Below are 53448 nucleotides of genomic sequence, written 5' to 3' on the forward strand. Positions count from 1 at the left end.
GACCCGCACAACATCGTCACGAAACTCCTTGGGATACGGCCGTGCCATGGTGACATCCTTCCAGCCTGCCCACGCCGGGCAAGCCATCTCAGTTGTCACCTACTCGTGCAGCAGACCCGATCGTTCGCCTCAGTCTCCGCTTCTAGATGCCCCAGTTAGCCCGCGATGCGAGAGCGCCGGTTGCTAAACCGGTACCACCACCGATGAGGGCCACTACGATTTCGGGTGCCGTGCGCCAAGTCTCTCAACGGCGCATGGCACAACTCTTGGGCCTGACTAGACGCACGTCGCCACGAATACTGGACCAGGCAAGCGATTCGCTGTTGCATAGTTACTGCATGATGCCTGTGTAGCTAGGCTAGATATACGCTCTGAACTGCATCGAACGTGGTGCGCGATACTGGGATTGAACCAGTGACCTCTTCCGTGTCAGGGAAGCGCTCTCCCGCTGAGCTAATCGCGCCGGGAAACCAAAACTTGGAGGTGGAGACGGGAATCGAACCCGTGTGCACGGCTTTGCAGGCCGTTGCCTCACCACTCGGCCACTCCACCGTTGGGGTCCACGCCACTTGCACCTTCGAGCGGATGACGGGATTCGAACCCGCGACCCTCACCTTGGCAAGGTGATGCGCTACCAACTGCGCTACATCCGCGCGCCTCGGACAACATCGTCGCCCGGTGCGAAGCACGACGATAGTCCACGTGAGCGGGCACATACAAATTTCTTGGTACGAGCCGTGTCTAGGCTATCGCGCCGACCTGTCCCACGATGCGGGCGGTAGTGTCGGGGCCGACGCGTGCTAGTCTTCGACGTCGTTCGCCGTCTCGGCGCCGGTCCCGTGGCTCAGTGGGAGAGCGTCCGCTTCACACGCGGAAGGTCGCTGGTTCGATCCCAGCCGGGACCACAAATCAACGCAGGTCACCTCCACTTGACCGCGATCACCCCACCTTTGAGACATCCCGCGCAGCCGACTTCTCGCCCTGCGGCCCAGTGGTCCCTGCCGTACCCTCAATTGCACGTCGCGGCGGAAATTCGGACGCCAGGCGCGGAGGGAACCATGTTGACTCTCGTCTCCCGCATCCTTCTTCCGGCGCTGGTCACCGGGCTCATCGCGGCGCTGCTTGCCGCCGGCGACGCCTCGCCCGTCACGCCGGTCGCGTGCAACAAGATCACCGCCAAGTGGTCATCGGTATGGATCTTCATGCCGGACTGCCCACCGTCGGCCGCTCCGTCGCCCGCCCCGTCCCCGCCGGCCCAGGCGCCGAGCCCCACGGCGCCGGAACCGCCCGGATAGGCATGCCCGCTATTGCCTGATCGCGCCCGCTGCGCCACCATGAACTGCGTGAGTAAGGTAACCCTAACTACCGAGCTGCCGATCCCGGTCGAGACGGCGTCGGTCCTGGCGCGCAAGCCCGAGCTGATGCGGCATGTGCTGAGCCCGGTGCTGCGGATCTACCGGCTCGACGTCCCGGAGCGCATCGAGGTGGGCACCCAGGGATCGGCGCGGTTCTGGTGGTTCGGCGTGATCCCGGCCTGGACGCATCACCTCACCATCAAGCGACTCGAGCCGACCGAGATCTACACCAACGAGCACGGCGGCCCCGTGCGCACCTGGAATCACCGCCTGACGTTCGAGCCCATCGACGAGCACAGCTGTCGCTACACCGACGAGATCGAAACCGACGACGGCCTGCACGGGCTGCTGACCCGCGCCTTCGTCCGGGTGATGTTTCGCCACCGCCACCGGCGCTGGCGCAAGCTCGCGCGCATCCTGCACTGACGGCGAAGGACGGTGAATCATGGTCGGAAACCTTGAGGGCGTCGGCATGCTGAAACTCGAATGCCCACAACGCCATCCGGTCGGCAGAATCCTCAAAGACGCCCCACATCAATCCGTGCAGTTCGACCCGGGGGCTCAGGTCGGCCCCCGCCGGTTCTGGCCGGACGAAGACGAACAACCAAACTTCAAGGCGCTCTGCAGGTTCTGCGACAAGCCGGTGGGCGACGCCACGTCGACCCTGCAGACCAAACTCGCCTCGGTGATCGCCGACGCATCCGCGACGGCGGAGACCGTGACGCTGCCCTACGTATAGGCGCCCGGGTCGCCAAAATACTGTAAGAGCTACAGTAGCGACGCCGACCCGAGAGGAGTCCCGTGGCGCAGACACCGCAGAGCACCCCCCGCCCACCCGACGGCGACTGGCTGGGCACGCCGTACCTGCGCTTCGAGCGCCAGGGACCGATCGCCGTGTGCACCATCGACCGGCCCGACGCGCGCAACGCCCTGAGCCCGGCGATGTACTTCGGAATCCGTTATGCCGTCGGACGTCTCAACGAGGACCCGGATCTGGCCGGGCTGGTGCTCACCGGAACCGGCGACGTCTTCGCCCCCGGCGGCGACATGGGCGGCGGGGGAGGCGAGGACAACTGGATCACCTTCGGTTCGGCCCTGGGCATGGACGTGACGCCGTTCGACGCCGTGCGCACCTCGGCCAAGCCCATCGTCTCCGCGGTCAACGGGCTGTGCCAGGGCGGCGGCTTCCAGATCGCGCTGTGCAGCGACCTGTCGGTGGTCAGCGACCGGGCGACCTTCCGGGTGCCCGAGCTGTTCCGCGGCTACGCCGACACCTACTACAGCCAGATGCTCACCCGCGTCATCGGCCCGGTGCGCACCCGCGACCTGATGTTCACCGGGCGGGTGCTCACCGCGGTGGAAGCCCTCGACTGGGGCCTGGTCACCAGGGTGGAGCCGCACGAGGGCCTGCTGGACGCGGCGAAAGACCTTCTGGCGCAATGCTGTCGAACCGCGCCGCGCGCCCGCGGCGTCATCAAGTCCAGCATCGACAGCTACCTGGGCCTCTATGACCGCATCGGTATGACCGCCAGCCTGTCCGACGCCGAGGCCATCGAAGGCTTCCGCTCGTTCAAGGAGCGCCGCTCGCCCGACTGGGTGCATCCGGACCTGCGCGTCGAGGGACGCCTATAGGTCGACCCACTCGCCGTGCGGGGCGACCCTCAGCACGTCGCTGATGCCGGCCTGGTCGAACGCCGCGACGAATTCGTCGACGCCCTCGCTGAAATGGGCCCAGCCGTCCACGTGGGCCGGGATCACCGCCCTGGCGCCGAGCAACTCGGCCGCCGCGGCCGCGCGCGCCGCGGTCAGCGTCAGCGGCCGGCCACGCTCCTTGGTGGGCACACTCGCCGCCCCGGCGAACAGCACGGCGATGTCCACTTGGCCGACACGGTCGGCGACGTCTTTGACCGCGGCCATCGAGGCGTTGTCGCCGCTGAGGTACACCGTCGGCAGCCCCGGGCCGGACAGCACGAAACCCGTCACCTCGCAGTTGACGTGACCGCGGTCGTCGCGCTGCCCATCGGCCGGACCGTGCACCGCCGGAACCGCTTGCACGGTAAGCGATCCCGATCCGCCCTGCAGTTCGTAAGACTGCCAGGGCACCAGCCCGACCGCCGGCGGACCCAATCGGCCCGCCGCGCCGGGGTGGGTGAGCAGCAGCGGTGCGGCCAGCGCCATGCGGCGGCCCTCGTCGTCGAAGTTGTCGGGGTGCTGGTCGTGGCTCACCAGCACCGCATCCATCGGCCCCAGGGCCTCGGCGCCGACCGCGGGACCGGTGAGCTTGGTCAGGTAGGCGTGCACGCCCGGGGGATCGAACGTCGGGTCCATGACGATCCTGCGACCCGCGATGTCGACGACGGTGGTGGGGCCGCCCAGCACGCTGATCGCGCAGTCGCGGCGCGCCGCGTCTACCGCAGTGCTCATATGCCCCGCGCCCGGTCACGCCAAAAGGGTTCCCGCAGCTGAGTTTTCAGGATCTTTCCGCTCGCGTTGCGGGGGAGTTCGGGCACGACGTCGACGGTGCGCGGACATTTGAAGCCGGCCAGATGCGCTCGGCAGAATTCGATGATGCCGGCGGGATCGACCTCGCCGTCGGCCACCACGATCGCCTTGACCGCTTCGCCCCAGAAGTCGTCGGGCACCCCGATCACCGCGGCGTCCTGCACCGCGGGATGCTCGATGAGCACGCTTTCCACCTCCGGGCCGTACACGTTCTCGCCGCCGGTGATGATCATGTCCTTGATCCGGTCCTCGATGTAGACGTAACCGTCGGCGTCCAGGCGGCCGATGTCGCCGGTGCGCACCCAATCGTCGGCGGTGATGGTCTCGGCGGTCGCGTCCGGCCGGTTGAGGTAGCCCGTCATGTTCTGGTTGCTGCGCACCCACACCTCACCGGACTCGCCGGCCGCCAACGGGTTACCGGTCTCGGGGTCGACGATGCGAATCTCGCAGCCCAGCACCGCCTTTCCGGCCGCCAGCTGCAGCTCGGGCCGCGCCGCATCGCGGTGATCGTCGTCGGACAGCGCGGTGACCGCACCACACAATTCCGTCTGCCCGTACACCTGCACGAATTTCGTGTCGGGCCAGGTCGACAGCGCGCGATGCAGCAGCGGCAGCGGCATCGGCGCGGCGCCGTACACGATGTAGCGCAGGCCGGCGATGGCCGCGGCCGCCGCCTCACCCGCATCCAGGAACCGGGCGATCACCGGCGGGACGAAGAACGCGTGCGTGGCACCGGCGCGCACCGCGCCGATCAGCGTTGCCGCGTCGGGCTCACGGGTCATGAATGTGGGTGCACCCGAACGGATTCCGAACAGCGCGTAGCCGATGCCGCCGACATGGAACAGCGGCATGGCCACCAGGTTGGCGTCGCCCTCGTCGAAGGGAAACGCCGGAGCCAGGTTGGACGCGTGATTGACCAGCGCGCGCTGGCTGAGCAGCACGCCCTTGGGGCGCCCGGTGGTGCCGGAGCTGTAGATCACCAACGCGGTCTCGTTGTCGTCGACGCCCGCGTCGGGCCGCGTCGGCGCCGCCGCGGCGAGCAACGATTCGTATTCGTCACCGACCTCGATGATGCGTTCCACACCCGGAACCCGCGCGGCGGCGGCCTCGGCCGACGCCCGCAGCTCGGCGCCGACGAGCAGCACACGGGCGCCGCTGTCGGCCAGGACGTGGACGAGTTCGTCGCCGATCACCCGCCAGTTCACGACGGTGGTGACGACGCCGATCGAGGCGCCGGCGATGAGCACCTCGAGACAGCCGGGGTGGTTCTTGTCCAGGAACGCCACGCACTGGCCCCGCTCGAGCCCGGCGGCGCGCAGCGCCCCGGCCGCGCGACGGATCCGCGAGCTCCATTCGGCCCACGACCACTGGCGTTCGCCGTAGCGGATGGCGATCGCGTCCGGCCGCTGCTGCGCGTGTCGTTCGACGATGCCGGCGAGCGTCTCCGCCGTGCTGGTCGCCGTGTCGGCTGGTGGCATGAACCCCTCCGCGTTCGATTCGTACCAGTTTGTACTACGCGGTCGGTTGCGCGCGCGACGCCGACCCTCGCCCGCGCGGGGCGCTAGCGCCTCATTGCAGGGAGGCGATCATCATTCCGCCCTCGCCGGCGGCCTGGCTGGTCGCACTGCTGTCCTGCCGGAAGTCGACGAACGCCGATCGGCCGGTCGAGGGGTTCAGCAGCTCGGTGAAGGTGCCGATCACCGGAATGGTGCCCTGCGGGTGCACGACGGTCGCGGTGTAGTCGATGGAGGCCTCCTGTTGGAAGGTGGGGCCGGGCAGCGCCCTGGTCTCGGGCGCGGTCAGGCGGTTCACGTCGGTCAGGATGGCCGAGGCGCCGCCGGTGAATTGGTCGACGTCGGCCTGCAGCAGCCCGGCGGCGTCTGTGCCGCCCGCGGGTTTGACCGTCATCCGCAGCTGCGCGCTGGTGTCGGCGTTGTTCAGCGCCACCCAGTTCGGGCCGCGGTGTCCGACGGTCCAGCCCGGCGCGGGGGTGACCGAGACGCCCTGCGCGATGGCGACGGCGTCGTCGGACATCAGTGCCACCGCGGCGGTCGGCTCGGCCCGGTTGGCGGTGGCGGCCAGCACGACGACGGCGGCTGCGCCGATCGCCCCGACTCGCCATCCGGTCCGACGAAACAGGGCCTGCGGCTGCGGTGTTGACATCGTTGCTCCTAACGTCGTCGGGCGCTGCGGAATTCGCCCGTGGGCTTATCGTGCCCCGGTCGTGACGGCCATGTCCAAGACGGGTTTGCTATGGCTCGATACAGCTGGCCTATCGAACCGGTGCATGCGTTGCTAAAGCCAACGGCGCGAACGTGTGTCACCATGACTGGGCCGACCCGCCCGACCCGTGAAGGATGCGACATGGTGAACCCCGAGCGCGCCCGTTCCCGCACCTTCGTCGTCACCGGCGCCGCGTCCGGCATCGGGTTGGCCACCGCGCGGCGGTTGTTGGCCGAGGGCGGCACGGTGATCGGCGCCGACCTGGCCGCCCCGCCCGACGACCTGGGCGCGAGCTTCACCTTCGTGCCCGCCGACGTGACCGACGAAGCCGCGATCGCCGCGGTGCTGGCCGCCGTGCCGGGCCGCCTGGACGGCCTCTTCCACGCCGCCGGCGTCGCCGGGGGAGGCCCGGTGCACCTGCTCGACCGCGCCGAATGGGACCGGGTGATCGGGATCAACCTCACCGGCACCTTCCTGGTGGCCAAGGCGGCCCTGGCCAAGATGATCGACCAACCCCGCGCCGACGGCGAACGCGGCTCCATCGTGACGGTCGCCAGCGTCGAAGGCCTGGAGGGCACCGCCGGGGGCAGCTCGTACAACGCGGCCAAGGGCGGCGTCGTGCTGCTCACCAAGAACATCGCACTCGACTACGGGCCGAGCGGCATCCGGGCCAACGTCATCTGCCCCGGCTTCATCGAAACACCCATGGCGCACAGCGTGTTCAGCATCCCGGGGATGGAGGGGCCGCTGGCCTCCATCACCAAGGAGCACGCCCTGCAGCGCCTGGGACAGCCCGACGAGATCGCCGCCATGGCCGCCTTCCTGCTGTCGCCCGACGCCTCGTTCGTCAGCGGCCAGGCGCTTGCCGTCGACGGCGGCTACACCGCCGGTCGCGATCACGGTGTCGTCGAACTCTTCGGCTTTCCCGACTGATCCAACTAAGATTCGTCCATGAGCGGTGCACTTACTCCTGACCAGGCGATCGAGGCCATCCGGGGCGCCGGCGGAGCCCAGCCCGGTTGTCGCGCGCTGCACGCCAAGGGCACCCTGTACCGCGGCACGTTCACCGCGACCCCTGACGCGCTCATGCTCTCGCGCGCACGGCATCTCGACGGTTCGACGGTCCCGGCGCTGATCCGCTTCTCCAACGGGTCGGGCAACCCCCAGCAGCGCGACGGCGCGCCCGGGGTGCGCGGGATGGCGGTCAAGTTCACCCTGCCCGACGGCTCCACCACCGACGTCTCGACGCAGACCGCCCGGCTGTTCGTCTCCAGCACGCCCGACGGATTCATCGATCTGCTCAAGGCGATGCGGCCCGGCCTCACCACGCCGCTGCGCATGGCCACACACCTGCTCACCCATCCGCGGCTGCTGGGCGCCTTGCCCCTGTTGCGTGAGGCCAACCGGGTGCCGGCCAGCTACGCCACCACCGAATACCACGGCCTGCACGCCTTCCGCTGGATCGCCGCGGACGGCAGCGCGAGATTCGTTCGCTACCACCTGGTTCCGACCGTGTCCGAGGAGTACCTGTCGGGGGCGGACGCCCACGGCAAGGATCCGGACTTCCTCACCGACGAGCTGCAGGCGCGGCTGGACGACGGGCCGGTGCGGTTCGATTTCCGGGTGCAGATCGCCGGGCCCACCGACTCGACCGTCGACCCGTCGGCGGCCTGGCAGAGCACCCAGATCGTCACCGTCGGCACCCTGTCGATCACCGGCCTGGACACCGAGCGCGAGCACGGCGGTGACATCGTGGTGTTCGACCCGATGCGGGTGACCGACGGCATCGAACCCTCCGACGATCCGGTGCTGCACTTTCGGTCCCTGGCGTATTCGGCCTCGGTCAAGCTGCGTACCGGCGTCGAACGCGGCGCCGAAGCCCCGCCCGCCTGACCGGCATCGCCCGGCCCCACGGTCACCTCGCACCGAAATCGTCGGCACGCTAGGGTTTTTCTTCGGTGTCGCTATTTCAGATGTTCCTCATATGCCTGGCCGGGCTGGGTGCCGGTGCGATCAACGCCCTGGTCGGGTCCGGCACCCTGATCACCTTCCCGACGCTGGTCGCGCTCGGCTACCCGCCGGTGACGGCCACCATGTCCAACGCGACGGGTCTGGTCGCCGGCAGCGTCTCGGGCACCTGGGGCTATCGCGCCGAGCTGCGAGGTCAGTGGGACCGGCTGCGGTGGCAGCTCCCGGCCTCGCTGACCGGTGCGGCGCTGGGTGCGTACCTGCTGCTGCATCTGCCCGAGAAGGTGTTCGCCGACATCGTGCCGGTGCTGCTGGTGCTGGCGCTGGTGCTGGTGGTCATCGGGCCGCGGATCCAGGCGTGGACGGCCCGGCGGGCCGAGCAGGCGGGTCGATCGCCCGAACACGTCAGCCCCCGGCGGATGGCGACGCTGGTGTTCGGCACGTTCGCCGTCGGCGTCTACGGCGGCTATTTCACCGCCGCACAAGGGATCCTGCTGGTCGGCCTGATGGGCGCCCTGTTGCCGGAGTCGGTGCAGCGCACCAACGCGGCCAAGAACCTGCTGGCATTGATGGTGAATGTGGTTGCCGCCCTTGCCTATACGGCGGTCGCGTTCGATCGGATCAGCTGGCCGGCCGCCGGGCTGATCGCGGCGGGCTCACTGGTCGGGGGGCTGCTCGGCGCGCGGTACGGGCGGCGGCTGTCGGGCAACGCGCTGCGGGCGGTCATCGTGGCCGTGGGACTGATCGGACTCTACCGCCTGCTCGCGGTCACCTGACGAGAAGCCAGGCGCGACAGCGCGTTTGACCGTCCCGGCCGTCTCAACTCAGGGTCGCCGCGGCGGCCTCGGCGAGGACATCGGACACTTCACCGCGCTTGTGCCACGCCCGCAGCTGACGCATCGCGCCGTTGCCGTCGGTGACGACGCGGGCGAGTTCGTCGCGCACGCGGTCGTATTCGCCCAGTGACTCCAGCGCGGGGCGCACCCGTCGCACCAGCGCCCCCAGCTGCTCGGCCGCCGGCACCGCGCCGCGGCCGTGGATCAAATCGAGTGTGTGGCCGGACAATCCGTCGTGCGCGGCCTTCCAGTACGCCGCGCGCAGCGCACCCGGCGGCAGCCGCCGAGCGTCGTCGGGTGAGTCGAGCGCCGTCATCACCGCCGCCCTGATCAGGGTGGCGAGCAGCACGGTCTCGGCGACGGTGGCCGGCACATCGGCCACCCGGACCTCCACCGTGGGGAAATCCGCCGACGGGCGCACGTCCCAATAGATCATGTCCTTGTCCAGGATGACCCCGTTGTCGACCAGCATGCGCACGGTGTCGTCGTACTCCTCGGGCGAGGCGAAATAGGGCGGTGCCCCCGCGGCGGGCCAGCGCCGCCACAGCACGCTGCGCCAGCTCGCGTACCCGCTGTCGGCGCTGCGGTACACCCGCGAATTTGCCGACAGCGCAAGCAAAGTCGGCAGCCACGGCCGCAGCCAATTGCTGATGTGGATGGCCGCGCCGCGATCGGGCACCTGCACGTGCACGTGGCATCCGCAGATTCCCTGCTCGTGGGCGATCATGCCGAACTGTTCGCCGATCCGCTGGTAGCGCGGGGTGTCGGTCACCGGGAACTCGTGCGGCGTGGAAGGCGGCAGCCCGCAGGCGAGCAGCGCAACCCCGGCGGCCTCGGCGGCCTGCGCAGCGGTGCGCCGCAGCCGGGTCAGTTCCTCGCCGAGCTCGGCGCTGGTCGCGGCCACGGTCGATGTGGTTTCCACCTGGCAACTGCTGAGTTCGAGCTGCAGCTCGACGCCGCGCCGCTTCGCCTCGGCGGCCACGGCGGCGTTGCGCGGGGCGGGCTCGCCGGTTCGCGGGTCGATGAGGAGGAATTCCTCCTCGGCACCAACGGTGGGATGGTCGGCCATTGAGCCGCTGACGGCCCGGCCCCTAGCAGCGGTCGGCCGCGGACAGCGCGGAGTCGACGGTGGGGTAGATGGGCAGCACGGCGCCGAGCCCGCACGCGTCGACGATGCGGGCGACGAGCGGCTCGCAGCTGACCAGGCGCAGGTCGATGCCGCGCGCCTGGCAGCTTTTCGCCTCATCGGCGAGCACCGCGAAGGCGCAGCAGCCCATGAAGTCGAGCCCGGTGACGTCGACCACGAAGGGGCCGGGCGCGGTGACGCCGCTGGCCGCCTCGCGCACCAGGTGGCGCCAGGTGTCCTCGTTCCAGGCGTCGACCTCGCCCCCGGCGTAGATGACCACCGACGGGCCGCTGCGGTCCGCGGTCGCCCGCAGGGTGCTGTTGGGGTCGCCGAGTTCGTACACCAGCTTGGTGCTCAGCGTCAGATGAGTGGTCGGCATCGCCTCGACAATGACGGAATTCATGATGGACCCCCTAATCGACAGGCGTGGGAAACGCCCCGATGGATGCCCGTCCTAATGTCTGAAGACAGACTGTTCGTGGATGCGAATCTCTTTTCTATAACGAGACAGGGCGGTCTGTCTACCGGCAAGGGCCTAAGAGTACGGTAAGGCCTGGTATGACAACTCCCGATGTCGGAACTCCCGCCGCGTCGCCCCGCGAACGCGTTCTGACCGCGGCCTATGACCTGTTCAGCCGGCGTGGCATCCGCGCGGTGGGTACCGATGAGGTGATCGGGCGGGCCGGTGTCGCCAGGGCGACGCTGTACCGGCATTTCGCGACCAAGAATGACCTGGTGCTGGCGGTGCTGCAGCGTCGCGAGGAGCTCTGGACGCACGGTTTGATCGAGGAGCAGTCGCGGCTGCGCGGCAACACCCCCGAGGAACAGTTGCTGGCGATTTTCGACGTCATGCACGACTGGTTCCAGCTACGCGACCGATACGAGGGCTGCTCGTTCATCAACGTGCTGCTCGAGCTGGGGCCCGAGCATCCGATCGGACAGGCGTGCATCGCCCACATCGACCACGTCCGCGACATCGTGCGGCGCCGCGCCGAGGCGGCGGGTTTGGCCGACGTCGAGGACTTCGCCTCGTCATGGCACATCCTGATGAAGGGCGCCATCATTCTGGCCGCCGTCGGCGACCTCGACGCCGCGCTGCGGGCCCGCAGGATGGCCCGCACGTTGATCGACCAACACCGGCCGCCGCTGGTGGCCGACACCGGCGAGGCCGTCTAGTCAGACGCTGTCCGGCGCGGTGCTGCCGGCCTTGCGGTAGTGCTCGGCCTCCAGTTCGGCGATCATCCGGGATGTGCGTTCCCGCAACAGGATTGCGGCGGTCAGCCCGGCCACGACGGCGATCACCAGCCCGATCCAGGAGAACCGTTCCAGCCAGCGTTCGGCGGCGATTCCGGCGAAGTACACCAGTGCGGTCGTGCCGCCCGCCCAGCAGATCGCGCCCGAGACGTTGGCCGCCAGGAATCGGGGGTAGTGCATCTTCAGCGCCCCCGCCAGCGGCCCGGCCAAGATTCGCAGCAGGGCGATGAAGCGGCCCAGGAAGACGGCCCGAACACCCCAGCGGTTGAACAGCTTTTCGGCGAGCGCGATGTGCCCGGGACCGAAGTGTTTCGGGAACCGCCGCCCGAGCCGGTCGAACAGCGGCATGCCGAACCGGCGCCCGATCGCGTAGCCGATCGAATCGCCGATCACCGCGCCGATCACCGCGGCGACGCCGACCCCCAGCGGATTGACGGCCAGGTCGTGGTGCGAGGACATCAGCGCCGCGGTGACCAGCACGATCTCACCCGGTAGCGGAATGCCCAGGCTCTCGATCCCCACCACACCGCCGACCACCAAGTAGACCGCGAGCGGCGGAATCGAGTGCAGCAGGGGCTCGAGATTCATGGGTCAAGAATGCCTGACCGACCGCGGATCCGCGGCCTGAGGTGCGCGGTGGAACTCGCTGGGGACGCCCAGCCCGCCAGCCGCGGACGCTTGGGTTCGCGCCCGTCGTACGACGACAGGCCGCGCAGCCGCCGCCAGATCCACGGAAAGAAACTCTCCTGCGTCCAGCGCAGCTGCTCGTACGTGCCGGCCGCGAAGGAACGCCGGGCGGGATCGCGGCGGCCGAGCGCCCAATCATGGTTGCTGTCAGGCAAATTCAGGGCTTCGGCGGCCGCATCGGCGAACAGGATGTGCCCCTTGGTCGAGGCGTGCACCCGGTCGATGGCCCAGGTGTCCAGCTCACGCATCGACGGCGCGTTGTACAGGTCGACGAGCGCGAACCCGTAGCGGTGGGCGGCCGCGGTGATCGCCGCGTTGATGCGGGCAAGCCGCCCCGCCACCAGCCGCCCCAGCGGCAGGAACTGCGCGACGTTCGGGAAGGTCGTCGTCACCACCGTCGCCCCCGATCCGGCCAGCGCGGCGTAGACCCGTTGCAGGTCGGTCAGGGCGGGACCGAACGATCGCCCGGGCTGGATGACGTCGTTCATCCCGGCGCACACGGTGATCAGGTCGGGCCGCATCGCCAGTGCCTGCGGAAGCTGCTCGGTGAGCACGTGGTTGATCCGCTTACCGCGGATCGCCAGGTTGGCGTATTGCAGGCCGGGATACAGCGAATCGACCCGCACGGCGAGGCGGTCGGCGAATCCGAGCAGGCCGACGGTGTCGTCGCCGTCCCACAGGCCCTCGGTCTGGCTGTCACCGATGGCGACGTAACGGCGGTATCCAGCACGAATAGCCCCGCTCACGCAGCCGAGAATAACCCGAATCGGCGCCCATAACTGGTTACCGTGGACCCATGCCACACAAGCGTGAGCCGGACGCCCGGGCCGCCGGGGCGGCCCCCGTCGCCGATTCGCTTGCGCCGCAGTACCCGATCGAGTCGGTGGACAACGCGCTCAAGCTGTTGCTGCTGCTGGGCGAGCAACCCCAGATCCGGTTGAGCGAGGCGACCCGCTATCTGGGCGTGGCGTCGTCCACCGCGCATCGGTTGCTGGCGATGCTCGCCTACCGCGGGTTCGTCCGGCAAGACCCGGTGTCCAAGGCGTACCTGCCCGGCCCGTCGTTGACCGGGGTGGCGTTCGCAATCTTCGGCCGCATCGACATCGCCCGCTCCGCCGCACCCGTCATGCGCAGCCTGTCCGAACAGCTGCGCGAGACAGTGCATGTCGGAATGCTGGACGGCGCCAGCGTCCGATTCGTCGCCGCCGTCGAGGGGCCGGCCGCGGTGCGGGTGGCGTCGCGGCTCGGCCGCGCCATGCCGGCCCATTGCACGTCGACCGGCAAGGTGATGCTGGCCCAGTTGTCGCCATCGGAGCTGCGTGCGCTGCTGCCGGACGAGCAACTCGAGCGGATCACCTCGCATTCGATCGGCAGCCGCACCGAGTTGGAAGCCGAGCTCTCCGGCATCCGCGAGCGCGGCTATGCCACCAACTCCGAAGAGAGCGAGGAAGGCGTCGCCTCGGTCGCCGTGCCGATCCCCACCCGCGCGCCCGGCCTACGGCTCGCGCTCAACGCCGCGGCGCCACAAAACCGGCTGGACGCCTCCCGGTATGCCACGGTGGCCGCCGCACTTGCGGCTGCCGCCAAGGAGATTGGCGATCATCTCGGCTGCTGATCGCCCAGGCGCGCCAGTTCGTGCCGCCAGGCCGCCTCGGCGGTGAATGCCGACCCCAAGTCCGGCAGGTCGTCCCAGTCCGCGTCGTCGATGTCGCGCAGCGTGCCCCCGGCCGCGCGCACCCGCAACGACATCCGGGCCAGCGCGTCGAGGCTGATCGCCTGCAGCACCGCCTGCGCCACCGTGACGGCGGCGCTGGTGATTCCGTGCCCCCGGCAGATCACCACCGGGCGGCCGCGCATCGCCGCCACCATCTCCTTGCCCAGGCGCGAATTCCGGATCAGCACGGCGCGTTCGTAGACGGGCACGCCGCCGCGCGCCAGCCACGCGCCGGGAATGTCGTAGGCGCCGTAGATGGGCCGGATCGTGATGCCGGCCAGGTCGGCGGCGACCACGTCCGGCGGGTGCAGGTGCGCGACGGCCGCGTGCCCCGGATCGGCCAGCATCGTTTCGACGTGGATCGGCAATTCGTTGGGGACGCGATACCCGTCGAGTTCGCCTGGGGCACCGGCAGTTCCGTCGAACGTGACGAGCCGGATGTCGCTGAGGCGGGTGAACGCCACCCCGGCGTCGGTATCGCTTCGGCAGCGCACCAGCAGGCGCTCGTCATCGACCCGCAGGCTAAGGTGCCCGAGGATGCCGTCGACCAGCCCGCGGGCCGCCGCGACGCGGCAGCCCTGCGCCACCACGGCCCGCTGCCGATCCAGGTTCGTCATCGCAGTGCGCCCAGCCCGAATCCGCCGTCGGGCCGCACGGTTTCGCCGGTGATGCCGCGGGACCGGTCGGATGCCAGGAACACGTAACTCCACGCGTGGTCCTCGCCGGTGAGCGCGACGCGCAGGGGAGTGCGTGCGGCCATCTCGCTCGCCCGGTCGGGGCTGTCGTCCAGCCGGGTCGCGCCGAGCCCCAGGCTGGACAGGCCGCGCAGGTCGGTGTTCAGCGTGCCGCCGGGCGCCACCCCGTTGACTCGGATTTCCGGCGCAAGGTCGTGCGCCAACGCCGAAACCAGGCCCCGCACAGCGAATTTCGACGACACGTAGAGCACGCCGCCGCGTCCGGGATAGAACGACGACGCGGACTCGGTCAACACGATCGAGGACCCCGGGGCGGCCCGCAGCGCCGGGATCGCCGCCTTGACCGACTGCAGATGGCTGAGCACATTGGTGCGAAACATCTCGTCGAACGCATCGGAAAGCGCGTCGGCCTCGATGTCGCCCACGCCGCGGTAGAAGTCGAACACGCCGACGCAGTTGACCAGGGTGTCCAGCCCGCCGAAGGTATCCACCGCGGCGGCGACGGCCCGGTCGTTGGCCTCGTGGGTGGTGGCGTCGCCCTCGATCACCGGCACCTGCGGCAACTGCCGGCGCAGCGCGTCGCACTTGTCTGGATCACGTTCCAGCACGGCAACATTCGCGCCCTCGGCGCCGAAGGCCGCCACCACGGCCCGCCCGATCCCGGAACCGGCGCCCACGATCAGGGCGCGTTTGCCCTCCAGCCACGCGGTCACGGCTGCGGTTCGCCGTCGTCGGGCAGCAGTGGCGCATGGGCATTGCCGACCATGGCAGCCAGGGTACGGGGATTCTGCCAGGTCAGTGCCTCGATTTCAAGCGCGTCCAGGGTGATCCACTGGCCCGATCGGGGCGCGCTGATCAGTAGCCGCGACCCGTTGCGGGTCTCGACCCGGCGCACCACGACCTCGGTGAATTCGTTTGCGACGCTGATCGGTTCGCCGACCGCGCCGTCCAGTAGCCGCTGCAGCTCGTCGCTCATAGGAACACCGCCAGGTTCTGCATCCGTAGCACCGACTCGTCGGCGATGATCTTGCGCCGGGCCAGTTTCCAGCGATCGCCGCACCGGCGCAACACGTCCTCGCGCCCGCACGACAGCAGGGCGCCGTCGTTGACGTCGCCCCGGCTGCGGAATAGCAGCTCGGCCGATTCGACGACCAGGTGCGCGTCGTCGTCGCCGGCGAAGGTGCGCACGTTGGTGATGAAATGGCGCAGCCGCGACGGCGGGTCCTCGGCCCACACGTGCTCGGTGCCCATGCGCGCGACCCGCTGGCTCAGCGAGTATTTGTCCTCGTCGAAATGGTCCATGCCGGGTGAGGTGTCGAACCCGGCGCCGCGCGCGGTCGTGACGCGCACCGGCATGATGTAGCGGATGTCGTCGGTCAGGGTGTCCAGCCACGCCTCGTACCGCTGGGCGTCGAGCAGGTATGCCTCGTCCACCAGGAACTGATGCGCCTCGAGATGGCGAAGATCGTTGAATGGCAAGGGTTTTGTCATGCCGGCACCCGCTGCAGATAGTCGGCCCACATGTTCAGCAACGCCCGCTGATTGTGCTCGTTGTAGCCGACCTGCGCGCGACCGGGCCCGTGGAATGCGCTGGGCGCCAACGGGTCGATGACCGGGCGGTCGTCGGCGAGCAGGCCCATCCGGCTGTTCAGCAGCAGCCGCCGCGCCATGGAACCGCCCGCCGTGGTGGTCAGCGACACCCAGTTCTCCACGTCGTCCTGTTCGAACATGCCGGTCGACCCGAAGCACATCAGATACGCCTTGTACGAGTCCTGTTTGTACTGCGGGGGAGCGGCGGAGTCCACCGCGAACCACGAGCACACCTCGGTCTCGTTCGCGCTGACCGGCTGCCACAACCGGATCGAGATGAACGGCAGCACTTGATCTTCCCGGTCATGCACCTTGGGCCAGTTGTGCACGAAGCTGAGGTTCGGAAAGCAGGTGGCGGCCGAGATCATGAATCCGTCCTCGCCGACCACCCGTTGTTGTTGCGGTGTCCACACGTCCTTGATGCGGCCGATCATGTCGTCGGGGTAGCCGACGTAGCGCATCCGCTCCTCGAAGCCGCCCGGCGGGAGTTTGTAGGTGGTGCCGCCGCCGCGGTGGGCCCAATAGGTGGCGCCGTCCTTGCGCTTCTGCGCTTTCGGCTCGCGAAACAGCCCGATGTCCACGATGGACGCGTGGGTGTGCGGGGTGTGGTACATGTCGCCGGCGAAGTTCTCCGCGCCGATCTTCCAGTTGGCCTTGATGCGCCAGCGTTGCGGCCCGCGCACCTCGACGCCCCCGGCGCTTTGCTTGGTGTAGTAGTCCAGATAGAACTTGAAGTCGCCGAGGAACTCTTCCAGCGGTTCGGCATCTCGATCCAGGCTGATGAACAGCAGTCCGTTGTAGCTGGCGAAATTCGGTGCGGGCAAAAGGGTTTGCCCCTTGGCGAATCCCTCGTCGCCGCCGTAGGCCTCCCGGTGGAACGGCAACCCGGTGAGCCGGCCGTCGTTGCGGTAGGTCCAGCCGTGGTAGGGGCAGCGGAAGTTGGAGGCGTTGCCCATCTCCGCGCGGCAGACCTGCATTCCGCGGTGCAGGCACATATTGAACAGCGCCCGCACCGTGCCGTCGGAATCGCGGGTGATGACGAACGAGTCGTCGAGCACGCGACGCACCACGTAGTCCCCGTCCTGCGGGATCTCCGATTCGTGCCCCACGAACGTCCACGCCCGGCTGAACAGCCGCTGCTTCTCCAGCGCGAACAGCTCGGGGTCGTTGTAGATGTGCGCGGGGATCATCCCCCGGCGCACGTTCTCGAACACCTCGGCCACGTCGGCGCTCTGGTCGGCCATCCCACGTCTCTCTGTTCTACAGAAACACTCTCCGCTAAGTAGAGTCTCGCAGTCGAGGGCGCCGGTCAATCACCAGACGGCCGCGTCATCAGCGTTCTACAAGAATGCTTGGTGCCAATTCACAGGTTGCACACAACTACACGGCGCAACGCCGCGGCTACGGTGGTTCACGACAGCCACTCCGCGCCCGTGAGCGCGGCGTAAACAATGGGTAATCATCTGGTTTTGCGGTTATTAACCGTTGTTTTCCACGGATCTGAGGAAGGAACTGGTGCCATGGTGGGTCGGCCACGAGGGGGTCGATTGCAGCAGGTCGGATCGAAGGTTCTGGCCGCTATCGGGCGCCAGGAGTGGATCGACCGGCCGAGCTATCGGTTCGAGCACCTGCTCAGCTTCGCCTACAACGGGCTGGGCGGCGCCCGCAACACCGTCACCAACGCGCTCAACGGCGTCTGGCTGGGGCACCCGGTGCACCCGCCGCTGGCGTCGCTGACCAGCGGCGCCCTGGGGACGACGGTGGCGCTCGACGCGCTCAGCATCCTGCCCGGCCAGCCGGCGTCGGAGGTCGTCGACGCCTCCCGATTCGCCTCGCGCGCGCTGGGGGTGGGCATCCTGGCCAGCCTCGGCTCGGCCGTCACCGGTGTCACCGACTGGCAGCACACCCACGAGGAGGACCGCCGGGTCGGGGCGGTGCACGGCCTCGTGAACCTGGCCGCCACCGCGCTGTACATGCAGTCCTGGTGGGACCGGCGCAAGGGGCGCCACGGACGCGGCATCGTGCTCACCGCCCTGGGCTACGGCATCACCGTGGCCGGCAGCTACCTCGGTGGCGCGCTGGTCTTCGAGTCCGGGATCGGCATCGACCAGTCCGGTCCGCGGCTGCGCACCCCGACCTGGACGCCGGTGCTGCCGGCGAGTTCGTTGAACGGCAAACCGGTGCGCGTCGAGGTCGACGGAGTGGGCCTGGTGGTCTGCCAGACCAAGCCCGGTGAGGTGGCGGCGTACGGCGAATTCTGTCCGCACCTGGCAGCGCCGATGGCCGACGGCTGGCTGGACCGGGGCCGGTTGGTGTGCCCCTGGCACGGTTCATGGTTCGCGGCCGAGTCCGGCGAGGTGGTGCGCGGTCCGGCCGCGGCGCCGCTGCCGTGCTACGAGGCCCGGTTGGTCGACGGAGTGGTCGAAGTCCGCGGCGAGCAGCAGCCCGCTCCCGGCGGCGCGGTAGGAATCGCAAAAGGAGGAGCCAATTGAACGCCTACGACGTGTTGAAAGAACACCACATCGTGATCAAGGGCCTCGGCCGCAAGATCAGCGACGCACCGGTGAATTCCGAAGAGCGGCATGCCCTTTTCGATGACCTGCTGATCGAACTCGACATTCACTTCCGCATCGAGGACGACCTGTACTACCCGGCGCTCAAGGATGCCAGCAAGCTGATCGCGATCGCCCACGCCGAGCACCGCCAGGTGGTCGACCAGCTTTCGGTGCTGCTTAAGACCCCGCAGAGCGCGCCCGGCTACGAAGACGAGTGGAACTCGTTCAAGACCGTCCTGGAGGCGCACGCCGACGAAGAGGAACGCGACATGATCCCGGCTCCGCCGGAGGTGCAGATCACCGACGCGGAGCTCGAGGAGCTGGGCGACAAGATGGCCGCCAAGATCGAGCAATACCGCGGCTCGGCCCTGCACCGCCTGCGGACCAAGGGCCGCGCGGCATTGGTGCGCGCCCTCTAACGTCTGCCCCGACGACATCGCCCGCTTGCGGGATTCGGGGGGCCACCGAGAGTAGCCTCACGGCACATGGACGCCGAGCGTGTCGCTTCTCAGGCCGACATCACGGCGGAGATCGCCCGCATCGCAGCGCAATACCAGGGGGCCGCCGCGCAAGCGGGGTCACTCGGGCAGCCGCGCCTCGACTATCCGCCGTACCGCAGCACCGTGCTGCGCCACCCGAACCAACCCCTGGTCGTCGTCGATCCCGAGGGCGTCGAGCGCTGGGCACCCTGCTTCGGCCACCAGGACGTCGACCCCCTCGACGCCGACCTGACGGCCGGTCACGCCGACGAGCCGATCGGGGAGCGCGTCGTCGTCACCGGACGCGTCACCGACTCCACCGGCCGGGCGGTGGCGGGCCAGCTGGTCGAGATCTGGCAGGCCAACGCCGCCGGGCGCTACCGCCACCAGCGCGACCAGCACCCGGCGCCACTGGACCCGAACTTCACCGGCGCGGGCCGCTGCCTGACGGGGCCGGACGGCACCTACCGGTTCCTGACCATCAAGCCCGGCCCGTACCCATGGCGCAACCACCACAACGCCTGGCGGCCCGCGCACATCCATTTCTCCGTCTTCGGAACGGCTTTCACGCAGCGTCTGGTGACCCAGATGTACTTTCCCGGCGACCCGATGTTCGAGCTGGACCCGATATTCCAGTCGGTCCTCGATCCCGCCGCACGCCGACGACTGATCGCCCGCTACGACCACGAGCTCACCGTGCCCGAATACGCCACCGGGTACCGGTGGGACATCGTGCTGACCGGCGGTGCTCGCACCCCGACCGAGGACGATCATGACTGAATCGTCGTGCACCCCAGGGCAAACGGTCGGCCCCTTCCTCGACCTGGGACTGCCGTATCCGGGGGACAACCTGATGGTCGACGACGGCCACCCGCAGGCCATCCGGCTGTACGGCACCGTGTACGACGGCGCCGGCGTCGCCGTTCCCGACGCACTGGTGGAACTTTGGCAGCCCGATACCACGGGATGCGTTCCGCGCCAAGCCGGTTCGCTGCGCCGTCCACCCCAGTTCACCGGATGGGGGCGCTGCGCGACCGACGCCGCCGGAAGGTACTCGTTCACCACGCTGACGCCCGGCCCGCCGGCCCCCGGGCGACCGCCGTTCTTCGCGCTCACCGTGTTCGCGCGGGGATTGCTGGACCGGCTGTTCACCCGCGCCTATCTGCCCGGCGCCGACCCGGACGCCGATCCGCTGCTGGCCGCGGTCACCCCCGAGCGCCGGCGCACCTTGCTCAGCGTCGCCGAAAACCACGGCGGCGCTTACCGTTTCGACATCCACCTGCAGGGCCCGGCGGAGACCGTGTTCCTGGCGTACTCCGAAGGCGCGCGATGACCAACCTGTTGTGGCCCGGAGACCAGCGCGCCGGCGAGCACATGACCGACGAGGCCCTGCTGAAAGCGATGCTCGCGACGGAATCCGCGTGGCTGAGCGCCCTGGTGACCGCCGGCCTGGCTCCGGCCGCATGCGCGGCGACGGAACCGTCGAACCTGGTGACGCAGCACGATTGTGAGGCCATCGCGGTCGGCGCCGAGGACGGCGGCAACCCGGTCATACCCCTGGTGAAGCTGCTGCGAGAGCGGGCCGAACCCGCCGTCGCGCCCTGGATTCACCGCGGGCTCACCAGCCAGGACGTCCTGGACACCAGCCTGATGCTGGCCGTGCGCGCGGCCGCCGACGACCTGACGACCCAACTCATGCAACAGATTTCCACGCTGTCCGAACTCGTCACGCGGCATCGGGCCACGCCCATGGTGGCCCGCACCCTCACCCAGCACGCCGCACCCACCACCTTCGGCGCCAAGGCCGCCGGCTGGCTGAACGGGACCGTGGACGCGTGCGAGCGAGTGGCGTCGCTGACCACGCCGGTCCAGATCGGGGGCGCCGCAGGCACATTGGCCGCGACGACGGAGCTGGCGGCGTTGCTCACCGCTACGACCGACCCGGCCGGTGTCTCGCTGCGGCTGGTACACAGCACCGCGGCCGCATTGGGCCTGGCCGACCGCCCCGGGTGGCACACCGCCCGCGCACCCGTCACCGCCGCGGCCGACGCCTTCGTCGGCTGCACCGACTGCTGGGGCCGCATCGCCTCCGACGTCGTCACCCTGGCCCGCCCGGAGATCGCCGAACTCGGCGAGCCGACACCCGCCGGCCGCGGTGGCTCGTCGTCGATGCCGCACAAGCGAAACCCGGTGCTGTCCATCCTGATCCGCCGCGCCGCCATCGCGGCACCCCCGTTGGCCGCGACGTTGCACACCGCCGCGGCGCTGACCGACGACGAGCGGCCCGACGGGGCGTGGCACGCCGAATGGGACACCCTGCGTACGCTGGGCCGGCGCGCCCTGGTCGCGGCCTCCCAGAGTGGCGAGCTGCTCGCCGGGCTGACCGTGCACACGCAGCGCATGGCCGAAAACCTAGCCGCCGCAGATGTTTTGGGGGAGCAGCGGGCGATCGCCGACCTGGCGGGCAAGGAACCGTCCGCCACCTACTTCGGCGCCACCGACCGGCTGATCGACGAGAGCCTGAGCCGTGCGGCGAAGGCGCTCGCTCAGCGCTGATAGATGCTGGCCAGCCAGATGTGCAGCAGGGTGTCGATCACCCGGTCTTCGGGGATGGCCTGATCCTCGGCGGTGAACGCCGCGGCCATCATCCGCTCGCTCAACATGTTCAGCGCCACAGACAATTCCGCGGCCGGGATGGTGTCGGGGGCGGTGCCGCGGCCACGCTCGGCCTTGATCGCGATCGTGGTGTAGGCGATCCACTTGCTCATCAGCGCCGACCACAGCTGCCGCACCTCGGGGTTGGTCGCCTTGGCCGCCGCGCCCGCGACGGCGACCGCCCGGTGCGATCCGGAGACCTCGAAGAACGATTCGATGCGCGCCCGCCAAATCGCCTCGGGGTCACCGGATGACACCACGTCGAGCGCCCCCAGCGCCGCCTGCGCCTTGCCGTTCATCTGGTCGAGCAGCGAGAGCAGGACGGCGTTTTTGGACCGGAAATAGAAGTAGAAGGTGGGCCGCGAGATCCCGGCGCCTTTTGCTAGGTCGTCGACGGAAAAGTCGGCCAGCGGCCGTTCTTGCAGCAGCCGCTCGGCGGTGGCCAGTATCGCCTGCTCGCGGTCGTCACCGGCGTGGTGCGACGCGCGGCGGCCCCGCGAGGCCTGTAGATATTTCGTTTGTGTCGGGAGGTCGGACACGCCCGCTACTGTTGGGCACGTCGATATACGTCAACAAAACTGTCGATGAAAACCAGCAATAATGTCGATTAAGAACGGCGCTTTGCTGGACGACTTCTCAGTCGGCCACCGCGATCTCGATGGACAAGCATTCACTGAGCGCGTGCGCGGCCGCCCAGTCGCCACCGCACACCGCGCGCTCGAGCTCGTCGACCAACGGGCTGTTGGCACCCAGATCGGCCAGCCACGCCGCCACGGTCGTCGTGATCTGGTGCGCGGGTACCCGAGCGATGTGTCCCTTGTGGAGCCGATCGGTCAGCTGGTAGATCGTGGCCGAGGGTCTGCGCTGCGGCCAATGAACCATCCATTTCGGTGAATTCATCGTGCCCTCCCCGCTAGCCTCAACGACTCATCCGACCCCGGCGGCGTGTTCAGCTCTAGGGCACAATAGTACGTCTGTACCAATGCGTTGGTCGGTATTTTCGCCGCGCGAAATCGCGTTTTTTTGAGGTTTTTCGTCATCGGATCGCCTACCTGGGCCTACGGAGAAAACGGGCCGATCATTGTCGCGTCATCGTGGCGCGGCCACGGGCCATGATGCGCTCGAGAACGTTGTGGGACAGGTCGCCGTCGTTGGCGACCCGGGCGAGACCGCGCCGTCGCAGGAACACGTCCAGCCGTCGATCCGGTGACCAATCGGCATAGATCGCCCCGAGGTAATGCGACTGCAGGAAATCCGACGCCAGCGCATCGAGGTCGGACTCGGTCAACAACGGTGAGGTAACACCCATAGCCGGCAATCTCCTTTGTTCTCCCCGCAACTGCCGCAGCCAAGTTACGTCAGGGGGCGTCACTAAACCGTCACGTACAGATTGCGGAACGGGCCCAAAGTCCCCGGGGGTGCAAAGGCGAAGGTCGCAGCCGTGTTATGTCAGGCGGTGCTCGAGGGCGCCGGTTTGTGGGCGACGATCGCGACGGCGGCCAACCGCTCGCGGTGCTTGCGGAACGTGCGGCGCATGGTCAGGACGCGCTTGCGGGCGTCGCGATGCACGAGCACGTTGCGGGCGAATCGCAGCGCGCCGAGCAGACCTTCGTCGGACACCAGCCGGCGGGGATGCAGCAGCGCCATCGGCGCGGTCGCCACATGGTCGACCACCAGCCCGTGCTCGGCGAGCAGGTTCGACCACTCCGCGACCGTCAACGGCCGGGCGTTGACCTTGATCGCCCGGGCGAGTGCGTGGCGGATGTCGGTGCTGACGTCCTCGGGCACATCGTCGGGAGTGAGGGCGAGTTCGTGGATCGCGTAGCGGCCGCCCGGGCGCAACACCCGCGCCGCCTCCGCGACGATGGCCCGCTTGGCCGCGTCGCCCTGCATGCTCAGCATCGCCTCCCCGATCACGACATCGCCGCTGGCGTCGGGCAATCCGGTGTCGGCCGCGTCGGCGACCCGGACCGCGGCGTTCTGTGCACCGAGATCGCTGAGCACGCCGCGCACCACGTTGGCCGCGTCCGGGTCGCCCTCGGCGCCGACGTACGACCGCGGCCCCCGCGCCACGATCTCGGTGGCGGTGCGGCCCAGGCCGGGTGCCAGCTCGACGACGTCGGCCCCGCTCAGCCGCGCGTGGGCCAGCAGGGTGCGGGTCAGCTCGACGCCGCCGGGGCGCAGCACGCGTTTGCCGAGCCGGGCCAGCAGCCAGTGGCCGGCAACCGCGTCGTCGGCGCGCCCCGATGACGGTAGCGGGAGTTCGGCACCTGCTCGTTGTCCTGGCATCAGATCTCCTGCCGTGCAGAGCTTTCCAGGGGCTCCAACGCCAGCTCGAGGTGGCCGTGGAGCGCCGGGGGTGGGGCGTCGGTGAGTTTACCGATCCGGATCCGCCAGACGGTGGGTCCTGTGTCGAGGTACTCCCAGTCGTAGCCGCCCGGGTAGTCGGCCTCGAACTCGTCGTGCAGGTGCCTGGGGTCGTGGTTATTGACCAGCACGAAGGATTCGCCGACTTTCAGCGCGGCATACGTCGCGAAGATCGTCGGATGCTTGTCCGGCTTGCGCAGCTCGCGCACGTCAAGTTCGTTGGCGGCCATGGGTTCTCCGACCTCCGCTCTAGTTTTTACAAGTAGTGTTGTGTAAACTCTAGCGCATGACCTACGTGATCGGGAAGCCATGCATCGATGTGATGGACCGCGCCTGCGTCGACGAATGTCCGGTGGATTGCATTTACGAAGGCGGCCGGGCGCTCTACATTCATCCCGACGAATGCGTCGATTGCGGCGCGTGTGAACCGGTTTGTCCGGTGGAAGCGATTTACTACGAAGATGACCTGCCTGAGGACCTCAAACCGTACCTGGCCGACAATGAGGCGTTCTTCACCGAGACGCTGCCGGGTCGCGACGCGCCCCTGGGGTCGCCGGGCGGGGCGGGCAAGCTCGGTCCACTCGGTGTCGACACACCTCTGGTGGCGGGCCACCCCACAACTGCCGAGGCGTAACGGGCAAGAGGCGGGAGGGGCGCGTTGAAGGTGGAGAAGTCCCACGACTCGTCGGACCGGGAATCGGCCGGCCGGCGGCGGGCCGTCATCCGACTGTTGCGGGCCTCGCCGGATCCGATGAGCATCGCCGGAATCGCCGACGTGCTCGGCGTGCACCCCAACACCGTGCGCTTCCATCTCGACAGCCTGGTCGCAGACGGCCAGGCCGAACTCATCGAGTTGGGCCGCAAGGGACCGGGCAGGCCGCCGCTGATGTTCCGCGCGGTCCGGCGGATGGATCGCGGCGGCACGCGGCATTATCGGCTGCTGGCCGAGATCCTGGCGACGGCCTTTGCCGCCGAGGGCGATCCCGGACCCAAGGCCCTGGCCGCGGGCCGCGCGTGGGGGCAGAAGATAAATGCCGAACTGCACCCGTCGCGCGACGGCGCCGAGCAGGCCATCGCTCATCTGATGGATGTGCTCGACGAACTCGGCTTCGCGCCCGAACGCCGCGTGAGCAACGGACAGCAGCAGGTCGGGTTGCGGCACTGCCCGTTCCTGGAGTTGGCCGAAAACCGGTCGAGCGTCGTGTGCCCGGTGCATCTGGGCCTCATGCAGGGAGCCATGGAGACCTGGGGGGCGCCCGTCTCGGTGGACCGGCTCGACCCGTTCGTCGAGCCGGACCTGTGTCTGGCCCATTTGACGCTGCAAGGGGCCACCAAATGAGCACGGGCACAGCGATTGCCGTCGCGCTGACCTTTGTCTGGCTCGGCATGGTGCTGGCCATCTCGTTCCTGGAGGCCCCGCTGAAGTTCCGGGCGCCCAATGTGACGCTGCAGATCGGACTCGGCATCGGGCGGTTGGTCTTTCGCGCGCTCAACACCGTCGAGGTGGCTTTCGCGCTCGTCATCGGGGCCATCGTGGTGGCCGGTCCCACCCGGGCGGGCGTCACGGTGGCCGTGGCCGTCGCCGTTGCCGCGCTGGCCGTCCAGCTGGTCGCGGTGCGTCCCGCGCTGACCCGCCGTGCGGACAGGGTGCTCGCCGGGTCGGACGGGCCGCGCTCGCGGGCCCACTACTTCTACGTCGCGCTGGAGGCGGTCAAGGTGGTCGCCCTCGTGGTGGCGGGGATACTGCTACTGAGCGGCTGACTCCCAACCCGTTGAGGCCCCAGGCGGGGCCTTGCAACTTCGAAGGACCGACATGGATTCCATTTCGCTGACCGACCTCTCGGCCGAAAAGATCGCCGAGGCCAAGCAATCGCACAGCGGACGCGCCGCCCACACCATCCACGGCGGCCACACCCACGAGCTGCGCCAGACCGTGCTGGCCCTGCTGGCCGGTCACGACCTGTCCGAACACGACAGCCCGGGTGAGGCGACCCTGCAGGTGCTGCAGGGCCACGTGCGCCTGACGACCGGCGGGGACGCCTGGGACGGCAAGGCCGGTGAGTACGTCGCGATTCCCCCCGAACGGCACGCCCTGCACGCGGTCGAGGATTCGGTGGTCCTGCTGACCGTGCTCAAGACCATTCCGTCGGAGCACTAGCCGCCGATGTTGTCGACGCCCTGGTCAACGAGCTTTGGACTGCGGGTTCCCATCGTCAACGCCCCGATGGGCGGCGTCGCGGGCGGCCGCCTGGCCGCGGCGGTGACGGCGGCCGGCGGCCTCGGCATGGTCGGCATGGGCAGCGTCGCGACCAGAACGCTGCTGGCCGAGCAGCTCGCGCATGTCCAGGGCCGGTTCGGCATCGGGCTGGTCGACTGGGTGATGCGCAACGAGGCCGGCCTGCTCGAGGACGCGCTGGCCGCCCGGCCCGTGCTGTTGTCGGTCAGCTTCGGCACCGAATGGTCGTGGGTCGCCAAGGCGCACGACGCCGGAATCCCTACGGTCACACAGGTTTACGACAGCGACGGGGCGCGCCGGGCCGTCGATGCCGGCGTCGACATCCTGGTCGCGCGCGGCTCCGAGGGCGGCGGGCACGGCGAGGACAAGCTGGGCCTGCTGCCGCTGCTGGACGCGGTGTTGGACGCCGTCTCGGTGCCGGTGCTGGCCGGCGGCGGGGTCGCTTCGGGGCGCAGCCTGGCCGCGGTGCTGGCCGCCGGGGCCAGCGGTGCGTGGGTCGGCACCCGATTGTCGGCATGTCCGGAAGCGCTCACCGGCGACGCGGGCCGCCGGGCCCTGGTCACCGCCGGCGAAACAGACACCGCCGTCACCCGGGTCTTCGACGTGGCCAAGGGGCTGCCCTGGCCGGCGCGCTTCCCGTCGCGGGTGTTGGCCAACGATTTCGTCGAGCACTGGACGGGCCACGAGGAGGCGCTGGACGCCGGCGCCTGCGACGAGCTGGCCGCCGCGATCAGCGCCGGGGACACGCGGATCGCACCCGTGGATGCCGGCCAGGGCGTCGGGATGATCCGCGACGAGGCCTCGGTGGCCGACGTCGTCGACGAGATGTGTACGGGGGCCGAAGAATTGCTGGCCCGCTGGGGGTCTACCGGCCGGCGGGCGTGAGCACCACGCAACACCGGTCCCGCCCCGGGCAGAGCCGGGCGTCGGGGCCGTGCGGTGCGAGCGCATCGGCCAAGCCGCTGATCAGCGCGTGGTTCATGTTGCAGGCCAGCTCCGTCTGCTCCTGGGCCAGCGCGTGGAACGGGCAGTTGGCGAGCTCGACCTCGCTGTCGGAAAAGCGCGGCTCGTAGCCGTACCGGCTGAGCAATCCGACCGCGCGCCGCAGCGCGGCCTCGGCGTCGGCCGGCGGGCGCTTGCCGGCGCCGATCGACCGGCCGTACTCGCGGGCGACGCGGTCGAGGACGTCGGTGACCGGTTCCCCGGTGTCGGCCGACCGGGCGATGGCCGTCGCCATCAGGCGCCCGGCCAGCTCGTATTCGCGGTGCGGAAGGCTGACCGCGATGTCGCGGCGCGCGCGGCGATACAGCTTGGAGGTCCGTCCGGCGCCGGGCCCCGAGCGGCCGGTCAGGCGGGCGTAATCGGTTTCCAGCAGGCCCTCGGCGGTGAGCCGGTCCAGGTGGAACTTGGCCTGGTGGTGGGGGATCCCGACGGCGTCGGCCGCCTGGTCGCGGCCCACGAGCCCGGGTTGGGCGCACACGTACTGATACAGCCGCCGGCGCACCGGATCGGCGAGTGCGCCGATGCCGGCGGCGTCGCGCTGCAGGGCGTCCGCGTCGTCCATCCGACCGCCATTTCTAACAGACAAAATGCTTGACGCTACAGTCTACCCAATCTAACGTACGAAATATCATCTGTTAGAAACGGAGGCTGCCATGAGCACCAACCACGCCAGCGCCACCCCCGCCCTGGCCGATCAGCTGCGGGATCCGGCCTACTCGGCGTATTTCGCGCTGCGCGCCGTATTCACGGTCGCGCCCATCGTTTTCGGGCTGGACAAGTTCTTCAACCTGCTGACCCACCCGCATCACTGGAGCATGTACCTGGCCGGGTGGATCGATGATCTCGTGCCCGGCACGGCCGATCAGTGCATGTATCTGGTCGGGGTCATCGAGATCGTGGCCGGGGTGCTGGTCGCGGTGGCCCCGCGGATCGGCGCCTGGGTGGTCGCGGCGTGGCTGGCGGGCATCATCATCGACCTGGTTAGCGGGCCCGGCTTCTACGACGTCGCGCTGCGCGACTTCGGCCTGCTCGTCGGCGCCGTCGCGCTGGCCCGGCTGGCGCAGGGCGTGCACACGGGCGTCATCGGCCGCGGCACCGGGGCCGGAATCGGGGGCGGCGTCGCCACCCGATGACGGTCACACCGCCCGCAGGTAGCGCCTGGCGATGAGGCGCTGACCGACCTTCACCACCGGCCCGCCGGCCTTGCTCCACCAGGTCGCGGGCCGGGAGAAGGCCGTCACCTCGGCGTACACCGCCGAGGTGACGGGGTCGCGCCGCACCACGAAGCGTTCCTCGCCGGACTCCGGATGGCCCGGCAGGGTGCCGTAGCCGAAGCCGCGGATGTGGGGTTCGTCGACGACGTAGACGACGCGGCAGGGCGCGGGCAGAAAGCCCATTTTCACCACCACTACCGCGTCGACGACGGCGACCTCGGAGCTGGCCTGCACGCGCAGCCCGGATCCGCGCTGCATGCCCCAGCGCATGACGGCGGCGGCGGCCTGCTCGAAACGCTGTTGGCCCGTGCCGATTTGGCGCTCGGCGTGCTGATGGTCGTATCCGGCGGGCAGCTCGCCGCCCGCGGTCGCCCCCACTTCGGAGTAGGTCAGGGGGAGTTCCTCGAGCGCTCGTAGGTCCACGTGCCCAGCTTGCCACGCCGGGATGCGCGGTGACATTCGGCGCGTACGGTCTAAAGGTGTGACCGCAGAAAACTCGAAAACTGTTGCAGGGGCATCCGGAACCTTCACCTTCGGCGGCGATTTGACCGTCAACCGACTCGGCTTCGGCGCCATGCGCCTGACCGCCAAGGGCGTCTGGGGCCCGCCCGAAGACCGCGACGAATGCGTCCGGGTGCTGCGCCGGGCCGTCGAGCTGGGGGTGAACTTCATCGACACCGCCGACTCCTACGGCCCCTACTTTTCCGAGGAGATCATTCGCGAGGCGTTGCATCCCTACGACGGCCTGGTGATTGCGACCAAGGCGGGCCTGCTGCGCACCGGCCCGGACATCTGGATCCCGCTGGGCAATCCGAGTTACCTGCGCCAGGAGTGCGAGATGAGCCTGCGCCGGCTGGGCGTGGACACCATCGACCTGTTCCAGTTGCACCGCGTCGACGCGAACTTCCCGCTGGAAGACCAGGTGGGTGAGCTGCTCACGCTGAAGAACGAGGGCAAGATCCGCCACATCGGCCTGTCGGAGATCGACGTCGACCAGCTCAACGCGGCCCTGCGCGTCACCGAGATCGTGTCGGTGCAGAACATGTACAACCTGACGGCCCGCAGTGCCGAGCCGCTGCTGGAGGCGGCGACCAAGCAGGGCATCGGGTTCATCCCGTGGTTCCCGCTGGCCGCGGGACCGCTCGCGGCCGCCGACGGCCCGCTGCAGCGCATCGCCGCCGACCACGACGCGTCGCCGTCGCAGTTGGCCTTGGCGTGGCTGCTGAAACGCTCGCCCGTGATGGTGCCGATCCCGGGGACCTCCAAGGTCGCGCATGTGGAGGAGAACGTCGCCGCCGCCGAGATCGAGCTATCCGATGAGGAGTTCGAGACGCTGGCGGCCGCCGGGGCTCAGCAGCCGGCCTAACCGGCGCGCTTCGGCCCGCCCGCCGGGCAATACGGTGTGGTGGTGGCCGAACATCACCGACACCCCGGCGGCGGGTTCAATCCGCCCGAACCGACGACCAAGGGCGGGCCCGACTACGGCAGGTTCATCGACGCCGTGCGCTCGGTGCAGGACCGCGCCCGGGCCGCCGACGCCCCCGACGAGGTGATCACCGAGGCCGCTGACCTGCTGGAGAAGGCGTCGGCCCTGCTGGCGCCGTACGACGCCGACGAGTGGGCGTCCCCGTCGGGCCGGCGGATGGACCTGCCGATGCGCGGCAACATCCTGACCATCCCGATGTCGGCCCACAAGGGTGAGGACGGCCGCATCCACGGCCAGGCCCGCTTCGCCCGGTTCCATCTGGGCCGCAACGGGGCCGTGCACGGCGGCGCGCTGGGCATGCTGTTCGACTCGATCCTCGGGCTGTCGGCCTCGGTGCTCACCGGCAACCCGCGCCAGCGCACCGCCTACCTCAAGATCGACTACCGCCACATCGTCCCGATCGAAAAGGAACTGCAGTTCGACGCGGGCATCGACCGGGTGGACGGGCGCAAGATCTTCGTCTCGGGACGGCTGACCGACGGCGATCGGTTGCTGACCGAAGCCGACGCGCTGTTCGTGCGGCTCAAGCCTGGCCAGCCCTGAGCGGGGTCGGCCCCGATAGCATGGCAGCGATCGACTCCTCACACCACCAACCTTGGAGAACCAGCCTCATGAGCGCCCCCGCCCACGACGTCCCGCCAGCCCCGATCCGGGTGCCGGCCGGGACCACCGCGGCCGCCGCGGTCGGCGAGGCGGGACTGCCGAGGCGGGGCACACCCGACGCGATCGTGGTGGTGCGCGACGACTCGGGAAAGCTGCGCGACCTGAGCTGGGCGCCCGACGCCGACGCCGAGGTGGTCCCGGTGGCCGCCAACACCGACGAGGGCCGCAGCGTCATCCGGCATTCGGCCGCGCACGTGTTGGCCCAGGCCGTGCAGGAGCTGTTCCCGCAAGCCAAGCTGGGCATCGGCCCGCCGATCACCGACGGCTTCTACTACGACTTCGACGTGCCGGAGCCGTTCACGCCCGAAGACCTGGCCAAGCTGGAAAAGCGGATGCGTCAGATCGTCAAAGAGGGCCAGCTGTTCGAGCGGCGCGTGTATGAGTCCAAAGAGCAGGCGCGCGCCGAGCTGGCCAACGAGCCGTACAAGCTCGAACTCGTGGACGACAAATCCGGCGACCCCGACATCATGGAGGTCGGCGGCGACGAACTCACCGCCTACGACAACCTCAATCCCCGTACCCGGCAACGGGTTTGGGGTGACCTGTGCCGCGGTCCGCACATCCCGACGACCAAGCACATCCCGGCGTTCAAGCTGACCCGAAGCTCGGCGGCCTATTGGCGCGGCGACCAGAGCAACGCCAGCCTGCAACGCATCTACGGCACCGCCTGGGAGTCCCAGGAGGCGCTGGATGCCTACCTCGAGCTGATCGAAGAGGCCCAGCGCCGCGACCACCGCAAGCTGGGCAGCGAGCTCGACCTGTTCAGCTTCCCCGACGAAATCGGTTCCGGCCTGGCGGTTTTCCACCCCAAGGGCGGCATCATCCGTCGCGAGCTCGAGGAGTACTCGCGGCGCAAGCACATCGAGGCCGGCTACGAGTTCGTCAACACCCCGCACATCACCAAGGAGCAGCTCTACATCACGTCGGGCCACCTCGAGTGGTACGCCGACGGCATGTACCCGCCGATGCACCTGGACGCGGAGTTCAACGAGGACGGCACGGTGCGCAAGCCCGGGCAGGACTACTACCTCAAGCCGATGAACTGCCCGATGCACCACCTGATCTACCGGTCACGCGGTCGCTCCTATCGCGAGCTTCCGTTGCGGCTCTTCGAGTTCGGCAGCGTGTACCGCTACGAGAAGTCCGGCGTGGTGCACGGCCTGACCCGGGTGCGCGGCATGACGCAGGACGACGCCCACATCTACTGCACGCGCGAACAGATGCGCGACGAGCTGACCTCGCTGCTGCGCTTCGTGCTCGATTTGCTGGCCGACTACGGGCTCAACGACTTCTACCTGGAGCTGTCCACCAAGGACCCGGAGAAGTACTCGGGCTCCGACGAGATGTGGGACGAGGCCACCGAGGTGCTGCGGGAGGTCGCCGTGGCCTCCGGGTTGCATTTCGTCCCCGATCCCGGCGGTGCGGCGTTCTACGGCCCGAAGATCTCGGTGCAGGTCAAGGACGCGCTGGGCCGCAGCTGGCAGATGTCGACCATCCAGCTCGACTTCAACATGCCCGACCGGTTCGAGTTGGAATACACCGCGTCCGACGGGTCGCGGCAGCGGCCGGTGCTGATCCACCGGGCGCTGTTCGGCTCGATCGAGCGGTTCTTCGGCATCCTCACCGAGCACTACGCGGGGGCGTTCCCGGCGTGGCTGGCCCCGGTGCAGGCGGTGGGCATCCCGGTCGCCGACGAGCACGTGGAATACCTGCAAAGCGTTGCCGCGCAACTGAAGTCGCACGGCGTGCGGGTCGAGGTCGATACCAGCGACGACCGGATGGCCAAGAAGATCGTCCACCACACCAATCAGCGGGTGCCGTTCATGCTGCTGGCCGGTGACCGCGACGTGGCGGCCGGCGCCGTCAGCTTCCGTTTCGGTGACCGCACCCAGATCAACGGCGTGCCCCGCGACGGGGCGGTCGACGCGATCGTGAAGTGGATCGCCGATCGTGAGAATTCCGTGCCCACAGCCGACCTCGTGAAAGTGTCAAGTGGTGAGTGACTGTGAGTGATCGCCAGCCGGCCGAGCAGGGCGCCGACGACACCATCCTGGACCGGGGTGTCGGCGAGCAGGACCACCTGCAGCGGCTGTGGACGCCGTACCGGATGACCTATCTGGCCGAGGCGCCGATGAAGCGCGACCCCAAGAGCAAGAGCGAGCAGCCGTTCAGCGACATTCCCCACCTCACCGACGAAGACGGCCTGGTGGTCGCCCGCGGCGAACTCGTCTACGCCGTCCTCAACCTCTACCCCTATAACCCCGGACACCTGATGGTGGTGCCCTATCGGCGGGTGTCCGAACTCGAAGACCTGACCGATCCGGAAAGCGCGGAGCTGATGTCCTTCATTCAGAAGGCGATTCGCGTCATCAAGAACGTGTCGCGGCCGCACGGTTTCAACGTCGGCCTGAACCTGGGGACGTCGGCGGGCGGTTCGCTCGCCGAACACCTGCACGTGCACGTGGTGCCGCGCTGGGGTGGCGACGCGAATTTCATCACCATCATCGGTGGGTCCAAGGTGATCCCGCAATTGCTGCGCGAGACGCGTCAGCTGCTGGCCACGGAGTGGACGAAACAACCATGAGCTGCGCCGGCGACAATGCAGAGCGTAGCGATGCTGAGGAGCGGCGCCAATGAGTAAGGTGCCGTTCCTGTCGCGGGCGGCGTTCGCGCGGCTGACCACCCCGACCGCACGGGCGTGCCTGCGGCTGGGATTGACCCCCGACGTCGTGACCGTGCTGGGCACCGTCATCGCGGTGGCCGGTGCGCTGACGCTGTTCCCGATGGGCAAGCTGTTCATCGGAACGCTGGTGGTCTGGTTCTTCGTCCTCTTCGACATGCTCGACGGGGCGATGGCGCGGGAACGCGGCGGGGGCACCCGATTCGGCGCGGTGCTCGACGCCACCTGTGACCGGGTCAGCGACGGCGCGGTGTTCTGCGGGCTGCTGTGGTGGATCGTCTTCGGCCTGCACGACAAGCTGCTGGCGGTGGCGACGCTGATCTGCCTGGTCACCTCGCAGGTGATCTCCTACATCAAGGCGCGTGCGGAAGCCAGCGGGCTGCGCGGCGACGGCGGCCTGATCGAACGCCCGGAGCGGCTGATCATCGTGCTGGTCGGCGCGGGCGTGTCGGACTTCCCGTTCGTCGCCTGGCCGCCGGCGCTGCCCGTCGCGATGTGGGTGCTGGCGCTGGCCAGCCTGCTCACCTGCGCGCAGCGGCTGCACGCGGTGCGCACCTCACCGGGCGCGACCGACCGCCTGGTGGGATCGGACGGCCCGTGATCCCCACTCCACCGGGCATGAAAACGATTGGGGCACAACCCCGTCGGGTGCGCCAGCTGGCGAGCCGGATGGTGGGCCGCCCGACGGGCGACATGGCCGCCGACTGGGCCTACGCGTCGGGCTGGATGGCGGTGCGGGCGATGCCGGAGTTCGCCGCGCGCAACGTTTTTGACGCCGGGGCTCGCTACGCGGCGCGCGGCGGCGGCCCCGACCAGCTGCGCAAGAACCTGGCCCGCGTGCTGCGCGTGCCGCCCGAGGACGTGCCGGACTCGCTGATGCGGGCCTCGCTGGCCTCCTACGCCCGCTACTGGCGCGAGGCGTTCCGGCTGCCGGGGATGGACCTGGCCGTGCTGGGCCGCCAGCTGCACGACTCGGTCCAGGGGCGAGACCACATCGAGGCGGCGCTGGCCGCCGGTCGCGGCGCGGTGATCGCGTTGCCGCACAGCGGCAACTGGGACATGGCCGGGGTGTGGCTGGCCCAGACCCACGGCACCTTCACCACCGTCGCCGAGCGCCTCAAACCCGAGTCGCTGTACCGGCGGTTCATCGACTACCGCGAGCGCCTCGGATTCGAGGTGCTGCCGCTGTCCGGGGGCGAGCGGCCGCCCTTCGACGTGCTGTGCGACCGGCTGCGGGCCAACCGGGTGGTCTGCCTGATGGCCGAGCGCGACCTGACCCGCACCGGCGTGCAGGTGGACTTCTTCGGCGAGCCCACCCGGATGCCGGCGGGGCCGGCGAAGCTCGCGATCGCGACCGGGGCGGACCTGCTGCCGGCGCACTGCTGGTTCGAGGACGGCGGCTGGGGCGTCGCCATACTCCCGCCGCTGGACTGCACCAGCGGCGACGTAAGCGCCATCACCCAGGCGATGGCCGATCATTTCGAGAAGAACATCGCCGCCCGCCCCGAGGACTGGCACATGATGCAGCCGCAGTGGCTGGCCGACCTCCCCGAAGCCAAGCAGGCCCGGCTCAAGGACACCTGATGCGGATCGGGATGGTCTGTCCCTACTCGTTCGACGTTCCGGGCGGGGTGCAGTCGCACGTTCTGCAACTGGCCGAGGTGATGCGCGAGCGGGGGCATGACGTCAGCGTGCTCGCGCCGTCCTCGCCGCACGCCGAGCTGCCCGACTACGTCGTGTCGGCCGGCAAGGCCGTCCCGATCCCCTACAACGGGTCCGTGGCCCGGCTGCGGTTCGGGCCGGCCACCCACCGCAAGGTCAAAAAGTGGCTCGCCGAAGGCGATTTCGACGTGCTGCATCTGCACGAACCCAACGCGCCGAGCCTGTCCATGCTGGCCCTCAACATCGCCGAGGGCCCGATCGTGGCGACGTTTCACACCTCGACCACCAAATCGCTGACGCTGACGGTGTTTCAGGGCATCCTGCGCCCGATGCACGAGAAGATCGTCGGCCGCATCGCGGTCTCCGATCTGGCCCGCCGCTGGCAGATGGAGGCGCTGGGCACCGACGCCGTGGAGATCCCCAACGGCGTCGACGTCGCCTCTTTCGCCTCCGCGCCACGCCTGGACGGCTACCCGCGCGCCGGCAAGACCGTGCTGTTCCTGGGCCGCTACGACGAGCCGCGCAAGGGCATGCCGGTGCTGCTCGAAGCGCTGCCCAGGCTGGTCGAGCGGTTCGCGGACGTGCAGCTGCTCATCGTCGGTCGCGGCGACGAGGACCAATTGCGCGTCGCGGCAGGCGAATTCGTGGACCGCATCCGGTTTCTGGGCCAGGTCGACGACGCCGGGAAGGCCTCGGCGATGCGCAGCGCCGACGTGTACTGCGCGCCCAACCTCGGCGGGGAGAGCTTCGGCATCGTCCTGGTCGAGGCGCTGGCCGCCGGGACCCCCGTGGTGGCCAGCGACCTGGACGCGTTCCGCCGCGTGCTGGGCAACGGTGACGTGGGCTGCCTGGTGCCCGTCGGCGACGGCGACGCGCTCGCCGATGCGCTGATCGCGGTGCTAGAGGATGATGGGCTGCGGGAACGTTACGTGGCGGCCGGTTCGGCCGCTGTCCAGCGCTACGACTGGTCGGTGGTGGCCAGCCAGATCATGCGGGTGTACGAGACGGTCGCCGCGTCAGGCGCCAAGGTTGAGGTGGCCAATTGATGACGTGGCTGATTGTCGCCATCGCGGTCTTGGTCGCGGTGCTGGCGGTCGTCGGCGCCTGGGCGTACCGGACCGCCAACCGGCTGGACCGGCTGCACGTCCGCTACGACCTGTCCTGGCAGGCGCTCGACGGCGCACTGGCCCGGCGCGCGGTGGTGTCGCGCGCCGTCGCCATCGACGCCTACGGCGGTGCGTCCGAAGGGCGACGGCTGGCGGCGCTGGCCGACGCCGCGGAGGGCGCGCCCCGGGCCGCGCGGGAGAACGCCGAGAACGAACTGTCGGCCGCGCTGGCCCTCGTCGACCCGGCGTCGCTGCCGGCCGGGCTGATCGCCGAGCTGGCCGACGCCGAGGCCCGGGTGGTGCTGGCCCGCCGCTTCCACAACGACGCGGTCCGCGACACCCTGGCGCTGGCCGAACGTCCCCTGGTGCGGCTGTTCCACCTGGGCGGGACCGCCGCGCTGCCCAGCTATTTCGAGATCGTCGAGCGCCCGCACGCGCTGGCGCACGGCGATCACGGCGTCCTCAACCACCGCACCTCGGCGCGCGTCGTGCTGCTCGACGACACCGGCGCGGTGCTGCTGCTGTGCGGGTCGGACCCCGCGCTCGCCGACCGGCACGCGCCGAAATGGTGGTTCACGGTGGGCGGCGAAGTGCAGCAAGGGGAGCGGCTGGCCGAGGCCGCCGCGCGGGAGCTGGCCGAGGAAACCGGGCTGCGGGTCGCGCCCGCCGAGATGATCGGGCCCGTGTGGCGGCGCGACGAGGTCTTCGAGTTCAACGGTGCGCTGATCGACAGCGAGGAGTTCTACTTCGTCTACCGCACCCAGCGGTTCGACCCGTCGCGCACCGGCCGAACCGAACTGGAACGCAGCTACATCCACGGCCACCGCTGGTGTGACGCTGCTGACATCGCGCAGCTGGTCGCGGCGGGGGAGACGGTGTATCCCATGCAGCTATCCGGACTGCTCACCGACGCGGCCGCGCTCGCCGGCGGCCGCGCTCCCGGGCCGCTGCTGTCCATCCGCTGACTGCGCGGGGTCAACGCGGCCAAAGCGCCTCATTAGACTGGGTCGACAACGGTTGAAGGAGATCAAGCAGTGAATACCGCCCACCCCCCGAACGGCAACGGGCGAACCGGGACGGCGCGCGTCAAGCGCGGCATGGCCGAGATGCTCAAGGGCGGCGTCATCATGGACGTCGTCACCCCCGAGCAGGCCAAGATCGCCGAGGCCGCCGGCGCCGTCGCCGTCATGGCGCTGGAACGGGTGCCCGCCGACATCCGCGCCCAGGGCGGGGTGTCGCGGATGAGCGACCCGGACATGATCGAAGGCATCATCGCCGCCGTGACCATCCCGGTGATGGCCAAGGCCCGCATCGGCCACTTCGTCGAGGCCCAGATCCTGCAAAGCCTCGGCGTGGACTACGTCGACGAGTCCGAGGTGCTCACCCCGGCGGACTACACCCACCACATCGACAAGTGGAAGTTCACCGTGCCGTTCGTGTGTGGCGCCACCAACCTCGGCGAAGCGCTGCGACGCATCAGCGAGGGCGCGGCGATGATCCGCTCCAAGGGTGAGGCCGGCACCGGCGATGTCTCCAACGCGACCACCCACATGCGCGCCATCGGTGGCGAGATCCGCCGCCTGACGTCGCTGTCCGAAGACGAATTGTACGTCGCCGCAAAGGAATTGCAGGCGCCCTATGATCTGGTCGTGGAGGTGGCCCGGGCGGGCAAGCTGCCGGTCACGCTGTTCACCGCGGGCGGCATCGCCACCCCGGCGGACGCGGCGATGATGATGCAGCTCGGCGCCGAGGGGGTGTTCGTGGGCTCGGGCATCTTCAAGTCCGGGGACCCCGCCGCGCGCGCCGCCGCGATCGTCAAGGCGACCACCTTCTACGACGACCCCGACGTGCTGGCCAAGGTGTCGCGCGGGCTGGGCGAGGCGATGGTCGGCATCAACGTCGAGCAGATCGCGGAGCCGCATCGGCTGGCCGAACGCGGCTGGTAAAAACTTCTCCGTGGCGATTGAAGAGATACTTGATCTCGAGCAACTCGAGGTCAACATCTACCGGGGCAGCATCTTCAGCCCAGAGTCGGGATTCCTGCAGCGCACGTTCGGCGGCCATGTAGCCGGCCAGTCGCTGGTGTCGGCGGTGCGCACCGTCGACCCCCGCTACCAGGTGCACTCGCTGCACGGGTATTTCCTGCGCCCCGGGGACGCCAAGGAGCGCACGGTCTTCATCGTCGAACGCACCCGCGACGGCGGCTCGTTCGCCACCCGCCGCGTTAACGCCATCCAGCACGGCGAAATCATCTTCAGCATGGGCGCGTCCTTCCAGACCGACCAGGAGGGGATTCACCACCAGGACCCGATGCCGGCCGCGCCGCCGCCGGACGGCCTGCCCGGGCTGGATTCGATCAAGGTCTTCGACGACGCCGGATTCAAGCAGTTCGAGGAGTGGGACGTCTGCATCGTGCCGCGCGATCGTCTGCACCTGTTGCCGGGCAAGGCTTCCCAGCAGCAGGTGTGGTTCCGTCACCGCGATCCGCTGCCGGACGACCCGGTGCTGCACATCTGCGCGCTGGCCTACATGAGCGACCTGACGCTGCTGGGATCGGCCCAGGTCACCCACCTCGACGTGCGCGAGCACCTGCAGGTGGCGTCGCTGGACCACGCGATGTGGTTCATGCGGGCGTTCCGGGCCGACGAGTGGCTGCTCTACGACCAGAGCTCGCCGTCGGCCAGCGGCGGCCGCTCGCTGTGCCAGGGCAAGATCTTCACCCAGTCCGGTGAGATGGTCGCGGCGGTCATGCAGGAGGGGCTGACCCGCTTCAAGCGCGGATACACGCCGACGTGAGCGCGCTGTGACTGATCCCCGGATCGGCGTCCTGGCGTTGCAGGGCGACACCCGCGAGCACCTCGCCGCGCTGCGCGAGGCCGGCGCCGAGTCGATGCCGGTGCGCCGGCGCGGCGAGCTCGAGTCGGTTGACGGGCTGGTCATCCCCGGGGGCGAATCGACGACCATGAGCCATCTGCTGCTCGATCTCGGGCTGCTGGAGCCGTTGCGCGGCCTGCTGGCCGACGGGCTGCCCGCCTACGGCGCGTGCGCCGGGATGATCCTGCTCGCCAGCGAGATCTTGGACGCCGGCGCGGGCGGGCGCGAGGCGCTGCCGTTGCGTGCGATCGACATGACGGTGCGGCGCAACGCTTTTGGGCGACAGGTCGACTCGTTCGAGGGTGACATCCCGTTCGTGGGGCTGAGCGATCCGGTGCGCGCGGTATTCATCCGCGCGCCGTGGGTCGAACGCGCGGGTGACGGCGTCGAGGTGCTGGCCACCGCGGCCGGGCACGTCGTCGCCGTGCGGCAAGGGCGCAACCTGGCCACGGCGTTTCACCCCGAGATGACCGGCGATCGGCGCATCCACCACCTGTTCGTCGACCTCGTCACAGGCTGACGACCGACCCGCTTGCCCGCCAGCCACGGCGGCACCCACCGCAGGCGTCCACGTAGACTCGTCTGGCCACAAAAACAAGAGGACTTTCAGATAGGACAGCGATGAGCGGCCATTCCAAGTGGGCCACCACCAAGCACCAGAAGGCCGTCAAAGACGCGCGCCGCGGCAAGGAGTTCGCCCGGCTGATCAAGAACATCGAGGTCGCCGCCCGTACCGGCGGTGGTGACCCGGCGGGCAACCCGACGCTGTACGACGCCATCCAGAAGGCGAAGAAGACGTCGGTGCCCAACGACAACATCGAGCGCGCCCGCAAACGCGGCGCCGGCGAGGAAGCCGGTGGCGCCGACTACCAGACCATCATGTACGAGGGCTACGGGCCCAACGGTGTGGCGGTGCTGATCGAGTGCCTGACCGACAACCGCAACCGCGCGGCCGGCGAGGTCCGGGTGGCGGTGACCCGCAACGGCGGCAACATGGCCGACCCCGGCTCGGTGTCCTACCTGTTCACCCGCAAGGGCGTCGTCACGCTGGAGAAGAACGGCCTGACCGAGGACGACGTGCTGACGGCGGTGCTGGACGCCGGCGCCGAGGACGTCAACGACCTCGGCGACAGCTTCGAGATCATCTCCGAGCCGACCGACCTGGTCGCGGTGCGCACCGCCCTGCAGGACGCCGGCATCGACTACGAGTCCGCCGAGGCCAGCTTCCAGCCCTCGGTCAGCGTGCCGGTCGACGTCGAGGGCGCCCGCAAGGTGTTCAAGCTGGTCGACGCGCTGGAAGACAGCGACGACGTGCAGAACGTCTGGACCAACGTCGACCTGTCCGACGAGGTGCTGGCCGCGCTCGACTCGGAGTAACTAGTCGTAGCCGTGCCGCATGTCCTCGACGATGCGCGGATTGTCCAGGGTCGACGGCTCCACCGGCCGCGGGCCGATGTCGCCGGAGAATACGCCCGCGGCGTCGAGCACCCGCTGGTTGAGGAAGCGCAGCGGGGGCGCGTTCGTGGGCACCCTCGGCGCGGGGGCGCTGTCGGAGCGCTGGGCCAGGGCGAATCCCCAGTCGCCGAACGTCGGGACGTGCACGTGATACGGCGTGACGGCGTAGCCGGCGGCGCGGATCGTCGACACCGTGCGCCAGTACGCCGTCGGGGTGGAAAAGGGGCTGCCCGCCTGCACCACCATCAGCCCGCCGGGGGCGAGCGCGCGGGCGATCAGCGCGTAGAACTCCGTTGAATACAGCCGGCCCAGCACCGGGGTGTCGGGGTCGGGAAGGTCGACGATGACCGCGTCGAAGCGGTCCAGGTTTGGTCGGCGTAACCAGTTCATCGCGTCCTCGGTCACCACGGCCACCCGCGGGTTGTCCAGCGAACCGCCGTTCGCGGTGCGCAGCGTGGTGCGCGCGATGTCGATCACCGCGGGGTCGAGCTCGACCTGCACGATCTTGGAAATGCCTGGGACGCGGAGCAATTCGCGGGCCGCCAGGCCGTCACCGCCGCCGAGCACCAGCACTGAACGGGCGCCGTCGCCAAGCGCGGGGTAGACGAGGCTCTCGGTGTAGCGGTATTCGTCGCGGGTGGAGAACTGGAGCCCGCCGTCCAGATACAGCCGGGTGTCGTTGCCGCGGCGGGTCACCACGATCTCCTGATAGGCCGTGTGCCGGTAGGCGATGATCGGGTCGGCGTAAAGCCTTTGCCTGCTTGTGGTTTCGATATCGCCCGAGCGCAGCAGCAAGCTGGCCAGCAGCGCCGCGGCGGCGGCCAGCGCGCACAGCGCCAGCACCAGCTGCCGCATCGAAACCACCTGGCGCAGCAGGAAAACCGCCACGACGGCCGCGGCCGCCAGGTTGATCATGCCGGTGGCCGCCGCGCCGCGGATCATCCCCAGGTGCGGCAACAGCAGGAACGGCCAGACCAGCCCGCCCAGCAGCGCGCCCAGGTAGTCGGCGGCGTTGAGGTTGGCGAGCGTCCGCCCCGCGTCGGTCGCGGCGGCTACCCGGCCACTTTGCAGCAGCGTCATCAGCAGCGGTACCTCGGCGCCGACCAGGCCGCCGATCAGCGCCGTGCTCACCGCCAGCACCCACGTCGATCCGACCGACCCATCCAGGAACGCGAACACCACGTACAGCGCCGCCGCCGACAGGCCGCCGACGATGCCAAGCAGCGCCTCGACGGCGATGAAGGTGATCGCGGCGTGCGCCAGCAGGGGCTTGACCACCAGGGCGCCGACGCCCAGCGCGGCGATGTAGCCCGCGACGATCAGCGAGGTGGCGACGATCCCGCCGCCGTCCAGGCTGGCCGACAGCGTCAGCAGCGCGAGCTCGTAGATGATGCCGCACGCCGCGCAGGCCGCCACGGCGGCCAGCAACAGCGCCCGCCACCGCCCGGACACCGCCGCGGGTGGCGTCGCCTCGGGCGTGCGCACCGCGCCCGCCGGCGTGACCGCGCTCATGACACCGCCGCGGCGGTCACCCCTCCCACGGCGAGCAGTATCAGCGCCACCGCGAACGATCCCGGGTGCAGCTCGGGCTCGTCGATGTGCTCGTGAAAACTGCCCGGTATCAGCAGGTGCATGGTCAACAGCGCGAAGCCCAGCAGGATCACGCCCATCAACCCGTACACCGCCACCCCGAGCAGGCCCTGGCCCAGCTGGCTGTAGCTGTTGACGATCGCGGTGATGATCACGACCGTCAGGGCGATGTACATCGCGCCGGCGACCACGACCGCGTTGGGCCGGCGGTCGATGAACACCAGCTGGCGCAGCTTGCCGGGGGTCAGCACGTCGACCGCGTAGAACCCGACCAGCAGGACGGCCATGCCGACTCCGAAATACAGGATGGTGGCGACCGCACCCTTCAGCACGGGATTGAGGTCGACGGTGCCGATCTCGACGGCGAGGTACATGGTGCTCTCCTTTGCGGTGGTGGGAGTCACTTGGTTCCGCCGGGGCCGCCGGGGGTGCCTCCGGCACCGCCCGACGGGGATCCCGGGGAAAATCCGGGGCCGAGGAAGATGAACGCGCCGTGGCTGTATCCGGCGCTCAGCGGTTCGACGCGAATGCTGCAGGGGTAAGTGCCGTCGGGGCCGACGATCACGATGTTGTTGTTGTAGCGCAGGTATTCGGTTTTGCCGTTGTCGGCTCGCGCGTCCGGTGCTGCATAGTCGGCGAGGGTGTCGGCCACCTGGTCGGGCGACCCGGAGCACTGGTAACGAGTCCCGTTCACGTCGCGGGCGTACTCGTGATAGTGGCCGGCGACATAGGACGCAATGTTCTTCTGCAGCAAGATGATTCCGAAGATCAGGCACGTCACGCCGGCGGCGCCGAGCACACCGGCGATCACGAACAGGCGGTTGCGGCTCACGGGCGCCACCGGCTGGCCGTGTGGACCACCGTTCCGCCACCACGCCCCGGGTAGAGGTGCCAGGTCTGCCAGCGCCAGCCGGCGCCGTCGGGTGCGGCTGCCAGCACGGTGAGCGCGGCGTCATCGCCGGGGAACGTGCCGCCGAGCCAGCCCGTCCGCCGGGCGCACCGGTCGCGGAGGTCCTGTGCGAGGCGGCGAAAGCTCGCCTCGTCGTGGGTGTCGGTGCGCGACCGCAGGCAATAGCCGGGCGCGTCCGTGCGCTCGGGCAGGTCGGCGCCGAGATTGCGTGCGGTGCAGGAGATTTCCTCCGAGAACGCGCGCTCCACCGCGACGACGTGGGAGGCGCCGAGCACCCCGAGCAGGAGCGCCGCGCCGCCGCCGGGGTGGTCCAGCCGGCAGCTGACCAGCGGCGTGGGCACGGGCGCGTTGAGTGCGAGTCCGAGCCGTTCGCCGGATACGTCGGCCGGGGTCACGGTGAGCTGATGAAGGGGCACCGAGGAGACCTTCTGCGCTACGCCGGGCTGGGCGGGGGCGCCGAATAGACGGTGATTTCGCCCGGTGAGACGGACTTGCCCGTCGAGACCTCCCAGGGCATGTCCGGGGCCCAGCGCTCGAACGAGAGCAGCGCCGACTCGTCGTCGTTGGTGCAGTCGACGAATTCCATCTCGCCGCCGGCCGGCAGGCCGGTGGTGCCCTCGGTGGTGTAGGAGGCGCGGCCGCGTTCGGACTCGTGGAACATCACGCCGTCGACGACGTAGGGGTCGCCGGGCCGCAGCGGCACGTCCTTGCGGGTCACCCACAGCGCGAGTTCCAGCCGGCCGTCGTCCTCCTCGACGCTGAACCAGAGCGGCTGGTCGCCACCCTCCAGCAGGTGTTCCCACCACACGAAGGGGCCCTCGCGGAAGGTGACCGAGCCGCGCACGATGTAGTCGGTGCCGCCGTAGCTGACGATCGCGCCGGGCCCGAGCTGGCGCGGCCCGAACTGCGGCATCGCGTCGGAGGCGAGCGGATCCTGCCGCCCGGCCCGCTGGGCCGGCTGCTTGGGTCGCCGCAAAGCCACCACCAACACCACGATGGACGCGATGAAGAGCACCACGGCGATCATGACCAGCAGAGATCCCACGCCAACCCCTTCGTTGCCACCTGTCTCGAGCGAACGTGGGCTAAAGCTAACAGCTTTTTCGCGGGTTCGGCGCCGTAACGTCGCGCCGGGAATCGGCGGCGGCCGCCGCGTGTCCTACCCGGGACCGTCGGCGCCGGCCGCTAGGGTATCGAACAGCTGTTCTACTAGGTGGGAGCGGGTAATGCGGGTGATGGGCGTCGATCCCGGCCTGACCCGATGCGGTCTGTCGGTCGTGGAAAGCGGGCGTGGTCGCACGGTCGTGGCGCTGGACGTCGACGTGGTGCGCACGCCGTCGGACGCGCCGCTCGCCGAGCGGCTGCTCAAAATCAGCGATGCCGTCGAGCACTGGCTGTCCACCCACCAACCGGACGTCGTGGCGGTCGAGCGGGTGTTCTCCCAACTGAACGTGTCGACGGTGATGGGCACCGCCCAGGCCGGCGGCGTGGTCGCACTGGCGGCGGCCAAACGCGGCATCGACGTGCACTTCCACACCCCCAGCGAGGTCAAGGCCGCGGTCACCGGCAACGGCGCCGCCGACAAGGCGCAAGTCACCGCGATGGTCACCAGAATCCTTGCGCTGCAAGCCAAACCGTCACCGGCCGATGCCGCCGACGCGCTGGCCCTGGCGATTTGTCATTGCTGGCGGGCACCGATGCTCGCCCGGATGGCCGCGGCCGAGGCGATGGCCGCCGAGCAGCGCGAGAAATACAAGGCCAAGCTGAAGGCCGCGCGATGATCGCCTCGGTGCGCGGCGAGGTCCTCGAGGTGGCGCTCGATCATGTGGTGATCGAGGCCGCCGGCGTCGGCTACCGGGTGAACGCGACCCCGTCGACGCTGTCCACCTTGCGCGCCGGGACCGAGGCGCGGCTGATCACCGCGATGATCGTCCGCGAGGACTCGATGACCCTGTACGGCTTCACCGACACCGAGACCCGCGACCTGTTCCTGACGCTGCTGTCGGTGTCCGGGGTGGGGCCCCGGCTGGCGATGGCGACTCTGGCGGTGCACGACGCCGGGGCGCTGCGCCAGGCGCTGCACGACGGCGACGTCACCGCGCTCACCCGGGTGCCCGGCATCGGTAAGCGCAGCGCCGAACGCATGGTGCTGGAACTGCGCGACAAGGTCGGCGCCGGCGCGGCCCCCGGGGGAGCGTCGCCGGGCGCGGCGCTCAACGGCCACGCCGTCCGCGGTCCGGTGGTGGAGGCGCTGGTGGGGCTCGGGTTCGCCGCCAAGCAGGCCGAGGAAGCCACCGACAAGGTGCTGGCCGCCGACCATGACGCCACCACGTCGGGCGCCCTGCGCGCCGCCCTGTCGCTGCTGGGCAAGTCCCGATGAGCCCGCACGACTTCGGGGACGACCACGCCGATCGGGAGGTCTCCGCCGCGCTGGCCCCCGGCGAGGGCGACATCGACGTCAGCCTGCGTCCGCGCTCGCTGCGCGAGTTCATCGGCCAGCCGCGGGTGCGCGAACAGCTGCAGCTGGTCATCGAGGGCGCCAAAAACCGTGGCGGCACCCCGGATCACATTCTGCTGTCCGGCCCGCCGGGGCTGGGCAAGACGTCGCTCGCGATGATCATCGCCGCCGAGCTGGGCTCCTCGCTGCGGCTGACGTCCGGGCCCGCGCTGGAACGCGCCGGTGACCTGGCGGCGATGCTGTCCAACCTGGTCGAGCACGACGTGCTGTTCATCGACGAGATCCACCGCATCGCCCGGCCCGCCGAGGAGATGCTGTACCTGGCGATGGAGGACTTCCGGGTCGACGTGGTGGTCGGCAAGGGCCCCGGGGCGACGTCGATTCCCCTGGAAGTGGCGCCGTTCACGCTGGTCGGGGCGACCACCCGGTCCGGCGCGCTGACCGGCCCGCTGCGGGACAGGTTCGGTTTCACCGCGCACATGGACTTCTACGAGCCGTCGGAGCTGGAGCGGGTGCTGGCCCGCTCCGCCGGGATTCTGGGCATCGAACTGGGCGACGATGCGGCCGAGGAGATCGCCCGGCGTTCGCGCGGGACACCGCGGATCGCCAACCGGTTGCTGCGCCGGGTGCGCGACTTCGCCGAGGTGCGCGCCGACGGCGTGATCACCCGCGACGTCGCCAAGGCCGCGCTGGCGGTGTACGACGTCGACGAGCTGGGCCTGGACCGGCTGGACCGCGCGGTGCTGTCGGCGCTGACCCGCAGCTTCGGCGGCGGCCCGGTCGGGGTGTCGACGCTGGCGGTGGCGGTGGGCGAGGAGGCCACCACCGTCGAGGAGGTGTGCGAGCCGTTCCTGGTCCGCGCCGGCATGGTCGCGCGCACGCCGCGGGGCCGGGTGGCCACCGCCCAGGCGTGGACGCACCTCGGCATGGCCCCGCCGGCCGGGGTCACCGGCCTGGGCCAAGCCGGCCTGTTCGACTGACGGGCGGTTGGTCGCCCTGCGGGCGTTTCGCGGCCAAATCGTGACCTTTGCCCCGCGCGCGGGCCGGGCGTTCGCCCGGTGCGGCCTCCGCCCTGGTCAGACCGGCTACACCGGCGGCGGCCCGCCGCCGGGCGGCCCGCCGGCGCCCCGGCCCGGAGGGCCCCAGCAAACACGCGCGCGCCCGTCGACCGGTTACACCCCGGCATCGCCGGGTAACCAGCCTCACAGCAGCGATACCTGTTGAAGGAGGTTCCGATGAGGACCACGAGCGACGACTACGACCGACCCCGCGCGCTGTACATGCCACGTACCCGCGGCGCGCTAACCGGACTACTCCTGATTCTGTTGGGTGCGTGGGGCGCGCTGGTGCCGTTCTTCGGGCCCAACATCGACTGGGCGTACTCGGCCGACCCGGCATGGACGTGGACCACGGCCAAAGGCTGGCTAGAGGTGCTCCCCGGGGTCGCGGCGGCGGTGGGCGGCCTGCTGGTGCTCATGTCCGGCAATCGGGCCAGCGCCGTGTTCGGTGGCTGGCTCGCGGTCGTCGGCGGCGCCTGGTTCGTGGTCGGCCGCGCGTTCGCGCCGACGCTCGGGATCGGCGACGTCGGCCAGCCGATGGCGGCGACGGACCTCAAACGTGCCCTGCTCGAGGTCACCTACTTCACCGGTCTGGGCGCCCTGATCGTGTTCCTGGGCGGAGCCGCGGTGGCGCGGCTGGCCGTGCGGCACGCGCGCGACGTCGTGGTAACCCACCCGGCGCCGGTCGCGGGCGAGGCCGTGCCGGCCGCCCAACCGGCCATGTACGACGAGACCCGCGGCGGAACGCCGGCGCGGACCGACGCCGTCGCGGCCGGACCGGAGACCCGCGGACGCACCGGCGGCGGCCTGTTCCGCCGGCGCACCGGCGGCGGCGGTGGCCTGTTCCACCGGCACCACCACGCGGGCGCCTAGCGCACCAAGACGGCAAGGCCCCGGTAGCCCTCGGCTACCGGGGCCTTGCCGTGTCGGGCTGGTCCGGTCAACCCGCGATCGGTAGAGTTCACCGGCGCCCGAACAGCAAGGAGGAGCGATGATCGCCGCCGGATTGGTGTTCGCCGCGCTGGCGGCGTTGCTGCACGTCTACATCTTTGTGATCGAATCGTTGACCTGGACCTCGCCGCGCACCCGGGCCACCTTCGGCACCACCGCCGCCGAAGCCGAAACCACCAAAGCGCTGGCCTTCAACCAAGGCTTCTACAACCTGTTCCTGGCCATTGTCACCGGCGTAGGCATCGTCGCGGTTATGTTGGGGCACAAGGGCATTGGCGCCGCGTTGATCTTCGCCGGCGTCGGGTCGATGGCCGCGGCGGCGGTGGTGCTGGTCGCGTCCGCGCGTGACAAGGCCCGCGCCGCGGCGATGCAGGGCACGTTTCCCGCGATCGCTATCGTCCTGTTGTTGCTCGGCCTTCACTAATAACAGCAGTCTCACCGGCCCCAGAAGCCTCGGCTAGCGGTGGCTTTCGTTTGCCGCGTGGGTTAGTAGTGGAAGGCGCTGGGTAACCGTCCCAGGCCGGAAATCAGACCCGGTATTCAACGAGGGGATGTCATGAAATACGCACAAGACGGCCGAACCCGCGGGCTGAGTATGCCGCGCTCGCGAGGCGCGGTCAGCGGATTGCTCCTGGTCATTTTGGGAGCTTGGGGGGCGTTAATACCGTTTGTTGGTCCGCACTTTAATTTCGCCTACACACCGGACCGGGATTGGGCATGGAGCACGGCCCGGGGCTGGCTGGAAGTGGCGCCGGGCGCGGCCACCGTGCTCGGCGGTCTGTTGTTGATCGTCGCCGGAAACCGGGTCGCCGCCATGCTGGGCGGCTGGCTGGCTGTGTTAGCCGGCGCGTGGTTCGTCGTGGGCGGCCAGGTTGCCCCGTTGTTGGGAATCGGCTCCGCCGGTGACCCGATCGCCGCGACCGAACGCAAGCGCGCGGTGCTCGAGATCACCTATTTCTCGGGCCTGGGCGCGCTCATCATTTTCGTGGGTGGGGTCGTGCTGGCCCGCACGGCCGTGCGCCTGGCCCGCGACGTGCATCCGGCGGCGGCCGAACCCGCCGCCGCTGCGGGCGTCGAGCCCTACCGGGATTCGGCCTACGAGCCGGCCGAGGTCTCCTCGGGCGCGCTGACCAAGCCGCGATCGGCGGCCGACCCCGAGTCCAAGCGCGGATGGCGCCGCAACCGCGCCGGCGCGGGGACCGGGGCCAACGCGGCCTACCTGCGCTGGCCGCACCCGCAGCAGTAGTTCTCGATCGATAGGAATCGCCCAGTCCCGCAACGGGACTGGGCGATTGCGTTCGTGCCCTTAGAGCAGTCCGAGCAACTGCAGGTTGGTGATGTACTTGACGATGACCGGCGCCGTGACATGCGGAATGTCTTTGTCGGGGCCGATTTTCGCTTCCTGCACCGCCGCGCGGAACACATCGGTGGGCGCCATCGAGCCGTTGATCGGCTTCTCGGGCGTCTGGTAGTTGTGCAACAGCGGCAGCAGCGAGTACTGACGCTGCCGATCCGGCAGGGCCCGCAGCGACGTCTCGAACCGCCGCAGCCACTCCGAGTAGTCGGCGATGCGCTCGATCGAATACCCGGCCTCGATCAGCCAGTCGATGTACTCGTCGAGACCGATGCCGTCGTCGTACGGGTTCATCACGTGGTAGGTCTGGAACCCGGTGTCGCTGTCGGTGATCTGCGTTCCCAGTGTCGAGATCGCCGCGGCGATGAACTCGACCGGCAGGCCGTCGTAGTGCGCCCGCTGCCGGTTGCCATCGGCGTCGAGCTCGTAGAACGAACCGGGCGCGATGCCGGTGGCGACCAGGCTCAGCATCAGCCGGGTGAACATGTCCGGCAGGTTGAGCTGGCCGTCGTAGGTGGTGTCGGCCAGGATCATGTCGCAGCGGAACACCGAGACGGGCAGACCGCACAGGTCGTGCGCCTCGCGCAGTAACACCTCGCCAGCCCACTTGCTGTTGCCGTAGCCGTTGGCGTAGTTGTCGTTGATCTCGCGGGTGGCGCTGATCTGGCGGATGTCGGCGTTCTCGACGAACGCCCCCGGCTTGATCTGGTCGCCCACGCCGATCGTCGACACGTAGGTGTACGGCTTCTGCTTGGACGTCAACGCGATTCGGATCAGCTCCGCGGTGCCCAGCGCGTTGGGCCCGAACAGCTCGCTGTAGGGCAACACGTGGTTCACCAGCGCCGCCGGGTCGACGATGATGTCGACCTCGTCGGCCAGTCGCTGCCAGGTTTGGGGGTCCAGGCCGAGGTTGGCCTCGCCCTTGTCGCCGGCGATGACCTCGAGGTGGTCGGCGGCCAGCTCCTGGTAGTGCGCAAGCAGTTTCGGATCGCCGCTGTCGAAGGTCTTGTCGAGACGACTCCTCGCCTCTTCATCCGTGCGGGCCCGAACCAGGGCGATGACCTTGCCGTCGACCATGTCCATCCGCTCGAGCCAGTCCAGCGCCAGGTAGCGGCCCAGGAAGCCGGTCGCTCCGGTCAACAGCACCGTGCGCACCTCGGTCGCCGGCTTGGGCAGGCTCGGCGCGCCGGCCAGGATGGCCTCGTCGAGGAACTTGTCCAGCGTGAGGTCACTGGCGCGCACCGTGGTGGCGCCGCGCCCGTGCACGGCGGCGAACGTCGGCCGCTTGGACCCCTGGCGCTCGGCCTCGATGTAGGCGGCGATGGCTGCCAGGTCGTTGGCCGGGCTGACGATGACACCCACCGGCACGTCGACGTCGAAGATCTCGCGCAGCAGGTTACCGAATGTCAACGCCGACAACGAGTCTCCACCCAGATCGGTGAAGTGAGCGTCGGGGGACAGGTCGCCCGCCGCCGCGCCCAGCATGGCGGCCGCGGCGCGGCCCACGGTCTGCAGCACCGGCGCCTGCGCGCCGCTGCGGCGCAGTTCGGCCAGTTCGTTGGCCTGTCCGGCGGCCAGGTCGGCGTAGATCTGCTCGAGCCGTTCACCGTAGTGCGCCTTGAGCTTTGGCCACGCCAGCTTGCGGATCCCGGTCAGCAGACCGTTTTCCAGGCTGAATGGGGTGGTCTCGATGATGAAGTCGCGCGGCACCTCGTAGGACTGCAGGCCGGTCTCTTTGGCGACCTTCTGCAGCGAGTCGGCGATCTTCGGCTTGAGCGACTCGATGTCGTTGTCCGCCAAGGCTTCTTCGGTTGGGACCACCACGGCCAACAGGTAGGGCTGCGAGCTGTTGCCGTAGACGTAGATCTGGCGGATCAACGGGCTGTTGCCGAACACCGCCTCCAGCTTGGCCAGCGTGACGAACTCGCCCTGGGCGAGCTTGAGCACGTTGTTGCGGCGGTCGACGTACACCAGCCGGTCCGGGGCGATCTCGGCGAACACGTCGCCGGTCCGGTAGTACCCGTCCTCGTCGAACACGTTGGCGGTGGTCTCGGCCCGCTTGTAGTAGCCGGGGAACATGTTGTCGGTCCGCAGCAACAGCTCACCGCGCGGATGCGGGCGGTCGGTGCTGAAGTAACCCAGGTCCGGGACGTCGACCAGCTTGTAGTCGATCACCGGCGGCCGCTGAATCTCCCCGTCGAACAACACCATTCCGGCCTCGGTCGAGCCGTAGCCGTCCATCAGGTGCATCTGCAGCAGCGACTCGGCCCACTTCGTCAACTCCGGCGAGATGGGCGCGGAGCCCGTCATCGCGAAGATGAACCGCCCACCCAGCAAGTACTCGCGCTGTTCGGCCAGCACCTCGGCCTCGACCGCGTCGCGGTCGCCGCCGCCGGCCAGACGACGCTCGACCTGGCGCTGGAATTCGCCGTACAGCGTTTCCCAGATCCGCGGGACGAAGTTCAGCTCGGTGGGCCGCACCAACTCGAGGTCCTCGAGCAGGGTGGACAGGTCGCTGCGGGCCACGAAGTAGGCGATGCCGCCATTGCCCAATGTGCCGTAGAGGATGCCGCGTCCCATGACGTGGCTCATCGGCATGAAGTTGAGGGTGATCGACGCGGCGCTCTCGCCGAACCAGTTCTTGCTGCCGCGCCGCCACATCTTGCCGACGTTGCTCTGCGGGTACATCGCGCCCTTGGGGGCGCCGGTGCTCCCGGAGGTGTAGATCAGCAGCGCGAGCGAGTCCTCGTCGGTCTGCCGCTCGGGAACCGCGGGCAGGTCCTTACCCCGCTGCAACACGTCGGCCAGCTTTTCGACGACCACGTCGGTGCCGGCCAGCCGGGCCACCGCGCTGTCCACGGCGTCACGCTGGTCGTCGACCTCGGGGTGGTAGTCGAACACGACGAGCTTGCCGGGCACGTGGTCGCCGGTGCGGATCAGCTCCACGGCGTCGGGCAGCTGATCGACGCTCGAGGCGATCAGGCTGGGCTCGGTCTCGGCCACGATCGGCTGCAGCGACGAGACCGCCGCGCTGGTCTGCAGCGGCACCGACACGGCCCCGATGGTGCCCAGCGCGATGTCGATGGTGGCGTAGTCGACGCTGTTGAAGCCCAGCACGCAGACCCGGTCACCGGGGCTCACGGAGTCGCTGGCCCAGGCGCGGCCGAGAGCCGAAACCCGTTCGCCGAGTTCGCCATACGTGATGGTCTCGAAGCGGGGGAGCAGCTCGGCGGTCCTCCGTCCGGTCTTGGCGTCCTTGACGAACTCCACGGCGCGCTGCGCCAGCGCCGGCCGGTCGGCGTACCCGTCGAGCACGGTCCGGATGATCTGCGGCAGGCGCAGCCCGGGCTGTTCGGTGGCGGCGGTGATCGCCGGGTCCGGTCGGGCGGCGGCGAACTGGGGGTCGTTGGCAATGAGTTGCTCGATGCGGCGCTCGAGTTCTTCGTCGTGAATGGCAGTCGACATAACGGATCCCTTGCAAATGAAAGTTAGCGAGTCAAATGTGCGCTGTCCGCGCTGGCATATAGAACGTTAGCTAAAGTAACGGTATTCCACCATGATCCGGCGTTTGTGGTGTTTGTGAGATTGCACACGCCGGGCGGGATGCGCTACAGGTCGCGCAGCAGGCCGCCGAGGACTTCGATGCCCTCGGCCAGCAGCTCGTCGCTGATGGTCAGCGGCGGCAGCAGCCGGATGATGTTGCCCCACATGCCGCACGTCAACACGATCACGCCGGCGGCGGCGGCCGCGACCGTCAGCTTCTGGGTCAGTTCCTTGTCGGGCTCGGCGGTTCCCGGCTTCACCAGTTCGATGGCGATCATGGCGCCCCGACCGCGCACGTCGCCGATCCGGTCGTCGGCCGCCTGCAGGCGCAGCAGCGGTTCGGTGATCAGGCGTTCCAACCGCTGGGCCCGCTCGATCAGGCCGTCGTTCTCGATCGTCTCGATGGTGGCCAGCGCCGCCGCGCACGCCAGCGGGTTTCCGCCGAAGGTGCCACCCAGGCCGCCGACCTGCGGGGCGTCCATGATCTGCGCACGCCCGGTGACCGCCGACAGCGGCAGGCCGTCGGCGATGGCCTTAGCGGTGCAGATCAGGTCGGGTTCGATGCCCTCGTGCTCACACGCGAACATGGCGCCCGACCGCGCGAATCCGGTCTGCACCTCGTCGGCGATGAACACCACGTCGTTCTTGTGGCACCACTCCTGCAGGGTGGGCAGGAAGCCCTCGGCCGGCACGATGAAGCCGCCCTCGCCCTGGATCGGCTCGATGACGAGGGCGGCCAGGCTGTCGGCGCCGATCTGGCTGTCGATGACGCTGATGGTGCGCGCGGCGGCCTTCTCCCCGTCGGTGGCCAGCTCCTTGTCGACCAGGCCGTCGCGGTAGGGGTAGGAGAGCGGGGCGCGGTAGATTTCCGGCGCGAACGGGCCGAAGCCACCCTTGTAGGGCATCGACTTGGCGGTCAGCGCCAGGGCCAGGTTGGTGCGGCCGTGGTAGGCGTGGTTGAACGCCACGACGGCGGGCTTGCGGGTGTATGCCCGCGCGACCTTGACGGCGTTCTCCACCGCCTCGGCGCCGGAATTGAACAGCACCGAGCGCTTCTCGCCCGTACCCGGGGTGATCCGGTTGAGCGTCTCGGCGACGGCGACGTAGGACTCGTACGGCGTCACCATGAAGCAGGTGTGGGTGAACTCGGCCACCTGCGCGCGCACCGCCTCGACCACCCGGGGGGCGGAGTTGCCGATC

64 protein-coding genes and 4 tRNA genes (1 of these 68 only partly in view) are annotated in these 53448 nt (G+C 69.4%); 39 read left to right on the forward strand and 29 right to left on the reverse strand.

Annotation, left to right across the window (positions count from 1 at the left end):
* Positions 1-388: 388 nt before the first annotated feature.
* The 3 genes from AC5Y5B_RS22515 to AC5Y5B_RS22525 all read right to left on the reverse strand — a co-directional run bounded on the left by AC5Y5B_RS22515 (position 389) and on the right by AC5Y5B_RS22525 (position 653).
* Positions 389-463, reverse strand: a tRNA-Val gene (locus tag AC5Y5B_RS22515).
* Between the two features lie 15 nt (positions 464-478).
* Positions 479-552, reverse strand: a tRNA-Cys gene (locus AC5Y5B_RS22520).
* A gap of 28 nt (positions 553-580) precedes the next feature.
* Positions 581-653, reverse strand: a tRNA-Gly gene (locus AC5Y5B_RS22525).
* A 180-nt stretch (positions 654-833) separates the two neighbouring features.
* On the opposite strand from AC5Y5B_RS22525, the gene AC5Y5B_RS22530 reads away from it, so the two are divergent.
* The 5 genes from AC5Y5B_RS22530 (at position 834) to AC5Y5B_RS22550 (ending at position 2987) form a co-directional block, all read left to right on the forward strand.
* Positions 834-905, forward strand: a tRNA-Val gene (locus AC5Y5B_RS22530).
* 153 nt (positions 906-1058) lie between these two features.
* Positions 1059-1295, forward strand: a complete 237-nt coding sequence (locus AC5Y5B_RS22535; RefSeq protein ID WP_500006687.1) for a hypothetical protein — start codon at positions 1059-1061, stop codon at positions 1293-1295.
* A gap of 39 nt (positions 1296-1334) precedes the next feature.
* On the forward strand, positions 1335-1781 hold the full coding sequence (locus AC5Y5B_RS22540; RefSeq protein ID WP_500006690.1) for an Rv1443c family protein: 447 nt from the start codon (positions 1335-1337) through the stop codon (positions 1779-1781).
* Between the two features lie 19 nt (positions 1782-1800).
* A complete protein-coding gene (locus tag AC5Y5B_RS22545) occupies positions 1801-2094 on the forward strand; it encodes a hypothetical protein (RefSeq protein WP_112633191.1) in 294 nt (97 codons plus the stop codon).
* Positions 2095-2156: 62 nt separating this feature from the next.
* Entirely contained in the window at positions 2157-2987 is an 831-nt protein-coding gene (locus tag AC5Y5B_RS22550; RefSeq protein WP_500006693.1) for an enoyl-CoA hydratase/isomerase family protein, read from the forward strand.
* Here the strand turns inward: AC5Y5B_RS22550 and AC5Y5B_RS22555 are convergent.
* From AC5Y5B_RS22555 to AC5Y5B_RS22565, 3 genes are all read right to left on the reverse strand, one after another.
* A complete protein-coding gene (locus AC5Y5B_RS22555; protein ID WP_500006695.1) occupies positions 2982-3779 on the reverse strand; it encodes an MBL fold metallo-hydrolase in 798 nt (265 codons plus the stop codon). The two genes, AC5Y5B_RS22550 and AC5Y5B_RS22555, sit on opposite strands and share 6 nt — an antisense overlap.
* Positions 3776-5335, reverse strand: a complete 1560-nt coding sequence (locus AC5Y5B_RS22560; RefSeq protein WP_500006699.1) for an AMP-binding protein — start codon at positions 5333-5335, stop codon at positions 3776-3778. The genes AC5Y5B_RS22555 and AC5Y5B_RS22560 overlap by 4 nt, the downstream gene beginning before the upstream one ends.
* Positions 5336-5426: 91 nt before the next feature.
* A complete protein-coding gene (locus tag AC5Y5B_RS22565; RefSeq protein ID WP_500006702.1) occupies positions 5427-6020 on the reverse strand; it encodes a hypothetical protein in 594 nt (197 codons plus the stop codon).
* 201 nt (positions 6021-6221) lie between these two features.
* Between AC5Y5B_RS22565 and AC5Y5B_RS22570 the strand changes: the two genes are divergently transcribed.
* The 3 genes from AC5Y5B_RS22570 (at position 6222) to AC5Y5B_RS22580 (ending at position 8824) form a co-directional block, all read left to right on the forward strand.
* Entirely contained in the window at positions 6222-7013 is a 792-nt protein-coding gene (locus tag AC5Y5B_RS22570; RefSeq protein WP_112633187.1) for an SDR family NAD(P)-dependent oxidoreductase, read from the forward strand.
* 18 nt (positions 7014-7031) lie between these two features.
* Positions 7032-7973 (forward strand): catalase family peroxidase, encoded by a 942-nt coding sequence (locus tag AC5Y5B_RS22575; protein ID WP_112633186.1) that lies wholly within the window; start codon positions 7032-7034, stop codon positions 7971-7973.
* 80 nt (positions 7974-8053) lie between these two features.
* Positions 8054-8824 (forward strand): sulfite exporter TauE/SafE family protein, encoded by a 771-nt coding sequence (locus AC5Y5B_RS22580; RefSeq protein ID WP_430918938.1) that lies wholly within the window; start codon positions 8054-8056, stop codon positions 8822-8824.
* Positions 8825-8867: 43 nt separating this feature from the next.
* Here the strand turns inward: AC5Y5B_RS22580 and AC5Y5B_RS22585 are convergent, their stop codons facing one another.
* Positions 8868-9953 (reverse strand): glutamate--cysteine ligase, encoded by a 1086-nt coding sequence (locus tag AC5Y5B_RS22585; protein WP_289176436.1) that lies wholly within the window; start codon positions 9951-9953, stop codon positions 8868-8870.
* Positions 9954-9975: 22 nt separating this feature from the next.
* Positions 9976-10413 carry an anti-sigma factor antagonist gene (locus AC5Y5B_RS22590; protein WP_112633183.1) on the reverse strand — a complete coding sequence of 146 codons (438 nt, stop codon included), beginning with the start codon at positions 10411-10413 and terminating at the stop codon, positions 9976-9978.
* Positions 10414-10568: 155 nt separating this feature from the next.
* Between AC5Y5B_RS22590 and AC5Y5B_RS22595 the strand changes: the two genes are divergently transcribed.
* The gene (locus tag AC5Y5B_RS22595) at positions 10569-11186 is read left to right on the forward strand and encodes a TetR/AcrR family transcriptional regulator (RefSeq protein WP_500006713.1); all 618 of its coding nucleotides are present in this window, start codon (positions 10569-10571) and stop codon (positions 11184-11186) included.
* Here AC5Y5B_RS22595 and AC5Y5B_RS22600 read toward each other — a convergent pair whose 3' ends face one another.
* Positions 11187-11852, reverse strand: coding sequence for a DedA family protein (locus tag AC5Y5B_RS22600; protein ID WP_112633181.1), 666 nt, complete (start codon positions 11850-11852; stop codon positions 11187-11189).
* On the reverse strand, positions 11849-12697 hold the full coding sequence (locus tag AC5Y5B_RS22605; RefSeq protein ID WP_112633180.1) for an SGNH/GDSL hydrolase family protein: 849 nt from the start codon (positions 12695-12697) through the stop codon (positions 11849-11851). The genes AC5Y5B_RS22600 and AC5Y5B_RS22605 overlap by 4 nt, the downstream gene beginning before the upstream one ends.
* A 50-nt stretch (positions 12698-12747) precedes the next feature.
* Here AC5Y5B_RS22605 and AC5Y5B_RS22610 point away from each other — a divergent pair, with 50 nt between their 5' ends.
* A complete protein-coding gene (locus AC5Y5B_RS22610; protein ID WP_112633179.1) occupies positions 12748-13566 on the forward strand; it encodes an IclR family transcriptional regulator in 819 nt (272 codons plus the stop codon).
* On the opposite strand, the gene phtC is transcribed toward AC5Y5B_RS22610, so the two are convergent.
* Genes phtC through AC5Y5B_RS22635 form a run of 5 tightly spaced genes read right to left on the reverse strand, consistent with a single transcriptional unit; the run spans position 13551 to position 17194 of the window.
* Positions 13551-14282, reverse strand: coding sequence for a 3,4-dihydroxyphthalate decarboxylase (phtC, locus tag AC5Y5B_RS22615; RefSeq protein ID WP_112633178.1), 732 nt, complete (start codon positions 14280-14282; stop codon positions 13551-13553). The genes AC5Y5B_RS22610 and phtC overlap by 16 nt on opposite strands.
* Complete coding sequence (gene hcaB / locus AC5Y5B_RS22620; RefSeq protein WP_112633177.1) at positions 14279-15073, reverse strand: 3-(cis-5,6-dihydroxycyclohexa-1,3-dien-1-yl)propanoate dehydrogenase; 795 nt, start codon at positions 15071-15073, stop codon at positions 14279-14281. The genes phtC and hcaB overlap by 4 nt, the downstream gene beginning before the upstream one ends.
* Positions 15070-15336: a dihydrodiol dehydrogenase gene (locus AC5Y5B_RS22625; RefSeq protein ID WP_112633176.1), complete on the reverse strand. Its 267-nt coding sequence runs from the start codon at positions 15334-15336 to the stop codon at positions 15070-15072. The genes hcaB and AC5Y5B_RS22625 overlap by 4 nt, the downstream gene beginning before the upstream one ends.
* Complete coding sequence (locus AC5Y5B_RS22630) at positions 15333-15851, reverse strand: 3-phenylpropionate/cinnamic acid dioxygenase subunit beta (protein WP_112633175.1); 519 nt, start codon at positions 15849-15851, stop codon at positions 15333-15335. The genes AC5Y5B_RS22625 and AC5Y5B_RS22630 overlap by 4 nt, the downstream gene beginning before the upstream one ends.
* Positions 15848-17194, reverse strand: coding sequence for an aromatic ring-hydroxylating dioxygenase subunit alpha (locus tag AC5Y5B_RS22635; protein ID WP_112633174.1), 1347 nt, complete (start codon positions 17192-17194; stop codon positions 15848-15850). Before AC5Y5B_RS22635 ends, AC5Y5B_RS22630 begins: the two co-directional genes overlap by 4 nt.
* A 276-nt stretch (positions 17195-17470) precedes the next feature.
* Between AC5Y5B_RS22635 and AC5Y5B_RS22640 the strand changes: the two genes are divergently transcribed.
* The 5 genes from AC5Y5B_RS22640 to AC5Y5B_RS22660 all read left to right on the forward strand — a co-directional run bounded on the left by AC5Y5B_RS22640 (position 17471) and on the right by AC5Y5B_RS22660 (position 21540).
* Complete coding sequence (locus tag AC5Y5B_RS22640) at positions 17471-18442, forward strand: Rieske (2Fe-2S) protein (protein ID WP_112633173.1); 972 nt, start codon at positions 17471-17473, stop codon at positions 18440-18442.
* Positions 18439-18924, forward strand: coding sequence for a hemerythrin domain-containing protein (locus AC5Y5B_RS22645; RefSeq protein WP_112633172.1), 486 nt, complete (start codon positions 18439-18441; stop codon positions 18922-18924). Before AC5Y5B_RS22640 ends, AC5Y5B_RS22645 begins: the two co-directional genes overlap by 4 nt.
* Before the next feature lie 66 nt (positions 18925-18990).
* Positions 18991-19764 (forward strand): protocatechuate 3,4-dioxygenase subunit beta, encoded by a 774-nt coding sequence (pcaH, locus tag AC5Y5B_RS22650; protein ID WP_112633171.1) that lies wholly within the window; start codon positions 18991-18993, stop codon positions 19762-19764.
* The gene (gene pcaG, locus AC5Y5B_RS22655) at positions 19757-20317 is read left to right on the forward strand and encodes a protocatechuate 3,4-dioxygenase subunit alpha (protein ID WP_112633170.1); all 561 of its coding nucleotides are present in this window, start codon (positions 19757-19759) and stop codon (positions 20315-20317) included. Before pcaH ends, pcaG begins: the two co-directional genes overlap by 8 nt.
* The gene (locus tag AC5Y5B_RS22660) at positions 20314-21540 is read left to right on the forward strand and encodes a lyase family protein (protein WP_112633169.1); all 1227 of its coding nucleotides are present in this window, start codon (positions 20314-20316) and stop codon (positions 21538-21540) included. Before pcaG ends, AC5Y5B_RS22660 begins: the two co-directional genes overlap by 4 nt.
* On the opposite strand, the gene AC5Y5B_RS22665 is transcribed toward AC5Y5B_RS22660, so the two are convergent.
* The 5 genes from AC5Y5B_RS22665 to AC5Y5B_RS22685 form a co-directional block, all read right to left on the reverse strand.
* The gene (locus AC5Y5B_RS22665; protein WP_112633168.1) at positions 21531-22178 is read right to left on the reverse strand and encodes a TetR/AcrR family transcriptional regulator; all 648 of its coding nucleotides are present in this window, start codon (positions 22176-22178) and stop codon (positions 21531-21533) included. The genes AC5Y5B_RS22660 and AC5Y5B_RS22665 overlap by 10 nt on opposite strands.
* 97 nt (positions 22179-22275) lie before the next feature.
* Positions 22276-22539: an Rv2628 protein family gene (locus AC5Y5B_RS22670; RefSeq protein WP_112633167.1), complete on the reverse strand. Its 264-nt coding sequence runs from the start codon at positions 22537-22539 to the stop codon at positions 22276-22278.
* 178 nt (positions 22540-22717) lie between these two features.
* Positions 22718-22927: a hypothetical protein gene (locus AC5Y5B_RS22675; protein ID WP_205869104.1), complete on the reverse strand. Its 210-nt coding sequence runs from the start codon at positions 22925-22927 to the stop codon at positions 22718-22720.
* Between the two features lie 161 nt (positions 22928-23088).
* The gene (locus AC5Y5B_RS22680) at positions 23089-23928 is read right to left on the reverse strand and encodes a class I SAM-dependent methyltransferase (RefSeq protein ID WP_112633165.1); all 840 of its coding nucleotides are present in this window, start codon (positions 23926-23928) and stop codon (positions 23089-23091) included.
* A complete protein-coding gene (locus AC5Y5B_RS22685; protein WP_112633164.1) occupies positions 23928-24236 on the reverse strand; it encodes a DUF2249 domain-containing protein in 309 nt (102 codons plus the stop codon). The genes AC5Y5B_RS22680 and AC5Y5B_RS22685 overlap by 1 nt, the downstream gene beginning before the upstream one ends.
* 56 nt (positions 24237-24292) lie before the next feature.
* Between AC5Y5B_RS22685 and fdxA the strand changes: the two genes are divergently transcribed.
* Genes fdxA through AC5Y5B_RS22710 form a run of 5 tightly spaced genes read left to right on the forward strand, consistent with a single transcriptional unit; the run spans position 24293 to position 27127 of the window.
* The gene (gene fdxA / locus AC5Y5B_RS22690) at positions 24293-24640 is read left to right on the forward strand and encodes a ferredoxin (protein ID WP_112633163.1); all 348 of its coding nucleotides are present in this window, start codon (positions 24293-24295) and stop codon (positions 24638-24640) included.
* A gap of 30 nt (positions 24641-24670) precedes the next feature.
* On the forward strand, positions 24671-25345 hold the full coding sequence (locus AC5Y5B_RS22695; protein ID WP_500006733.1) for a helix-turn-helix transcriptional regulator: 675 nt from the start codon (positions 24671-24673) through the stop codon (positions 25343-25345).
* Positions 25342-25767 carry a hypothetical protein gene (locus AC5Y5B_RS22700; RefSeq protein WP_112633161.1) on the forward strand — a complete coding sequence of 142 codons (426 nt, stop codon included), beginning with the start codon at positions 25342-25344 and terminating at the stop codon, positions 25765-25767. Before AC5Y5B_RS22695 ends, AC5Y5B_RS22700 begins: the two co-directional genes overlap by 4 nt.
* 52 nt (positions 25768-25819) lie before the next feature.
* Positions 25820-26164 (forward strand): cupin domain-containing protein, encoded by a 345-nt coding sequence (locus AC5Y5B_RS22705; RefSeq protein WP_112633160.1) that lies wholly within the window; start codon positions 25820-25822, stop codon positions 26162-26164.
* 6 nt (positions 26165-26170) lie between these two features.
* Positions 26171-27127 carry an NAD(P)H-dependent flavin oxidoreductase gene (locus AC5Y5B_RS22710; RefSeq protein WP_112633159.1) on the forward strand — a complete coding sequence of 319 codons (957 nt, stop codon included), beginning with the start codon at positions 26171-26173 and terminating at the stop codon, positions 27125-27127.
* Here the strand turns inward: AC5Y5B_RS22710 and AC5Y5B_RS22715 are convergent.
* Positions 27108-27806, reverse strand: coding sequence for a helix-turn-helix transcriptional regulator (locus AC5Y5B_RS22715; RefSeq protein WP_112633158.1), 699 nt, complete (start codon positions 27804-27806; stop codon positions 27108-27110). The two genes, AC5Y5B_RS22710 and AC5Y5B_RS22715, sit on opposite strands and share 20 nt — an antisense overlap.
* Before the next feature lie 91 nt (positions 27807-27897).
* Here AC5Y5B_RS22715 and AC5Y5B_RS22720 point away from each other — a divergent pair, with 91 nt between their 5' ends.
* The gene (locus tag AC5Y5B_RS22720) at positions 27898-28377 is read left to right on the forward strand and encodes a DoxX family membrane protein (RefSeq protein ID WP_112633157.1); all 480 of its coding nucleotides are present in this window, start codon (positions 27898-27900) and stop codon (positions 28375-28377) included.
* 3 nt (positions 28378-28380) lie between these two features.
* On the opposite strand, the gene AC5Y5B_RS22725 is transcribed toward AC5Y5B_RS22720, so the two are convergent.
* Complete coding sequence (locus AC5Y5B_RS22725; RefSeq protein ID WP_112633156.1) at positions 28381-28881, reverse strand: DUF1990 domain-containing protein; 501 nt, start codon at positions 28879-28881, stop codon at positions 28381-28383.
* A 58-nt stretch (positions 28882-28939) separates the two neighbouring features.
* Here AC5Y5B_RS22725 and AC5Y5B_RS22730 point away from each other — a divergent pair, with 58 nt between their 5' ends.
* The 12 genes from AC5Y5B_RS22730 to AC5Y5B_RS22785 all read left to right on the forward strand — a co-directional run bounded on the left by AC5Y5B_RS22730 (position 28940) and on the right by AC5Y5B_RS22785 (position 40306).
* Positions 28940-29824, forward strand: a complete 885-nt coding sequence (locus AC5Y5B_RS22730; protein ID WP_240631741.1) for an aldo/keto reductase — start codon at positions 28940-28942, stop codon at positions 29822-29824.
* Between the two features lie 36 nt (positions 29825-29860).
* Positions 29861-30487 (forward strand): PaaI family thioesterase, encoded by a 627-nt coding sequence (locus tag AC5Y5B_RS22735; RefSeq protein WP_112633154.1) that lies wholly within the window; start codon positions 29861-29863, stop codon positions 30485-30487.
* 68 nt (positions 30488-30555) lie between these two features.
* On the forward strand, positions 30556-32610 hold the full coding sequence (gene thrS, locus AC5Y5B_RS22740) for a threonine--tRNA ligase (protein ID WP_112633153.1): 2055 nt from the start codon (positions 30556-30558) through the stop codon (positions 32608-32610).
* A 2-nt stretch (positions 32611-32612) separates the two neighbouring features.
* On the forward strand, positions 32613-33191 hold the full coding sequence (locus AC5Y5B_RS22745) for an ATP adenylyltransferase (protein WP_112633152.1): 579 nt from the start codon (positions 32613-32615) through the stop codon (positions 33189-33191).
* Positions 33192-33240: 49 nt separating this feature from the next.
* Positions 33241-33888, forward strand: a complete 648-nt coding sequence (pgsA, locus tag AC5Y5B_RS22750; RefSeq protein WP_500006740.1) for a phosphatidylinositol phosphate synthase — start codon at positions 33241-33243, stop codon at positions 33886-33888.
* 68 nt (positions 33889-33956) lie between these two features.
* Positions 33957-34871, forward strand: a complete 915-nt coding sequence (locus AC5Y5B_RS22755) for a phosphatidylinositol mannoside acyltransferase (RefSeq protein ID WP_205869103.1) — start codon at positions 33957-33959, stop codon at positions 34869-34871.
* Complete coding sequence (locus AC5Y5B_RS22760) at positions 34871-35995, forward strand: glycosyltransferase family 4 protein (protein ID WP_112633149.1); 1125 nt, start codon at positions 34871-34873, stop codon at positions 35993-35995. Before AC5Y5B_RS22755 ends, AC5Y5B_RS22760 begins: the two co-directional genes overlap by 1 nt.
* Positions 35995-37020 (forward strand): NUDIX hydrolase, encoded by a 1026-nt coding sequence (locus AC5Y5B_RS22765; protein WP_289176435.1) that lies wholly within the window; start codon positions 35995-35997, stop codon positions 37018-37020. The genes AC5Y5B_RS22760 and AC5Y5B_RS22765 overlap by 1 nt, the downstream gene beginning before the upstream one ends.
* A 69-nt stretch (positions 37021-37089) precedes the next feature.
* Complete coding sequence (gene pdxS / locus AC5Y5B_RS22770; protein ID WP_112635026.1) at positions 37090-38001, forward strand: pyridoxal 5'-phosphate synthase lyase subunit PdxS; 912 nt, start codon at positions 37090-37092, stop codon at positions 37999-38001.
* Positions 38002-38011: 10 nt separating this feature from the next.
* A complete protein-coding gene (tesB, locus tag AC5Y5B_RS22775; RefSeq protein ID WP_112635025.1) occupies positions 38012-38851 on the forward strand; it encodes an acyl-CoA thioesterase II in 840 nt (279 codons plus the stop codon).
* 7 nt (positions 38852-38858) lie between these two features.
* Positions 38859-39449 carry a pyridoxal 5'-phosphate synthase glutaminase subunit PdxT gene (pdxT, locus tag AC5Y5B_RS22780; RefSeq protein ID WP_112635024.1) on the forward strand — a complete coding sequence of 197 codons (591 nt, stop codon included), beginning with the start codon at positions 38859-38861 and terminating at the stop codon, positions 39447-39449.
* A 101-nt stretch (positions 39450-39550) separates the two neighbouring features.
* On the forward strand, positions 39551-40306 hold the full coding sequence (locus tag AC5Y5B_RS22785) for a YebC/PmpR family DNA-binding transcriptional regulator (RefSeq protein ID WP_112635023.1): 756 nt from the start codon (positions 39551-39553) through the stop codon (positions 40304-40306).
* Here the strand turns inward: AC5Y5B_RS22785 and AC5Y5B_RS22790 are convergent, their stop codons facing one another.
* The 5 genes from AC5Y5B_RS22790 to AC5Y5B_RS22810 are packed head-to-tail and all read right to left on the reverse strand — an operon-like array spanning position 40307 to position 43929.
* Positions 40307-41896, reverse strand: a complete 1590-nt coding sequence (locus tag AC5Y5B_RS22790; RefSeq protein ID WP_500006744.1) for a polyamine aminopropyltransferase — start codon at positions 41894-41896, stop codon at positions 40307-40309.
* Positions 41893-42348: a DUF350 domain-containing protein gene (locus AC5Y5B_RS22795; RefSeq protein WP_112635022.1), complete on the reverse strand. Its 456-nt coding sequence runs from the start codon at positions 42346-42348 to the stop codon at positions 41893-41895. The genes AC5Y5B_RS22790 and AC5Y5B_RS22795 overlap by 4 nt, the downstream gene beginning before the upstream one ends.
* Before the next feature lie 26 nt (positions 42349-42374).
* A complete protein-coding gene (locus tag AC5Y5B_RS22800; RefSeq protein WP_112635030.1) occupies positions 42375-42806 on the reverse strand; it encodes a DUF4247 domain-containing protein in 432 nt (143 codons plus the stop codon).
* Entirely contained in the window at positions 42803-43300 is a 498-nt protein-coding gene (locus tag AC5Y5B_RS22805) for a DUF2617 family protein (protein ID WP_500006749.1), read from the reverse strand. The genes AC5Y5B_RS22800 and AC5Y5B_RS22805 overlap by 4 nt, the downstream gene beginning before the upstream one ends.
* Positions 43301-43317: 17 nt before the next feature.
* A complete protein-coding gene (locus AC5Y5B_RS22810) occupies positions 43318-43929 on the reverse strand; it encodes a DUF4178 domain-containing protein (protein ID WP_112635020.1) in 612 nt (203 codons plus the stop codon).
* 181 nt (positions 43930-44110) lie between these two features.
* Here AC5Y5B_RS22810 and ruvC point away from each other — a divergent pair, with 181 nt between their 5' ends.
* From ruvC to AC5Y5B_RS22840, 6 genes are all read left to right on the forward strand, one after another.
* Positions 44111-44665 carry a crossover junction endodeoxyribonuclease RuvC gene (ruvC, locus tag AC5Y5B_RS22815; RefSeq protein ID WP_112635019.1) on the forward strand — a complete coding sequence of 185 codons (555 nt, stop codon included), beginning with the start codon at positions 44111-44113 and terminating at the stop codon, positions 44663-44665.
* Positions 44662-45264, forward strand: coding sequence for a Holliday junction branch migration protein RuvA (ruvA, locus tag AC5Y5B_RS22820; RefSeq protein ID WP_112635018.1), 603 nt, complete (start codon positions 44662-44664; stop codon positions 45262-45264). Before ruvC ends, ruvA begins: the two co-directional genes overlap by 4 nt.
* Positions 45261-46322, forward strand: coding sequence for a Holliday junction branch migration DNA helicase RuvB (ruvB, locus tag AC5Y5B_RS22825; RefSeq protein ID WP_112635017.1), 1062 nt, complete (start codon positions 45261-45263; stop codon positions 46320-46322). The genes ruvA and ruvB overlap by 4 nt, the downstream gene beginning before the upstream one ends.
* Positions 46323-46577: 255 nt before the next feature.
* Positions 46578-47273: a hypothetical protein gene (locus tag AC5Y5B_RS22830; RefSeq protein ID WP_500006759.1), complete on the forward strand. Its 696-nt coding sequence runs from the start codon at positions 46578-46580 to the stop codon at positions 47271-47273.
* A gap of 118 nt (positions 47274-47391) precedes the next feature.
* The gene (locus AC5Y5B_RS22835; RefSeq protein ID WP_500006762.1) at positions 47392-47775 is read left to right on the forward strand and encodes a DUF1304 domain-containing protein; all 384 of its coding nucleotides are present in this window, start codon (positions 47392-47394) and stop codon (positions 47773-47775) included.
* 132 nt (positions 47776-47907) lie between these two features.
* The gene (locus tag AC5Y5B_RS22840) at positions 47908-48597 is read left to right on the forward strand and encodes a hypothetical protein (protein ID WP_500006766.1); all 690 of its coding nucleotides are present in this window, start codon (positions 47908-47910) and stop codon (positions 48595-48597) included.
* 60 nt (positions 48598-48657) lie between these two features.
* Here the strand turns inward: AC5Y5B_RS22840 and car are convergent, their stop codons facing one another.
* Both car and gabT read right to left on the reverse strand, forming a co-directional pair.
* Entirely contained in the window at positions 48658-52170 is a 3513-nt protein-coding gene (gene car / locus AC5Y5B_RS22845) for a carboxylic acid reductase (protein ID WP_112635014.1), read from the reverse strand.
* A 143-nt stretch (positions 52171-52313) separates the two neighbouring features.
* Positions 52314-53448, reverse strand: the 3' portion of a protein-coding gene (gene gabT, locus AC5Y5B_RS22850) for a 4-aminobutyrate--2-oxoglutarate transaminase (RefSeq protein WP_500006772.1). 206 nt of this gene lie beyond the right edge of the window; only the last 1135 of its 1341 coding nucleotides appear in the window; the start codon falls outside the window, past its right edge; the stop codon is at positions 52314-52316.

The organism is Mycobacterium sp. NGS33 (assembly GCF_059812885.1).

Coding starts and splice junctions, on each gene's coding strand:
- AC5Y5B_RS22535 (WP_500006687.1), top strand. CDS start 1,059: ATGTTGACTCTCGTCTCCCGCATCCTTCTTCCGGCGCTGGTCACCGGG.
- AC5Y5B_RS22540 (WP_500006690.1), top strand. CDS start 1,335: ATGAACTGCGTGAGTAAGGTAACCCTAACTACCGAGCTGCCGATCCCG.
- pcaG (WP_112633170.1), top strand. CDS start 19,757: ATGACTGAATCGTCGTGCACCCCAGGGCAAACGGTCGGCCCCTTCCTC.
- AC5Y5B_RS22710 (WP_112633159.1), top strand. CDS start 26,171: ATGTTGTCGACGCCCTGGTCAACGAGCTTTGGACTGCGGGTTCCCATC.
- ruvA (WP_112635018.1), top strand. CDS start 44,662: ATGATCGCCTCGGTGCGCGGCGAGGTCCTCGAGGTGGCGCTCGATCAT.
- AC5Y5B_RS22545 (WP_112633191.1), top strand. CDS start 1,801: ATGGTCGGAAACCTTGAGGGCGTCGGCATGCTGAAACTCGAATGCCCA.
- AC5Y5B_RS22715 (WP_112633158.1), bottom strand. CDS start 27,806: ATGGACGACGCGGACGCCCTGCAGCGCGACGCCGCCGGCATCGGCGCA.
- pgsA (WP_500006740.1), top strand. CDS start 33,241: ATGAGTAAGGTGCCGTTCCTGTCGCGGGCGGCGTTCGCGCGGCTGACC.
- AC5Y5B_RS22790 (WP_500006744.1), bottom strand. CDS start 41,896: ATGAGCGCGGTCACGCCGGCGGGCGCGGTGCGCACGCCCGAGGCGACG.
- AC5Y5B_RS22705 (WP_112633160.1), top strand. CDS start 25,820: ATGGATTCCATTTCGCTGACCGACCTCTCGGCCGAAAAGATCGCCGAG.
- AC5Y5B_RS22555 (WP_500006695.1), bottom strand. CDS start 3,779: ATGAGCACTGCGGTAGACGCGGCGCGCCGCGACTGCGCGATCAGCGTG.
- AC5Y5B_RS22840 (WP_500006766.1), top strand. CDS start 47,908: ATGAAATACGCACAAGACGGCCGAACCCGCGGGCTGAGTATGCCGCGC.
- AC5Y5B_RS22795 (WP_112635022.1), bottom strand. CDS start 42,348: ATGTACCTCGCCGTCGAGATCGGCACCGTCGACCTCAATCCCGTGCTG.
- AC5Y5B_RS22565 (WP_500006702.1), bottom strand. CDS start 6,020: ATGTCAACACCGCAGCCGCAGGCCCTGTTTCGTCGGACCGGATGGCGA.
- AC5Y5B_RS22680 (WP_112633165.1), bottom strand. CDS start 23,928: ATGCCAGGACAACGAGCAGGTGCCGAACTCCCGCTACCGTCATCGGGG.
- car (WP_112635014.1), bottom strand. CDS start 52,170: ATGTCGACTGCCATTCACGACGAAGAACTCGAGCGCCGCATCGAGCAA.
- AC5Y5B_RS22600 (WP_112633181.1), bottom strand. CDS start 11,852: ATGAATCTCGAGCCCCTGCTGCACTCGATTCCGCCGCTCGCGGTCTAC.
- AC5Y5B_RS22760 (WP_112633149.1), top strand. CDS start 34,871: ATGCGGATCGGGATGGTCTGTCCCTACTCGTTCGACGTTCCGGGCGGG.
- ruvC (WP_112635019.1), top strand. CDS start 44,111: ATGCGGGTGATGGGCGTCGATCCCGGCCTGACCCGATGCGGTCTGTCG.
- fdxA (WP_112633163.1), top strand. CDS start 24,293: ATGACCTACGTGATCGGGAAGCCATGCATCGATGTGATGGACCGCGCC.
- AC5Y5B_RS22635 (WP_112633174.1), bottom strand. CDS start 17,194: ATGGCCGACCAGAGCGCCGACGTGGCCGAGGTGTTCGAGAACGTGCGC.
- AC5Y5B_RS22685 (WP_112633164.1), bottom strand. CDS start 24,236: ATGGCCGCCAACGAACTTGACGTGCGCGAGCTGCGCAAGCCGGACAAG.
- AC5Y5B_RS22755 (WP_205869103.1), top strand. CDS start 33,957: ATGGTGGGCCGCCCGACGGGCGACATGGCCGCCGACTGGGCCTACGCG.
- AC5Y5B_RS22575 (WP_112633186.1), top strand. CDS start 7,032: ATGAGCGGTGCACTTACTCCTGACCAGGCGATCGAGGCCATCCGGGGC.
- AC5Y5B_RS22700 (WP_112633161.1), top strand. CDS start 25,342: ATGAGCACGGGCACAGCGATTGCCGTCGCGCTGACCTTTGTCTGGCTC.
- ruvB (WP_112635017.1), top strand. CDS start 45,261: ATGAGCCCGCACGACTTCGGGGACGACCACGCCGATCGGGAGGTCTCC.
- AC5Y5B_RS22560 (WP_500006699.1), bottom strand. CDS start 5,335: ATGCCACCAGCCGACACGGCGACCAGCACGGCGGAGACGCTCGCCGGC.
- thrS (WP_112633153.1), top strand. CDS start 30,556: ATGAGCGCCCCCGCCCACGACGTCCCGCCAGCCCCGATCCGGGTGCCG.
- AC5Y5B_RS22595 (WP_500006713.1), top strand. CDS start 10,569: ATGACAACTCCCGATGTCGGAACTCCCGCCGCGTCGCCCCGCGAACGC.
- AC5Y5B_RS22660 (WP_112633169.1), top strand. CDS start 20,314: ATGACCAACCTGTTGTGGCCCGGAGACCAGCGCGCCGGCGAGCACATG.
- AC5Y5B_RS22610 (WP_112633179.1), top strand. CDS start 12,748: ATGCCACACAAGCGTGAGCCGGACGCCCGGGCCGCCGGGGCGGCCCCC.
- AC5Y5B_RS22570 (WP_112633187.1), top strand. CDS start 6,222: ATGGTGAACCCCGAGCGCGCCCGTTCCCGCACCTTCGTCGTCACCGGC.
- AC5Y5B_RS22830 (WP_500006759.1), top strand. CDS start 46,578: ATGAGGACCACGAGCGACGACTACGACCGACCCCGCGCGCTGTACATG.
- AC5Y5B_RS22785 (WP_112635023.1), top strand. CDS start 39,551: ATGAGCGGCCATTCCAAGTGGGCCACCACCAAGCACCAGAAGGCCGTC.
- AC5Y5B_RS22585 (WP_289176436.1), bottom strand. CDS start 9,953: ATGGCCGACCATCCCACCGTTGGTGCCGAGGAGGAATTCCTCCTCATC.
- AC5Y5B_RS22670 (WP_112633167.1), bottom strand. CDS start 22,539: ATGAATTCACCGAAATGGATGGTTCATTGGCCGCAGCGCAGACCCTCG.
- AC5Y5B_RS22765 (WP_289176435.1), top strand. CDS start 35,995: ATGACGTGGCTGATTGTCGCCATCGCGGTCTTGGTCGCGGTGCTGGCG.
- AC5Y5B_RS22625 (WP_112633176.1), bottom strand. CDS start 15,336: ATGAGCGACGAGCTGCAGCGGCTACTGGACGGCGCGGTCGGCGAACCG.
- pcaH (WP_112633171.1), top strand. CDS start 18,991: ATGGACGCCGAGCGTGTCGCTTCTCAGGCCGACATCACGGCGGAGATC.
- AC5Y5B_RS22590 (WP_112633183.1), bottom strand. CDS start 10,413: ATGAATTCCGTCATTGTCGAGGCGATGCCGACCACTCATCTGACGCTG.
- AC5Y5B_RS22630 (WP_112633175.1), bottom strand. CDS start 15,851: ATGACAAAACCCTTGCCATTCAACGATCTTCGCCATCTCGAGGCGCAT.
- phtC (WP_112633178.1), bottom strand. CDS start 14,282: ATGACGAACCTGGATCGGCAGCGGGCCGTGGTGGCGCAGGGCTGCCGC.
- AC5Y5B_RS22720 (WP_112633157.1), top strand. CDS start 27,898: ATGAGCACCAACCACGCCAGCGCCACCCCCGCCCTGGCCGATCAGCTG.
- AC5Y5B_RS22640 (WP_112633173.1), top strand. CDS start 17,471: ATGGTGGGTCGGCCACGAGGGGGTCGATTGCAGCAGGTCGGATCGAAG.
- AC5Y5B_RS22835 (WP_500006762.1), top strand. CDS start 47,392: ATGATCGCCGCCGGATTGGTGTTCGCCGCGCTGGCGGCGTTGCTGCAC.
- AC5Y5B_RS22580 (WP_430918938.1), top strand. CDS start 8,054: ATGTTCCTCATATGCCTGGCCGGGCTGGGTGCCGGTGCGATCAACGCC.